The organism is Niallia sp. RD1 (assembly GCF_024219955.1).
GTDB lineage: Bacteria > Bacillota > Bacilli > Bacillales > Cytobacillaceae > Niallia > Niallia alba.
Genome location: NZ_CP100420.1, coordinates 4,135,214 through 4,189,785, shown reverse-complemented (window position 1 = coordinate 4,189,785; position 54,572 = coordinate 4,135,214). Strand labels below are relative to the sequence as shown.

Annotated in this window: 78 protein-coding genes, 2 pseudogenes and 1 riboswitch (2 of these 81 running past the window's edge); of the genes and pseudogenes, 6 read left to right on the top strand and 74 right to left on the bottom strand. The window is 35.2% G+C overall.

Features of this window, described 5'->3' with window-relative positions; genetic code table 11:
• Positions 1-1,056, top strand: the 3' portion of a protein-coding gene (locus NKG37_RS20170) for a DDE-type integrase/transposase/recombinase (RefSeq protein ID WP_169187685.1). The gene continues 384 nt to the left of window position 1, outside the view; 1,056 of the gene's 1,440 nt are visible here — the last part of the coding sequence; its start codon lies beyond the left edge, outside the window; the stop codon is at positions 1,054-1,056.
• A gap of 234 nt (positions 1,057-1,290) precedes the next feature.
• On the opposite strand, the gene NKG37_RS20165 is transcribed toward NKG37_RS20170, so the two are convergent.
• Entirely contained in the window at positions 1,291-1,629 is a 339-nt protein-coding gene (locus NKG37_RS20165; RefSeq protein ID WP_254415246.1) for a PadR family transcriptional regulator, read from the bottom strand.
• Positions 1,630-1,830: 201 nt separating this feature from the next.
• Between NKG37_RS20165 and NKG37_RS20160 the strand changes: the two genes are divergently transcribed.
• A complete protein-coding gene (locus NKG37_RS20160) occupies positions 1,831-2,334 on the top strand; it encodes a hypothetical protein (protein WP_169188610.1) in 504 nt (167 codons plus the stop codon).
• A 181-nt stretch (positions 2,335-2,515) separates the two neighbouring features.
• Here the strand turns inward: NKG37_RS20160 and NKG37_RS20155 are convergent, their stop codons facing one another.
• The 3 genes from NKG37_RS20155 to NKG37_RS20145 all read right to left on the bottom strand — a co-directional run bounded on the left by NKG37_RS20155 (position 2,516) and on the right by NKG37_RS20145 (position 5,588).
• Positions 2,516-3,922 (bottom strand): amino acid permease, encoded by a 1,407-nt coding sequence (locus tag NKG37_RS20155; protein WP_169188609.1) that lies wholly within the window; start codon positions 3,920-3,922, stop codon positions 2,516-2,518.
• Positions 3,923-4,076: 154 nt separating this feature from the next.
• A riboswitch (Lysine riboswitch) is annotated at positions 4,077-4,255 on the bottom strand.
• A gap of 242 nt (positions 4,256-4,497) precedes the next feature.
• A complete protein-coding gene (gene map / locus NKG37_RS20150) occupies positions 4,498-5,241 on the bottom strand; it encodes a type I methionyl aminopeptidase (protein ID WP_224428201.1) in 744 nt (247 codons plus the stop codon).
• Positions 5,242-5,408: 167 nt separating this feature from the next.
• Positions 5,409-5,588, bottom strand: coding sequence for a hypothetical protein (locus NKG37_RS20145; RefSeq protein WP_169188607.1), 180 nt, complete (start codon positions 5,586-5,588; stop codon positions 5,409-5,411).
• A 248-nt stretch (positions 5,589-5,836) separates the two neighbouring features.
• Between NKG37_RS20145 and NKG37_RS20140 the strand changes: the two are divergent.
• Positions 5,837-6,468: pseudogene (locus NKG37_RS20140) on the top strand (LysE family transporter).
• 208 nt (positions 6,469-6,676) lie between these two features.
• Here NKG37_RS20140 and NKG37_RS20135 read toward each other — a convergent pair.
• The 9 genes and pseudogenes from NKG37_RS20135 to NKG37_RS20095 form a co-directional block, all read right to left on the bottom strand.
• Complete coding sequence (locus NKG37_RS20135) at positions 6,677-8,125, bottom strand: alpha-amylase (protein WP_254415245.1); 1,449 nt, start codon at positions 8,123-8,125, stop codon at positions 6,677-6,679.
• Between the two features lie 351 nt (positions 8,126-8,476).
• On the bottom strand, positions 8,477-10,459 hold the full coding sequence (locus tag NKG37_RS20130) for a methyl-accepting chemotaxis protein (protein ID WP_254415244.1): 1,983 nt from the start codon (positions 10,457-10,459) through the stop codon (positions 8,477-8,479).
• 172 nt (positions 10,460-10,631) lie between these two features.
• Positions 10,632-11,522, bottom strand: a pseudogene (locus NKG37_RS20125) (peptidase dimerization domain-containing protein); the annotation flags it as partial.
• Between the two features lie 157 nt (positions 11,523-11,679).
• A complete protein-coding gene (locus NKG37_RS20120) occupies positions 11,680-14,265 on the bottom strand; it encodes an ATP-binding protein (RefSeq protein ID WP_254415243.1) in 2,586 nt (861 codons plus the stop codon).
• Positions 14,266-14,601, bottom strand: coding sequence for a hypothetical protein (locus NKG37_RS20115; RefSeq protein ID WP_254415242.1), 336 nt, complete (start codon positions 14,599-14,601; stop codon positions 14,266-14,268).
• A gap of 11 nt (positions 14,602-14,612) precedes the next feature.
• A complete protein-coding gene (locus tag NKG37_RS20110) occupies positions 14,613-14,957 on the bottom strand; it encodes a glycosyltransferase (protein WP_254415241.1) in 345 nt (114 codons plus the stop codon).
• A gap of 130 nt (positions 14,958-15,087) precedes the next feature.
• Positions 15,088-15,306, bottom strand: a complete 219-nt coding sequence (locus NKG37_RS20105; protein ID WP_254415240.1) for a hypothetical protein — start codon at positions 15,304-15,306, stop codon at positions 15,088-15,090.
• 78 nt (positions 15,307-15,384) lie between these two features.
• Entirely contained in the window at positions 15,385-15,591 is a 207-nt protein-coding gene (locus NKG37_RS20100) for a hypothetical protein (RefSeq protein WP_254415239.1), read from the bottom strand.
• Positions 15,584-16,414 (bottom strand): ParM/StbA family protein, encoded by an 831-nt coding sequence (locus NKG37_RS20095; RefSeq protein ID WP_254415238.1) that lies wholly within the window; start codon positions 16,412-16,414, stop codon positions 15,584-15,586. Before NKG37_RS20095 ends, NKG37_RS20100 begins: the two co-directional genes overlap by 8 nt.
• Before the next feature lie 210 nt (positions 16,415-16,624).
• Here NKG37_RS20095 and NKG37_RS20090 point away from each other — a divergent pair, with 210 nt between their 5' ends.
• Positions 16,625-16,828: a helix-turn-helix transcriptional regulator gene (locus NKG37_RS20090; protein WP_254415237.1), complete on the top strand. Its 204-nt coding sequence runs from the start codon at positions 16,625-16,627 to the stop codon at positions 16,826-16,828.
• Positions 16,829-16,887: 59 nt separating this feature from the next.
• Here NKG37_RS20090 and NKG37_RS20085 read toward each other — a convergent pair whose 3' ends face one another.
• The 55 genes from NKG37_RS20085 to NKG37_RS19820 all read right to left on the bottom strand — a co-directional run bounded on the left by NKG37_RS20085 (position 16,888) and on the right by NKG37_RS19820 (position 51,300).
• Positions 16,888-17,073 (bottom strand): hypothetical protein, encoded by a 186-nt coding sequence (locus tag NKG37_RS20085; RefSeq protein ID WP_254415236.1) that lies wholly within the window; start codon positions 17,071-17,073, stop codon positions 16,888-16,890.
• 190 nt (positions 17,074-17,263) lie between these two features.
• Positions 17,264-17,641 (bottom strand): hypothetical protein, encoded by a 378-nt coding sequence (locus NKG37_RS20080; RefSeq protein ID WP_254415235.1) that lies wholly within the window; start codon positions 17,639-17,641, stop codon positions 17,264-17,266.
• An 18-nt stretch (positions 17,642-17,659) separates the two neighbouring features.
• Positions 17,660-17,863: a helix-turn-helix domain-containing protein gene (locus tag NKG37_RS20075; protein WP_254415234.1), complete on the bottom strand. Its 204-nt coding sequence runs from the start codon at positions 17,861-17,863 to the stop codon at positions 17,660-17,662.
• Between the two features lie 253 nt (positions 17,864-18,116).
• Positions 18,117-18,950 (bottom strand): glycoside hydrolase family protein, encoded by an 834-nt coding sequence (locus NKG37_RS20070; RefSeq protein ID WP_254415233.1) that lies wholly within the window; start codon positions 18,948-18,950, stop codon positions 18,117-18,119.
• 37 nt (positions 18,951-18,987) lie between these two features.
• A complete protein-coding gene (locus tag NKG37_RS20065) occupies positions 18,988-19,221 on the bottom strand; it encodes a transposase (RefSeq protein ID WP_254415232.1) in 234 nt (77 codons plus the stop codon).
• A 12-nt stretch (positions 19,222-19,233) separates the two neighbouring features.
• Positions 19,234-19,620 carry a hypothetical protein gene (locus tag NKG37_RS20060; RefSeq protein ID WP_254415231.1) on the bottom strand — a complete coding sequence of 129 codons (387 nt, stop codon included), beginning with the start codon at positions 19,618-19,620 and terminating at the stop codon, positions 19,234-19,236.
• A 33-nt stretch (positions 19,621-19,653) separates the two neighbouring features.
• Positions 19,654-19,836, bottom strand: a complete 183-nt coding sequence (locus NKG37_RS20055) for a hypothetical protein (RefSeq protein ID WP_254415230.1) — start codon at positions 19,834-19,836, stop codon at positions 19,654-19,656.
• Entirely contained in the window at positions 19,823-20,002 is a 180-nt protein-coding gene (locus NKG37_RS20050; protein WP_254415229.1) for a hypothetical protein, read from the bottom strand. Before NKG37_RS20050 ends, NKG37_RS20055 begins: the two co-directional genes overlap by 14 nt.
• Entirely contained in the window at positions 20,002-21,987 is a 1,986-nt protein-coding gene (locus NKG37_RS20045) for a phage tail protein (RefSeq protein ID WP_254415228.1), read from the bottom strand. The genes NKG37_RS20050 and NKG37_RS20045 overlap by 1 nt, the downstream gene beginning before the upstream one ends.
• 71 nt (positions 21,988-22,058) lie before the next feature.
• Positions 22,059-22,319: a hypothetical protein gene (locus tag NKG37_RS20040; protein ID WP_254415227.1), complete on the bottom strand. Its 261-nt coding sequence runs from the start codon at positions 22,317-22,319 to the stop codon at positions 22,059-22,061.
• 17 nt (positions 22,320-22,336) lie between these two features.
• Positions 22,337-23,941 carry a glycerophosphodiester phosphodiesterase gene (locus tag NKG37_RS20035; RefSeq protein WP_254415226.1) on the bottom strand — a complete coding sequence of 535 codons (1,605 nt, stop codon included), beginning with the start codon at positions 23,939-23,941 and terminating at the stop codon, positions 22,337-22,339.
• Positions 23,942-23,953: 12 nt separating this feature from the next.
• The gene (locus NKG37_RS20030) at positions 23,954-24,754 is read right to left on the bottom strand and encodes a distal tail protein Dit (protein WP_254415225.1); all 801 of its coding nucleotides are present in this window, start codon (positions 24,752-24,754) and stop codon (positions 23,954-23,956) included.
• Positions 24,744-27,887, bottom strand: a complete 3,144-nt coding sequence (locus tag NKG37_RS20025; protein WP_254415224.1) for a carbamoyl-phosphate synthase — start codon at positions 27,885-27,887, stop codon at positions 24,744-24,746. Before NKG37_RS20025 ends, NKG37_RS20030 begins: the two co-directional genes overlap by 11 nt.
• A gap of 3 nt (positions 27,888-27,890) precedes the next feature.
• The gene (locus tag NKG37_RS20020) at positions 27,891-28,511 is read right to left on the bottom strand and encodes a Gp15 family bacteriophage protein (RefSeq protein WP_254415223.1); all 621 of its coding nucleotides are present in this window, start codon (positions 28,509-28,511) and stop codon (positions 27,891-27,893) included.
• Entirely contained in the window at positions 28,511-28,894 is a 384-nt protein-coding gene (locus NKG37_RS20015; protein WP_254415222.1) for a hypothetical protein, read from the bottom strand. The genes NKG37_RS20020 and NKG37_RS20015 overlap by 1 nt, the downstream gene beginning before the upstream one ends.
• A gap of 75 nt (positions 28,895-28,969) precedes the next feature.
• Complete coding sequence (locus tag NKG37_RS20010; protein ID WP_254415221.1) at positions 28,970-29,419, bottom strand: phage tail tube protein; 450 nt, start codon at positions 29,417-29,419, stop codon at positions 28,970-28,972.
• Positions 29,412-29,813 carry a minor capsid protein gene (locus NKG37_RS20005; protein ID WP_254415220.1) on the bottom strand — a complete coding sequence of 134 codons (402 nt, stop codon included), beginning with the start codon at positions 29,811-29,813 and terminating at the stop codon, positions 29,412-29,414. Before NKG37_RS20005 ends, NKG37_RS20010 begins: the two co-directional genes overlap by 8 nt.
• An 11-nt stretch (positions 29,814-29,824) precedes the next feature.
• On the bottom strand, positions 29,825-30,169 hold the full coding sequence (locus NKG37_RS20000) for a minor capsid protein (protein ID WP_254415219.1): 345 nt from the start codon (positions 30,167-30,169) through the stop codon (positions 29,825-29,827).
• Positions 30,170-30,508, bottom strand: a complete 339-nt coding sequence (locus NKG37_RS19995; protein WP_254415218.1) for a putative minor capsid protein — start codon at positions 30,506-30,508, stop codon at positions 30,170-30,172. It abuts the gene before it with no gap.
• Positions 30,501-30,896 (bottom strand): head-tail connector protein, encoded by a 396-nt coding sequence (locus NKG37_RS19990; RefSeq protein ID WP_254415217.1) that lies wholly within the window; start codon positions 30,894-30,896, stop codon positions 30,501-30,503. Before NKG37_RS19990 ends, NKG37_RS19995 begins: the two co-directional genes overlap by 8 nt.
• A gap of 2 nt (positions 30,897-30,898) precedes the next feature.
• On the bottom strand, positions 30,899-31,156 hold the full coding sequence (locus NKG37_RS19985) for a hypothetical protein (RefSeq protein WP_254415216.1): 258 nt from the start codon (positions 31,154-31,156) through the stop codon (positions 30,899-30,901).
• A gap of 37 nt (positions 31,157-31,193) precedes the next feature.
• Entirely contained in the window at positions 31,194-32,096 is a 903-nt protein-coding gene (locus tag NKG37_RS19980; RefSeq protein ID WP_254415215.1) for a capsid protein, read from the bottom strand.
• Between the two features lie 20 nt (positions 32,097-32,116).
• On the bottom strand, positions 32,117-32,746 hold the full coding sequence (locus NKG37_RS19975) for a hypothetical protein (RefSeq protein WP_254415214.1): 630 nt from the start codon (positions 32,744-32,746) through the stop codon (positions 32,117-32,119).
• Positions 32,747-32,853: 107 nt separating this feature from the next.
• On the bottom strand, positions 32,854-33,105 hold the full coding sequence (locus NKG37_RS19970; RefSeq protein ID WP_254415213.1) for a hypothetical protein: 252 nt from the start codon (positions 33,103-33,105) through the stop codon (positions 32,854-32,856).
• Between the two features lie 2 nt (positions 33,106-33,107).
• Positions 33,108-33,365 carry a DUF2829 domain-containing protein gene (locus NKG37_RS19965; protein WP_254415212.1) on the bottom strand — a complete coding sequence of 86 codons (258 nt, stop codon included), beginning with the start codon at positions 33,363-33,365 and terminating at the stop codon, positions 33,108-33,110.
• Between the two features lie 10 nt (positions 33,366-33,375).
• Positions 33,376-34,449, bottom strand: a complete 1,074-nt coding sequence (locus NKG37_RS19960) for a phage minor capsid protein (RefSeq protein WP_254415211.1) — start codon at positions 34,447-34,449, stop codon at positions 33,376-33,378.
• Positions 34,446-35,942, bottom strand: a complete 1,497-nt coding sequence (locus NKG37_RS19955) for a phage portal protein (RefSeq protein WP_254415210.1) — start codon at positions 35,940-35,942, stop codon at positions 34,446-34,448. The genes NKG37_RS19960 and NKG37_RS19955 overlap by 4 nt, the downstream gene beginning before the upstream one ends.
• A 15-nt stretch (positions 35,943-35,957) precedes the next feature.
• Entirely contained in the window at positions 35,958-36,338 is a 381-nt protein-coding gene (locus tag NKG37_RS26180; RefSeq protein WP_302183235.1) for a hypothetical protein, read from the bottom strand.
• Positions 36,331-36,600, bottom strand: a complete 270-nt coding sequence (locus NKG37_RS19945; RefSeq protein ID WP_254415209.1) for a hypothetical protein — start codon at positions 36,598-36,600, stop codon at positions 36,331-36,333. Before NKG37_RS19945 ends, NKG37_RS26180 begins: the two co-directional genes overlap by 8 nt.
• A gap of 1 nt (position 36,601) precedes the next feature.
• Complete coding sequence (locus NKG37_RS19940; protein ID WP_254415208.1) at positions 36,602-36,772, bottom strand: hypothetical protein; 171 nt, start codon at positions 36,770-36,772, stop codon at positions 36,602-36,604.
• Positions 36,773-36,782: 10 nt separating this feature from the next.
• Complete coding sequence (locus tag NKG37_RS19935; RefSeq protein ID WP_254415207.1) at positions 36,783-38,072, bottom strand: PBSX family phage terminase large subunit; 1,290 nt, start codon at positions 38,070-38,072, stop codon at positions 36,783-36,785.
• 4 nt (positions 38,073-38,076) lie between these two features.
• Positions 38,077-38,991, bottom strand: coding sequence for a terminase small subunit (locus NKG37_RS19930; protein WP_254415206.1), 915 nt, complete (start codon positions 38,989-38,991; stop codon positions 38,077-38,079).
• A gap of 831 nt (positions 38,992-39,822) precedes the next feature.
• Positions 39,823-40,272 carry a hypothetical protein gene (locus tag NKG37_RS19925; protein WP_254415205.1) on the bottom strand — a complete coding sequence of 150 codons (450 nt, stop codon included), beginning with the start codon at positions 40,270-40,272 and terminating at the stop codon, positions 39,823-39,825.
• 324 nt (positions 40,273-40,596) lie between these two features.
• The gene (locus NKG37_RS19920) at positions 40,597-41,085 is read right to left on the bottom strand and encodes a hypothetical protein (RefSeq protein WP_254415204.1); all 489 of its coding nucleotides are present in this window, start codon (positions 41,083-41,085) and stop codon (positions 40,597-40,599) included.
• Complete coding sequence (locus NKG37_RS19915) at positions 41,085-41,291, bottom strand: hypothetical protein (protein ID WP_254415203.1); 207 nt, start codon at positions 41,289-41,291, stop codon at positions 41,085-41,087. The genes NKG37_RS19920 and NKG37_RS19915 overlap by 1 nt, the downstream gene beginning before the upstream one ends.
• A gap of 4 nt (positions 41,292-41,295) precedes the next feature.
• The gene (locus NKG37_RS19910) at positions 41,296-41,796 is read right to left on the bottom strand and encodes a RuvC family protein (protein ID WP_254415202.1); all 501 of its coding nucleotides are present in this window, start codon (positions 41,794-41,796) and stop codon (positions 41,296-41,298) included.
• Positions 41,797-41,986: 190 nt separating this feature from the next.
• On the bottom strand, positions 41,987-42,589 hold the full coding sequence (locus tag NKG37_RS19905; RefSeq protein ID WP_254415201.1) for a dUTP diphosphatase: 603 nt from the start codon (positions 42,587-42,589) through the stop codon (positions 41,987-41,989).
• Between the two features lie 251 nt (positions 42,590-42,840).
• Entirely contained in the window at positions 42,841-43,002 is a 162-nt protein-coding gene (locus NKG37_RS19900; protein ID WP_254415200.1) for a hypothetical protein, read from the bottom strand.
• A gap of 15 nt (positions 43,003-43,017) precedes the next feature.
• On the bottom strand, positions 43,018-43,464 hold the full coding sequence (gene ssb / locus NKG37_RS19895; RefSeq protein WP_254415199.1) for a single-stranded DNA-binding protein: 447 nt from the start codon (positions 43,462-43,464) through the stop codon (positions 43,018-43,020).
• 20 nt (positions 43,465-43,484) lie between these two features.
• A complete protein-coding gene (locus tag NKG37_RS19890) occupies positions 43,485-44,213 on the bottom strand; it encodes an NUMOD4 domain-containing protein (protein ID WP_254415198.1) in 729 nt (242 codons plus the stop codon).
• A 41-nt stretch (positions 44,214-44,254) separates the two neighbouring features.
• The gene (locus tag NKG37_RS19885; protein ID WP_254415197.1) at positions 44,255-44,503 is read right to left on the bottom strand and encodes a hypothetical protein; all 249 of its coding nucleotides are present in this window, start codon (positions 44,501-44,503) and stop codon (positions 44,255-44,257) included.
• A gap of 32 nt (positions 44,504-44,535) precedes the next feature.
• Entirely contained in the window at positions 44,536-44,718 is a 183-nt protein-coding gene (locus NKG37_RS19880) for an HNH endonuclease family protein (protein ID WP_254415196.1), read from the bottom strand.
• A 331-nt stretch (positions 44,719-45,049) separates the two neighbouring features.
• Positions 45,050-45,283: a hypothetical protein gene (locus NKG37_RS19875; protein WP_254416428.1), complete on the bottom strand. Its 234-nt coding sequence runs from the start codon at positions 45,281-45,283 to the stop codon at positions 45,050-45,052.
• A 393-nt stretch (positions 45,284-45,676) separates the two neighbouring features.
• A complete protein-coding gene (locus NKG37_RS19870; protein ID WP_254415195.1) occupies positions 45,677-46,189 on the bottom strand; it encodes an HNH endonuclease in 513 nt (170 codons plus the stop codon).
• A gap of 48 nt (positions 46,190-46,237) precedes the next feature.
• The gene (locus NKG37_RS19865; protein WP_254415194.1) at positions 46,238-46,465 is read right to left on the bottom strand and encodes a hypothetical protein; all 228 of its coding nucleotides are present in this window, start codon (positions 46,463-46,465) and stop codon (positions 46,238-46,240) included.
• 12 nt (positions 46,466-46,477) lie between these two features.
• The gene (locus tag NKG37_RS19860) at positions 46,478-47,086 is read right to left on the bottom strand and encodes a hypothetical protein (RefSeq protein ID WP_254415193.1); all 609 of its coding nucleotides are present in this window, start codon (positions 47,084-47,086) and stop codon (positions 46,478-46,480) included.
• 10 nt (positions 47,087-47,096) lie between these two features.
• Positions 47,097-47,366, bottom strand: coding sequence for a hypothetical protein (locus NKG37_RS19855; protein WP_254415192.1), 270 nt, complete (start codon positions 47,364-47,366; stop codon positions 47,097-47,099).
• A gap of 6 nt (positions 47,367-47,372) precedes the next feature.
• Complete coding sequence (locus NKG37_RS26175; protein WP_302183193.1) at positions 47,373-47,504, bottom strand: hypothetical protein; 132 nt, start codon at positions 47,502-47,504, stop codon at positions 47,373-47,375.
• Positions 47,482-47,739 carry a hypothetical protein gene (locus NKG37_RS19850; protein ID WP_254415191.1) on the bottom strand — a complete coding sequence of 86 codons (258 nt, stop codon included), beginning with the start codon at positions 47,737-47,739 and terminating at the stop codon, positions 47,482-47,484. Before NKG37_RS19850 ends, NKG37_RS26175 begins: the two co-directional genes overlap by 23 nt.
• Complete coding sequence (locus NKG37_RS19845) at positions 47,740-47,901, bottom strand: hypothetical protein (protein WP_254415190.1); 162 nt, start codon at positions 47,899-47,901, stop codon at positions 47,740-47,742. It lies immediately after the preceding gene.
• An 11-nt stretch (positions 47,902-47,912) separates the two neighbouring features.
• The gene (locus NKG37_RS19840; RefSeq protein ID WP_254416427.1) at positions 47,913-48,815 is read right to left on the bottom strand and encodes an ATP-binding protein; all 903 of its coding nucleotides are present in this window, start codon (positions 48,813-48,815) and stop codon (positions 47,913-47,915) included.
• A complete protein-coding gene (locus NKG37_RS19835; RefSeq protein ID WP_254415189.1) occupies positions 48,700-49,476 on the bottom strand; it encodes a helix-turn-helix domain-containing protein in 777 nt (258 codons plus the stop codon). The genes NKG37_RS19840 and NKG37_RS19835 overlap by 116 nt, the downstream gene beginning before the upstream one ends.
• Before the next feature lie 110 nt (positions 49,477-49,586).
• A complete protein-coding gene (locus NKG37_RS19830; RefSeq protein ID WP_254415188.1) occupies positions 49,587-50,342 on the bottom strand; it encodes a phage antirepressor KilAC domain-containing protein in 756 nt (251 codons plus the stop codon).
• The gene (locus NKG37_RS19825) at positions 50,339-51,004 is read right to left on the bottom strand and encodes an ORF6N domain-containing protein (protein ID WP_254415187.1); all 666 of its coding nucleotides are present in this window, start codon (positions 51,002-51,004) and stop codon (positions 50,339-50,341) included. Before NKG37_RS19825 ends, NKG37_RS19830 begins: the two co-directional genes overlap by 4 nt.
• A 140-nt stretch (positions 51,005-51,144) precedes the next feature.
• On the bottom strand, positions 51,145-51,300 hold the full coding sequence (locus NKG37_RS19820; protein ID WP_254415186.1) for a hypothetical protein: 156 nt from the start codon (positions 51,298-51,300) through the stop codon (positions 51,145-51,147).
• 147 nt (positions 51,301-51,447) lie between these two features.
• On the opposite strand from NKG37_RS19820, the gene NKG37_RS19815 reads away from it, so the two are divergent.
• Positions 51,448-51,606, top strand: coding sequence for an Arc family DNA-binding protein (locus NKG37_RS19815; protein WP_254415185.1), 159 nt, complete (start codon positions 51,448-51,450; stop codon positions 51,604-51,606).
• A 94-nt stretch (positions 51,607-51,700) separates the two neighbouring features.
• Positions 51,701-51,895, top strand: a complete 195-nt coding sequence (locus NKG37_RS19810; protein ID WP_061795987.1) for a ribbon-helix-helix domain-containing protein — start codon at positions 51,701-51,703, stop codon at positions 51,893-51,895.
• Between the two features lie 131 nt (positions 51,896-52,026).
• Here the strand turns inward: NKG37_RS19810 and NKG37_RS19805 are convergent, their stop codons facing one another.
• The 6 genes from NKG37_RS19805 to NKG37_RS19780 form a co-directional block, all read right to left on the bottom strand.
• Complete coding sequence (locus NKG37_RS19805; RefSeq protein WP_254415184.1) at positions 52,027-52,470, bottom strand: DUF3310 domain-containing protein; 444 nt, start codon at positions 52,468-52,470, stop codon at positions 52,027-52,029.
• A gap of 103 nt (positions 52,471-52,573) precedes the next feature.
• Positions 52,574-53,155 carry a hypothetical protein gene (locus NKG37_RS19800; RefSeq protein WP_254415183.1) on the bottom strand — a complete coding sequence of 194 codons (582 nt, stop codon included), beginning with the start codon at positions 53,153-53,155 and terminating at the stop codon, positions 52,574-52,576.
• 41 nt (positions 53,156-53,196) lie between these two features.
• Positions 53,197-53,355, bottom strand: coding sequence for a hypothetical protein (locus tag NKG37_RS19795; protein ID WP_254415182.1), 159 nt, complete (start codon positions 53,353-53,355; stop codon positions 53,197-53,199).
• 38 nt (positions 53,356-53,393) lie between these two features.
• On the bottom strand, positions 53,394-53,579 hold the full coding sequence (locus NKG37_RS19790) for a hypothetical protein (protein WP_254415181.1): 186 nt from the start codon (positions 53,577-53,579) through the stop codon (positions 53,394-53,396).
• A gap of 29 nt (positions 53,580-53,608) precedes the next feature.
• Complete coding sequence (locus NKG37_RS19785; RefSeq protein ID WP_254415180.1) at positions 53,609-53,761, bottom strand: hypothetical protein; 153 nt, start codon at positions 53,759-53,761, stop codon at positions 53,609-53,611.
• 255 nt (positions 53,762-54,016) lie between these two features.
• A protein-coding gene (locus tag NKG37_RS19780; RefSeq protein WP_254415179.1) for a dUTP diphosphatase crosses the window boundary here: on the bottom strand, positions 54,017-54,572 show its 3' portion. 23 nt of this gene lie beyond the right edge of the window; 556 of the gene's 579 nt are visible here — the last part of the coding sequence; the start codon falls outside the window, past its right edge; its stop codon occupies positions 54,017-54,019.

Genomic DNA, 54,572 nt, shown 5'->3' with positions numbered 1-54,572 from the left:
GAAAAGAACCGTTATTCTAAGGAAGCCATCCTGAAGTGTCCTCATTGTTCCAAAACTCTCGAGAAAATAAAAGAAAGAAAAGATTTTCACGTGTTTAAGTGCAAGAACAATGACTGTTCTTATTATCAAAAGAAGCTCAATGGGATGACTTCAAAAGAAAAGAAAAGGTTCAAAAAGGACCCTCAAGCATTTAAATTAAGATACATTTTCCGTCAGTTTCATATCGATTTCCAGCCGTTATCCAAGGAATCACCAGAACTGCCGGCCGTTGACTTATCAAAGATTTATGCATCACCACATACATTAGGATTAATCCTAACCTATCATGTAAACTATGGCCTTTCGGCCCGTAAAACAGCTGCGATTATGCAGGACGTACACGGAGTGATGATTTCACATCAGACTGTATTGAACTACGAAAATAGCGTAGCTTTATTACTTAAACCTTATGTGGATCACTATCCCTATGAACTTTCAGACCAATTCTGCGGTGATGAAACGTATATCAGAGTAAACGGTCGATGGCATTATTTATTTTTCTTTTTTGACGCCGTGAAAAAGATTATTCTTTCGTATCCGGTGTCGCCTAATCGAGACACAGCAACAGCCATTCGAGCAATTGATGAGGTCTTAATCAAGATGAAAGAGATTCCAGAAAATCTGACCTTTGTGGTAGACGGGAATCCAATCTATCTTTTAGCCCAACATTTCTTCGCTCAACATGGGATTTCATTCGATGTGAAGCAGGTCATTGGATTAACCAATGAGGACCCTGTTTCGACCGAATATAGACCACTGAAACAAATAATTGAGAGACTTAACCGCACCTTTAAGGGCAATTATCGCTCCACTCATGGATTCGGCTCTGAACATGGTTCCATTTCATACGTCACCTTATTTACGGCCTACTTTAACTTTTTGCGTCCGCATGCCGCCTTAGAAGGAAAAGTGCCCGTAGTGAATCCAGAACTCAAGGGGCTTCCAACAATGCCAGCACGTTGGACAAAGCTCATTGGATTAGCACAACAATGGATAGTAGAACAAAGACAAGCCTAACTTTTTGTTTAGCTGAGCCCTTAAGCTAATTCAGCAATCGGCGGAGCGAACTCTTGACAAACCGAACTTGCCAATGGTTTAAAATGGAAACAACCAAGGGCTTATTTGGTATGCCTTCTTTTGTTCCCTTCGCCCTTGTTAAACAATCCTCAAACCATTGGCGTGTTTGTCAAGAGCGATTGCGGCGCATCTCCATCCAGTAAATAGGAGAGAAACTAACCCTTTAGGTAGTTTTCATAAATCTTTTGACACTACCATCTCTTTTAATAAACAATGCACACTTGTTGCAAGCTCTGTCCAAGTGTCAGCAAATTCAGCTAAAACTTCTTCCCCTTTATCGGTAAGAGAATAATACTTACGCTTTGGACCAGATGGAGATGCTTTTGTTTCAACTGTCACAAGCTCTTCTTTTTTCATCCGTAATAGGACTGGATAGATACTTCCTTCACTGATCATCGTAAATCCATAAGCCTCTAATTTTTCAATCATTTCATAGCCATAAATCTCCCCTTTGGAAATAATCGCGAGCAAGCATCCTTCCAAAACTCCCTTTAACATTTGACTTTTTGACATCGGAAAGTATCCTTTCTTTCTAACTATATGGTTATACAACATAGTTAGTATTTTGCAATACAAGATAGTTTGATTTCTTTAATATTAGCATATAGTATTTTGCGATGCAAGATAGATTTTTAAAATTAGGCTTATCCTTTTCATTTAGGTTTCATAGTGGACTTCCACTCCTTCATACAGTAAGGAGAAGGAGGTGAAGTAGTGAAAAAAGTTATTAATATTTTCTTAATTCCCTTTCTGCTTCTGTTTACAGCTTGTTCAGCAGATCCAGTGAAAGAAGATTTAGTTCAATATATCAATGAAGATATGAAAACGGCCTTTGAATTAGAGGTTAAAGCGGTATCCGCGTATGATTCCGTTTCTGGAATTCATTATTCGGATGACTGGACGATGTATGATACAATCCAAACTACTGTAATCCCGAATTATAATGAATTTATTAAAGAATTGAATCGGGTAAAAGTGGAAACAGAGGAATTAAGAGAAATACATGAAATATATATAGAGGGCGCTGATATACAGTATAATGCCTTTGTAAAAATACTTACAGCGCTAGAAACACAGGATATCGCTCTTGTAGAAGAAGCGAATTCCATGCTTGAGGAAGCACGCAAATTGATTCGTCAGTACATTAATGAATTAGAAAAACTTGCAAAAGAGCATGAGGTGGAATGGGATGATAGTACGGTGAATGAATCACTATAGCATAATCCATTTCAAAAAAATCCCGGTAAAGTAAACTATAACCGTTTACTTTATCGGGATATATTTGTCCACTTTTTAATTTGTATTATTTAACCCACTTATACTATCTTGTAAAGGTTCGAAAAGTACAACTAACCATCAGTCGGAGATGAAGTAATCCCTGATTAATGGAAGGTTTCTTTTAAAAGGACTTTTTTTCTTTACCTCTATTTACTTTGTTATAGAAAAGAATTCCGCTTAATAGTAATAATACCCCGAAACTAAACGTCTTAATATCAGCAGTTCCTGCAATAATCACCCAAATAGAATAAATGGATGCAATCAATCCAATAACAAAGTCTACTCTTCTCGCTTTTAGAGAGTCATATGTTTCACCAGAGATAACCAATTTTAATTGGAAGAAAGACGAGATTAAATAAGGAACAAGATAACTTAGTGTTGCAATATAAATAACAAAATCAAATGCCTGCGAAATACTTCTTGAAATAGTGGAGAAAATAAATAATTGTCCTAAAAGATTGGTAACAATTAAAGAGAATGTTGGTATTCCCTTTTTATTTTCTTTTAAGAAGGCAGGAATGAATATACCTTGTTTTGCGGCTGCATAAGGTACTTCTGCGCTTAACATAATCCAACCAATTGTCGACCCAAATAAACTAATTAAGCCGATCGCTGCAAGTACTTTACCAGCAATTGGTCCTAATACAGCTTCAATCGCATCAATTAAAGGTTTTTGAGAAGCAATTAACTGATCTTGTGACAGAATTCCCATTACAAGTGTGCTGATTCCAATGTAAATCGCTAAAGCAATTAACAAACCAAAAATCGTTGCTTTTTTCACATCTGATTGTTTTTTTGCTCTCGAAGCAAATACAACGGCAGACTCCACACCGATAAATGCCCATAAAGTTGTAATTGCTGCACTGTTAATTTGTCCAAATAGTCCAACAGAGTTTCCAGCTGCATTTATTTTCGGTTCCACAAACGGAAGGATGTTACTTTTCTCAAAAGCGAATAAAGCAATGATAATAAATAACATAAATCCAATTACTTTGGCAGAAGTAGCCAATATGTTCAATCTGCCGGCATTTTCTAATCCGTTTAAGATGATGAAATGAGTTCCCCACAATAAGATTGTACACACAAGGAAGGTTAACGCATTTCCTACATATAATGTGAAAGAACCAACATCTAGTAAAACTGCTTCACTTGTTAAAACGGGGAAAAAGGTTGATAAATAGCCGGCAAAAGTAGTAATAATAGCGATATTACCAGCAAGGTTTCCGATCCAGTAGCCCCATGTAGACATAAAACCAGCTAAAGTCGATTTCTTTGATCCTGGTTTAAATAGCTCTTTTGCATAAATTTGTGGACCGCCGGTTAAATTTGGCTTGCGAATCGCCAAATTACCAAATACTAATGCGGTAACTAACACACCGAAACCTGTTAATAGCCAAGCAAGGATTACCCCAGCTGGACTTGCTACTTCTGCTAATGAACGAGGAAGCATAAAGATTCCTGATCCAACCATATTTCCAACGACTAAGGATATTAATACCCCTAATCCTAATTTCCCTTTCGTACTCATTGTTGTCTCCTTTATGATGTATTTGCTCATGTTTGACATAGGAGATTTACTTTGAAGCCTTATATCTAAATACAATAAAATGTATTTTTATTATTTCCAAGGCATAAAAAAACACACCTCTAAAATGGTGTGAAGTTAGAAAACACCATCAGATAAAAAGGATAGTTCATCATAGTAAGATCCTATGACAGTCCTGCACCTATTCGTATGCAGTCCCAGCTACTATTATCAGAGAATAATAGTGCTTCGGCGATTTTTCCTTTCAAAAACAATCAATAAGCTCTCTGGCTCTCCCTTTTATTACTTATAAAAATCGCGACCTCTACCTCATCTTGAGCTGATAAGGATTTTTGTTATGAAATTATATGTACTAGGTTACGAGATATACTTATGATTGTCAATGGATATATAAATAGAGAGAACTATTGTTAAATTCAAAATTATTGAATCTAAACTTATACATTTTAGAACAAGCTTTCTATAAATAGTTATTTACCTATTATTTTTTCCCAAATTATAGTTCTTCGAAACAAAACCAGCTCTGTTTTTTTGAACAGAGCTGGTTTTGTGTAAACTTATAAAGTTGTAATAATCGGTTTATCTTTGGTAATAATGACAGTATGCTCATATTGGGCAACAAAGCTTTTTTCTTTAGTAGAGAATGTCCATCCATCATTTTTCTCATACACTTCTTCAGAACCTGTTGATATAAATGGTTCAAAAGCGATAACCATTCCCTCACGAAGTAATTCCGTATCCCATGAATCGAAATAATTAAGAATATGATCTGGCTTTTCGTGAAGGGATGTTCCAATTCCATGACCAGTCAGATTTTTGATTACTGTAAACCCGTTCTTCTTAGCTGTGTTGTACACAAATTTTCCGATACGATTCTTCTTTGCTCCTGGTTTAAAACACTTAAGTCCTTCTTCGAAAGCTTCTTGTGCAACTTCGCAAAGCTTTATGAGTTTAGGATCACCATTTCCAACAACAAATGATTTTCCTGTGTCTGCAAAATAACCATTTTTACTTGCAGATACATCAATATTGACTAAATCCCCTTCTTGAATGATGCGATCTCCTGGTATACCATGAGCAACCTCATCATTTACAGATATGCAAGTATAACCTGGGAAATCGTACATATCTTGAGGAGCAGAAACTGCACCGTGTTCAGCAAATAGCTTGCCTGCTAAATCGTCTAATTCTTTCGTCGTTACTCCTGGTATTGTTTTTTTTATTAATTCCTCTCTGATAATGCTTACGACTTTTCCAATTTCTTTTAAACCGTTAATGTCTTGTTCGCTCTTTACTATCATTTAAATTCTCCTTGTATAGATCAGTTCTCGATTCTTATTCGCGTATACTATTATATGCTAAATTGAGTACTAAGTAAAAGGAATAAACCGAGATAACAACTATTCAGACATCAAGTTGAGAAGGGCAGAAAAAAATACGAGTAGCTAACCTACTCGTATTTTTTTGATCATTCCCCTTTGTATTCACCGGTATTTTTCAAAGCTTTTTCTTTTTTGACTTTGTCTTTATGAATTTTATTTGTTGCTGCGCTACCCATTTCATGAGCAAATTCTTCATTTAGCACAGCAGAATCAAATCCTTTTTTATTCTTTTGTTGTGGGTCTGATTTTTTATTTTTCTTGGCCATTTTGAACCCTCCTTTTATCCTCTTTATTATGGAGAAGGAAGAGTTAAAATATGCATTTATTTCCCTACTATTACTTGGTACGTTTGTTTTGATAATATCTTGATCTATCTGTCTCCTTTTTCTTTAGTAAAGCATCTTCTTCCAATAGAGGTAAGAAAGTCTTATAACTATTTGAATTAATCCACATATCATTTATCCCTTCTACATAGCATGTACAAGAAAGGATGTGGGGGAGGTGGATGTTCAGTATAACAATACTGCTTATTTATATAATATTAGCGTTTACATTATCTGCGCCGATTGGTCCAGTAAATTCTGCGAGAATTGATAAAGGAATTAAAAATGGTTTTTGGCATGCTTGGATTGTTGGCTTTGGGTCTATGCTTGCTGATGGGCTATTTATGGGAATGGTTTATATGAGAATGGTTCATTTCCTTGAAATAGATATCGTTCAAATATTCCTATGGCTTTTTGGTGGATTTATTTTAATTTATACTGGAATGGAGAGTGTAATTGGTGCTCAAAACCTCAAGCTTGATTCGCTTAGGGGAAAAGATTCTTTATTTAAATGCTTTTTAACCGGGTTCGTAATGTTTATAACTAGCCCGCTATCTATTTTATTTTGGCTAGGAATATATGGATCTGTTCTAGCTAAAACTGCTTAAGAAAATGGGACTAGTTCCTTGTTGATTTATAGTAGCATGATTTTTCTTGGGCTTACTTTATGGGATTTAATTGTAGCAGCCTTAACAAATGGTTTCAGGGGCTTATTACACTCGCAACATTGAGAGGAATTTCGATTATTTCTGGTGTTTCGTTAGTTTTATTTGGCTTGTATTTTGGCTATCAGGGAATTATGAAATTATTCTTTTCTTCTTAATAAAGGGTTGTTTTCGTAAAGTTTGTTGCTATACTTGCAGCCGAAATACGCTTCGCTTTCTGTGGGACTCGCGCTAATTCCCGTGGAGTCTATGTGTATTCCGGCTGCTCTATTTTTCCACCTTATTCATTTTTTTGATTAAAAAACAACCTAGTAAAAAAGGGGTCTTAGTTATATTACCTATTGCAGACTAAGTCCCCCCTTGATTCTAATCAGCTAATCCCCAAACAGACACACTCTTAGCATTTACAGGAAAGTCACCATAACCATCTTCACCAATTTTTACGCGCTCTTTTCGTGTATTCGTAAAATCAATCCACTCTTCCCCACTTCGAGCTTCACCAACAAACATTTTTTTACTACTTTCATCTTTATTGGAAATGACGACTGCACAACCGGATCTTTCTATTTTTGTTTCACCATGGCGAACCCATCCAATTACATGAGCATTATCAAAATAATCGTCTTGTGGGCCGTAGGCTTTTTTCTTGCGTACATATAATAAGGGATCTATTGCAGCTTTTTTTCCTTCAATTGAATGCTCTCCGCTAATTCCAAAATAATCTCCATAGAAAATTGTCGGATAGCCATCTTTTCGAAGTAAAATAAGACTATAGGCTATTTGCTTAAACCAATCACCTACCCAAGATTCTAACGCTTCGCCTGGCTGTGTATCATGATTATCAACAAATGTAACACAGTTAAGCGGATTTTCCTTTACTAATGTACCATCAAAAATGGTAGAAAGATCGTAGTCGCTTCCTACAATAGAAGCAGTATGCAATTTATAATGTAGTGGAACATCAAACAAATCAATTTTATAATCCATTTGTTCCAAAAATTCCTGGCATTCATTGATTTCTGCTTTCCAAAATTCTCCTACAAAATAAAAATCTTCTTTTTCTTTTAGTAAGGAAGTGGCGAATTTTTTAATGAATTCGTGGTTAATATGTTTGATTGCATCTAATCGATAACCATCACATTTCACTGTTTCATAAAGCCATTTTCCCCATGTAATCATCTCATTTTGTACAAGTTCATTATTATAATCAATATTGGCAAACATTAAATAATCGTAATTTCCAAATTCATCATCTACATTTGTATTCCACATCTTATTGTCACCGATAATTCTAAAGACCCCTGCTTTTTTTTCTTTGTTATCATAATCTGTACCGTTAAAATATTGAAAATTCCACTTGAATGGTGAATACGTTTCTCCTCTTCCAGGGAAAGTAAATTTCGTCCATGCTTCTATATCATGCGGCTCAGAAATTTCTTCTTCTCTGTTTTCAGGATTTACTTCAATCGCTTTAAATGTTTCTTTTTCATCTGCAGCAGCCTTATGATTCATAACTACGTCGACATATACTTGTATTCCAACATTATGACATGCTTTTATTGCTTCTAATAATTCCTTTTTTGTTCCATACTTTGTCCGAACGGCTCCCTTTTGATCGAACTCTCCTAAATCATAAACATCATAAACACCATAACCATTGTCGTCTTTGGAAGCCCCTTTCGTAACAGGTGGAATCCAAACGGAATCAATTCCCGCTTCTTTCAATTCTCCTGCTTGCTCTTTCAAACGATTCCAATGTTGTCCATCTGCATCTAAATGCCATTCAAAATATTGCATCAATGTTTTGTTCTCCATTTATCTTGTCTCCTACTCCAAATAATTTGTAGCTTTTCTCACATAATGATGGATAAGCTTTGTATGAAGTAATACTACCCACTATTCTCTCTTTTCAAGCGTACTTAAGAAATTGTATGGGGCGATTAGTCGATAATAATAATCGATTGTTGTTTTCATATAATTTTTAGTAAGTAAGCAGTCTAAATGAAAAAACATAAAGAAAACTAACCATCATTGTGATTCTCATCCTCAATGATGGTTAGTTTTACTTCTCGGATCTTTACATGCAGTAAGACCTCCACCTAGATTCCTTGACTTTTCGCAGCTCGCAGTTGGACCATACTATCCGTTAATAGTGTCATTAATATTTTAATAATGAAATTGTGCGATTAATTTTTTTAAATGGTCAGCTGTCTCAGCAAGGCTGCTTGCTGAAGCGTGCACTTCTTCGAATGATGCTAGCTGTTCCTCGGTAGATGCAGATATTTCTTCTGATAATTCAGCATTTTGCTTACTAAATAAAATTAATGCTTCAAAGGTTTGGGCAAGTATTTTAATATGTTTATAAACCTCCTCAGAGGAAATAGTGACATCCTCGATAAAAGGTGCTGTTTCATTCATGCTAGTAGATATAGCGTTGAATTTCTTTTTGACAGAAGACATAATTGATAGTCCTCCATCGACTTGCTTATGTACGATATTCATCCTGTTGATCGTAGAGTGTGTATCAGATTGAATTCCTTTAACTAAATGTTCAATTTCCGTTGCGGAATGATGGGTAGTCTCTGCTAATTTTCTAATTTCCTCTGCTACGACAGAAAAACCTTTTCCACTTTCTCCTGCTCTTGCTGCTTCAATCGCAGCATTTAATGCTAATAAATTTGTCTGGTTAGCTATAGAGCTTATTAATTGAATAATTGCTTCCACTTCTTTGGAACGCTTATTTAGTTCATCTATTTGTTTATCTGATTTAACGACAGAATCAACAATTAATTGCATTTGTTCCTCTGCCTGATTAATAGCTAGTTCGCCTTCCTTTGCTTTCTCCACCGTCATGGAACCTAACTTAGATAAGTACAGGGAATTTTCTCTTATTAATCCCGTTCTTTCTGTAATATCTTTTAATTTTGTTGTATTTGTTTCAATTTGTTGTTTTTGATGATCTGCTTTTGATGCAATTTCCTGTGTAACAGACACTAAATCTTCTACCACTTTTGTTGAGGAAGAAGAACTTGCGGTAAGATTATCGCTTGATGCAGCAACTTGAGTGATGCTTTTTTCCATATGTATGATTAGTTGCTTTAAATTTTCTTGCATTTGTTGAAAAGATTTTGTTAGATGACCAATTTCGTCTGTCCTTCTAACTTCCATTTGCTGTGTTAAATCGCCCTTCCCAACAAGACCCGCTTTTTCTCTTAGTAGATTCAACGGTTTAAGAATGGATTGGATGTTAAAATAAATAAGAATAGAACCGATGCAAAGAAATACAAAAATAGCCAAGAAGGATGCTTTTAAAATTGGTGAGGAAGCATTAGAAACCTCATTTGAATACATGGATCCGGCAATCTTCCATCCAGTAAGATTATTGGTGAGATAAGTAAGTTTTTTCTCTTTGTTATCCAGGGTATATGTAAAAGTACCATTCTCTTTAAGTTTCATCTGTTGAATATAGTTTTCTGTGCCGATTTCACCGATTTTTTCTGTTGGATGTGCCATATAAGCATTATTTTTGTCTATAAGAAATACATATCCTTCTTTTCCTATTGTGATATTGTTCACAATTGTTTGTATAGAACTAAGTTTGATTTTTAAACCGACTACCTTGTCTCCATCCTCTGTACTTCCAGCAATTGTAACGACCATTTCATTTGTACTCGCAGATATATATGGATCAGAAATATAAATTTCATCTGGCCTTTCCTCTGCTCTGATAAACCATTCACTTGCTGTTGGATCATAATTGTCTGCTACTTTTCCTTCTGGCTTCTGAACATATTTTCCTTTTTTCGTGGCATAAAATATGCTGTCAATATCATCATAAAAATATTGATAGTTTTCAAGGGTAGCATTAATAAAATCATCTGATACAGCGTTATTTATATCTCCCCAATCTTTTCGAAGCTTGTCCACTTGCTTCATCTTCGTTGAGAGCTCTGTCGTAATATTCTCATCTAATTGTTTTATCTGTTGGTAAGCATTGTCCATTATTTCTTGCTCTAGTTGATTTTTTGAATTGAAATAAGAAAAGATACCAATGAAAATAGTGGGAATAAACAGTAGAAGAAAAAAGCTAGTGTATAATCTCTTTTTAATCGTTATTCTGTTCTGAAATAGGTCGAATTTTTTTCTCATTTTCGATTAATAGCTCCTTTATGTATGAAAGTAGGACTTATTTATTATAATGGAATTTTTTCCACCTATAACGAAAAGAGGAAATTTGTCATAAATACGCCTTAATTAATAGGAAAAAAGACCTTACTTTCTCTAATGTTCAAAGTGAAAGTAAGGTCTTTTCCTAGTTAAATTATTTGTTTTTTTGAAATTCCTCTTTGATTTCTGCCAATAATTCTTTATTTGTAAGGATTTCTAGGCCTGTAAGTGCCATAGATTTTGCTCCTAGAATCATCGCATCTCTTCCTTGATCTGTCATCGCAGCTTCTCTGAATTCATGTGTATGGCAAGCATATGCTTCATTACAGATTTTCACGTATGGATGAATGGAAGGAACTACTTGACTTACATTTCCCATATCAAGAGAACCTGACCCATCTCGTTGTTCGTGAATATCAGTTTCTTCTACTCCTAAAGAGATAAGCTGCTTGGTAAATACAGCAGATAAAGTCTGATTAGTAATCATATCATCATAGGAGAATTCATAAAAACTAGATTTAACCGTAGCTCCTGTTTGCAGTGCAGCACCTTCTGCACATTGTTTGACTTTTTTTACTAATATATTTACATCTTCTCTTTTCCCAGCTCGCACATAAAACTGTGCTACGGCATAATCAGGCACAATATTTGCAGCTTTTCCGCCTTCTGTGATGACACCATGAATACGGGCATCAGGCTTTATATGCTGTCTTAAAGCATTGATACTATTAAATGTGTGTAATACAGCATCTAGGGCATTAATACCTAAGTGAGGGCTTGCAGCAGCATGTGCTGACTTTCCAAAAAATTCAAACTGGATAGCATCCATTGCAAGGGAATCACCACTCTTCAAATAATTGTCTAGTGGGTGAACCATCATCGCTACATCTAATTCTTCGAAAATTCCTGCTTCCGCCATTGTTACTTTCCCGCCTTTTGTTTCTTCAGCAGGTGTTCCGTACACAATAACTTTTCCTCCTGTTTCTGAAAGAACTTTGCTAAGACCAATTCCAGCAGCTATCCCCATTGTTCCGATTATGTTGTAGTTTGATTTTAAGTATTTTCTTCTTGTTTACTCTTAGTGTAATAAATAGCATACTTTTTTCGTTCTATTTCAAATTAGTTTAAATGGTGTTTCAAAGTTTTTCGATGTATTTCTGACTATTTTCTTATATTGCGTGGTCATTGCGTGGTCAACGTGGTCAAACTCCGCTTTGATCACATTTTTTTATTATTGTTTTCTGTTGCAACTCATTCCAACTCCTGCCATACATCATAGCATGTTGTTTAGTTAGCGATGAATTTTTATACATTTGTTTAACTGGTAGTTTCATATGACATATAAAAGCCGGTTGCAACTCTTTCCCTGCTCTTACAGATATGATGGCATGGTGAGCCGGCAACTTAACTGCTTGCTCAAGTGGAATAGTCTCTTCGAATCTATGTTTAGAAAGTTCAAATGTCTTCATATGGTCATTCATGAATAGAAATTGTTGCACTCCTCCACCTTGTAAATTTTCTTGCAACGATTGCGGCAGTTTATTCCAATGGTGAAATGCGTACAGGGAACCGAAGCGCTCCTTTCTTCCTTCTGTGCCTATTCTACCCATTAATTTTGTAAGGCCATCTGTTGCGTATTGTTCTGGCTCATTAAATACCATAAAACAACCATTCTTTTGATCTTCCTTTCTCATTAACATCCTAGTCATAAATGCCTTTAAGGTCACCCAGTGAACTAATGTTTTAGTTGCAAGTTCTCCTAATTTACGATTAGGAATACGGATAATAATTACTTTCCCCTCTTTCATCCATTTTTCAAAATCAACCTCTTTCTTTGGTGGTTGAGCAAAGATATCGAATAGAGTATCATTACCAAAAAACATATCAAGTCGATTTAAGATAGGGTCTGCTTTTCCTCCTAGTTCTTCATTAGTTCCCCAATTTATTAAGTCATTTGCTAACCGTACATTTCCATCTTTCAGGAGTTTTTCAATGGTATCTAAACGGAAGTCTTCGCTTTCGATTAGCATTTTAATATTATATAAAGAACCGCCACTTGCTTTCGCTGCTTCTCGTAAATATCTTTGTGTTCTTGACAATCCTTCGATATTCATGAAATCAATCATCTCATCTGCAAATCTTGAAGCTCCTTTCTTCCCTAACTTGGCTATTACCTCTGTCAAATCCATCGGAATGATCCAATCTTCATTACTTAAGTCTAAATCAATTATTTTATCTGGCGGCAAGGCATCTCTAATACCATCGGCCATCCCTCGTTCGCCTTCTTCTACAATAGTTTCTGGAATAATAGCAGATATACCACGATATAAACATCCATCTACTACCCAATTTTTTATAGCGGTATCTTTTCCGGCACCTTGGCCACCAATAAATACATAACCTCGGTAAAAAGCATCGGGATTAGACATACTCATAGTTACTGGTATCTTTTCGCCTTTCACTTCCGCTATTCCCAATGGAATACCTTCTGGATCACGTAACACCTTTGGTATTTCAACTTCTACTCTTTTCTTAGTGCTTAACTCATCAGCATACTTTCTTTGCAGTTCGTTTCCTGGCATTTGTAAAGCTAATTTGCTCATTTCATCTGTTGATATCAAGTTAACATCCGCATCCAACTTTGTACGACGTGATAACGAAAGAGTATTTAACTCTTCTATTACCTGTAGTCTTTTTCCGTTTATTTTTACTTTTATCCCTTGCAATTCGTTATTTTCTGCTATATCACTTAATGACAGTGATAAAGTCTCGCTAAGAGTTTCTCTAATTAATTTATCATTGCTGTGGGCTGCGACTCTTATCCTCGATTTAAACACCGGTAAGTTTATTTTTTCATTACTTGCTCCGCTTAATCTCCGAGTATTAATTTCGTCTTCTAAGCTATATCCCTTCTTTATTACTTTTTGCTTTTCGAAGTTTTTCTCACTTTTAAAAAAGATATTGCTGAACGCTTGAAAAAAATCCGTAATAATATCATTAATTTCATTAATTAATCCTGTTACACCCGTTTTGATTGTTGGTATTGCTTTTTTAACACTTATATTCGCTCTTTGGGGTACCTTGCCTTTCTGCAGTTTTTCGTGTGCCCATTGTGCATTTTTAACCCATTTCTGCCTATTTTCTACTTCGTTACATATGCTTAACCTAGCTATATCGCCATCATAATGCAGTTCATCTATAGTCGCTAATATAGAATTAATAGGTGTCTGGCTTTCGTTTGTATTAGTATTTAAAGAAAAGATATCGTGTTTTAAATATTTCAGTTCCTGGACTATAGTATTATCTTCAGGTATTTGCAAATCAGATAAATATGCTTCTTGAAACGTAACAGCCATCTTATTTTCTAATTTCCTTTTTAACTTCTCTGCTTGATATTCTGATGTAGAAACATAAAATTCAATTTTCTTTTGCCCTTTCTCTTGCTTAACCACTACATCAAACCAAAAATAGTCTTTTTCCCTATAAGTAAATTTTAGTCCGTTCCTTTCTAATCGAGATCCTGACTTCTCATACATTTCATACATTTTGTGTATAGCTCTCCAAAGCCGCTTGTTATTATTGGTTACATTAGCATGCGGTATAATTTTATATATTGATAGGGAATTCTTATGAATTTGAAAAAAATCTTGCCAATTAATCCTTTTAATTTTCTTTCTTGTAATAGGTTTCTTATCTTGAACGATTAACCACCCCCTATTTCGTATGGAAGGTAGCTTAGGATCATATACCACAGGTAAATTACTGGATATCCTTTTGATTTCTCCCATCTATACACCTCCTAGTATACAAATAGCAATTATAGTAGCAACCGCCCATAATCCAATTGGTTTGATAATTGATTGAGAACTTGTAAATGAACAAATTACAATACATATTGCACATAAGATCGTTGAATATCCCATAATTTCAGGAAGGTTAGCTACTATCCAGTGACCTAACGAAATCATGCTATCTTGTATAAAATCCCAAAAGGGGTTAAATACATATTCGGTTTCTTTTCCAATTACATAATCAGCAAATCCCTGAAACTTTTCATGAGCTTTTTCCAAAAGCGATGGATTAGTTACTTCTTTCATCCCACTTGCTGTTAATAAAAATTTCACTCTAAAACCCCCTAAATCCCTCTTAAAAAATCGCGAATATCAATCGCATGTCGAGCTAATATATAACCACAAGAGACACCTAATAAGATTTCAATTGCTTTGGTTCGGTGCCCCATTCCCCATGCTGCTCCAGCAAAAATAATTACTAAGACTACACCAGCATCGAACATATTCATAATAGCTCCATGGACATTTCCGAAAGTAGCATCAGCAGTAGAAGCTAAAGCTAATTTGGGTGTCAGTAAGAAAACAACAGGTAAAGTGGTTGAAAAAGATTTGCGTAAAGTTGAATAGTCCCTATCCCTTTTCTCCTTATATGAACCATCCATAAAATCTTTAAAGTTAATGGTTTCCATCGTGATTACTCCCTTCAAATTAGGACATAATAAAGATAAATAAAGACATGAGGTGATTAAATGTTTGTGGCAGCCGCTTTAATTGGATATGCAATTGGGTTGATGGTAAATTCATTGTTAGGATAGAAATCTAATTAGGTCTCTTTTTTAATTGCTGCAGTCGTTCCGATGCGGAAAGTGGTTTGTTTGTTAATGGAGTATTAGTTGGGTTATTTTCTATATCTGAAAGTATTAATTGTTTAACATAACCACTAAAATTTTTCTTTGTTCTAATATGATTAAGAATCAAAATATCCTTTTCAACAGTATTATTAAAAGCAACAGGTTTAGAAAAACGATTTTTTTCCATATATCCTCCTGTACAGGCATTTTTCTCATATGATAAGCATATAGCTATATAGCGAGCACCGCTAATTAGCTTTTCACCTCAGATGAAGCTATTTGCAACTCCTTTTTTCTTCTGCTTTTCCTCTCCTTGAACTTGAACCATGACAAGATTTCCTTCTTTATCTTTCTGAATTAACCGTTTCACATACTTTGAAAATACTCCTTTTGTATTAGCAAAATCGTTCAATTCCTTCTCAAATGGATCCAATAGATTAAATGAAACTGGCCTTACTTTGCGCTCATCCATAAATCTCACACGCTAGTTCATAACACCCTACAGCGTTCGCATAAACAGGTTGTAATATTTTCATACTGTTACCTACTCTTATTTTAGGTTGTATTAAGTCAATTTCTCTAAAATATTGCGCTAAGTTTTCTTTTAAATTAGATGATATTCCTCCACACAGTTTGACTTTATCAGTCTTTTTCCAACGCTTAACAGAACATTGCGCTTTTATAGCTTCAGCAAGATCGTTAACATCGTATTTTTCCTCGCTGTTTGCTCCAAATAATAAGGTGAAACTTTCTAAGTCAATAAATTCTCCATCTATGATTGTGGCAGCATTAACGGTTCCGCTACCTACATCAATTATTCTTTCGTGGTGACTTGTTTGATTTATAGCCCAATAAGAAACTGCTCCTTCTGGTGCAACTGAAACATTATTTATATTGAAAGTTTTAGTATGCCCATTCACTAATATAGAGTGTTTCCCTTTTATCATTTCAATAATTTTTTCCTTATCTTGTTTGTGTTTTACAATTGGTTGATTAACTACCAAATCTAATTGAGTATCATCTGTAAAACGATGCAAAGCTATTAAAACGCGTATTAATGCATCTTTGTGCGCTTTGGTATCACCAGCCATTCTCCGCTTAAATAATGACTCTTTTAAAGCTAATCTGCATGCAAATCCTTTCTCTTTATTAAACTCATACATGATATCCTCTTGATCTAACTTCTTTTCAATACTTAGTTCTCTGTACTCTCCTAAACAAGACAACATTTTAAACGCTCCGTCTTTTGTGATTAGCTTCGTTTCATACGCACCTGGATCTATTCCTACTATCATATAAACTCTCCCTTCTGTATTACATCCGTAATACCAACTCTCTCTAATTTGCTTTCTTGTGTTACGGTTGTAATACATATATATGGGCGAATTATCTATTAATGCGCGTCCATTCAAAAATTACTTTAATTTTTTTTAGTATTTTTATAAAAGGATTAAACAATAGTTTATCGAATTAATACTATAAATATAATTGTGGAGGGGTAAATCATGGAGAGTCGAATAAAAGGATTAATAGAACTATCTAAATATAACCGACAACAAATAATGGATATAATGAAAGTGTCGGAAACAACATTATCTAATTGGAGTACAGGTAAAAGTGTACCTTCCTTAAAAAAAGCTTTTAAATTAGCTAGGTTATTAGGAGTAACAGTGGAGGAATTATATAATTATACTGACGAAGACGAGTAAAAAGCGTGGTTAGATGTTAACCACGCTTTAATGAACACTACTTTCGAACTGTTCAATGGTTACTTAATATCATCAACATCAATATCATCAATATCAGAGTTGTCTAAAAACTCTCTCCAATCCATTGCATCATTAATTTCATCATTCTGTTCACGTTCTGAAAGTGCGTCAAATTCTTCTTCCGTCATATCTAATGCCACTTCATAACTTCCGCGCAAAGTTAAAGAACCTTTTACTTTAATCATTTTTAATTCCTCCAATTTGTTATTTATTTACTGCACAATTGTTATCTACTTCTTATTTTTCAACTTCTTCTCATATCTAACAACTACCTCACAAGATTTACAGTAATACGTAACTGCTTTTCTATTTGGGTATTCATTGCTGCACCTTTTACAAATCTTCTTTTCCATATAAATCGCCTGCTTCTTGTTACTAATTAATTTCCCATTCTACAACAATTTCATCACCTTCATAAAACGGACCGTAATTTCGCAATCCCCACTCTATTTCGGTTGATACTCTGTTTTTAAATTCCTCTTTATCCGAGATACTTTCCCACTCTTGCTCATTAACATGTACTGTTATATTGCCGGATACGTCATAATCAATCTTTTCAATAGTTGTTTCCGTTTGTTCTATAATACTATCAAGAAATCTTTCTACTTGATTATTTAGAAAATCAACTCTTTCTTGAGTTACTGCATTTGTTTCAACTGATTCTTGTTTCTTATCTTGAAAATAAAAAAACAACATAACCGCCACCGTCAGCGATAAAATTAAAACAATCATCCATTTAATTTTCCTTTTCATCTCTATTACCTTCCTTTTCTAATCGTCATCCCAAAAGTATTTTGGACTTACTCCTAATCCATCTTTACATATTTTCTCATACATTTCTACCGTTAATTTCCTTTTTCCGTTTAATAATAGGTGAAAAGTCTGATAATTCATGTTTAGTTTGTTTTCTGCGATGTGTTTTGCGATTAATCCATTGTTTTCGATATATGATTTTATTTTTTCTTGTATACTCATCTAATCACCTTTGCTTCTTGATATCTATATTATACCATAAATTATATAAAAACAACAATAAAAATTATATAAAATATAATACCAAGTGTGATAAAAAACACTTTCTATCATATTATCCAATATGTTACAATATATTCGCATCCCCCAAAGATGCATAGCAACTCGTTGCGCTCACTCACTCACCGTGACGAGTTGCTATTATGGGGATGTCTCCAATAAAAAAAGCCTACCTCGAAATGAGATAGGCTGTTAGTTATTTTACTCTTATTTTTTGGTTAGGATAAATAAGGTTAATGTTTTTGATTTGCTGATTCAACTTTTTGATGTTCGCGACTGTTGTCTTTTCTTTAGCTGCGATTCCTGATACAGTATCCCCGCTTTTTACATAATAAAACTCTTCATTAACATTTTCCGATGGATTAATCCAGTTGCCAGGAACTCCTTTTTTGGATGTTACGTTAACCATACCTTGTGATTCATTGAATACATAGTATGTCCCAGCTTTAACAGTAGCTTTTTTGTTTTTCTTTGATTTTGCATCAGCTGCGTTTACGTATCCAGGAACAGATGAAACTACAATATAAGTTTCAACCGTTTCTTTTTGTTCATTAGATTTAACTTCTTTTTTAGGCTCTTCTTTTTCTTCTGCTACATCACTCAAGAAAAGCTCCATCTCTTTTGCTCTGCGTTTAACTAATCCAGCTAACACTTTATCACCGGACTTATTCCAACGCGGAAGTTCTGCAGCAGCTTTTTTGTAATCACCTTCATTAAGGTATTTCAACAAGTCGCTGCGTTGTAATGCTCCAGCTCCGCAATTATACGTAAATGATACAAGCGCATCAAATTGATTTTGTGTAAGTTTTACCTTAACCATTTGATTAACAGCCTTTACAAAACTTCCACAATCTTGTTTTAGTAACTGTTCGGCACGTTCTTTCGTAATAACCGCATTCTCTTTTACATCAGATCCATAATGGCCATATCCGATTGTGTAGTATTTTTCTGTAGATACAGCTTTGTAAGCTTTTAACCGCAATCCTTCAAATGATTTGATTAAGTCTAAACCTTTTTGTGATAATTCCATTCTCACTCACTCCTTAAAAAATAAGAAGCAGCCGAAGCTACTTCTTTAATGTTGTTTTAACTCCGCTATATAATCCAGCTGCAGATAATCCGATAATCAATCCATAAACAATTCCTGTTTGTACATCAACGTTTAAATAAAACACACCGACTGGAATACCTAAAATAACAGCTAATAATGGGCTTAATTTAGAAGATAACCCTAAACCCTTAGCTAGCTCTACAACGCCGATAATAACCGCAATAAACACCGCTACTGTTAATTCTTCCATCTTCAACACTCCTTATTTTGTAAATGCTTCAAACAACAAAAAAAGCAATCCGCCAGCTCCAAATATCGCACTCACTACGATAGATATCACTGACCATAATTGCTTTTGTGTGTACCTTTTTTGTTGTCTTTCAAATTTCGAGTCCTCCGAGTCTTTCTTTAACACATGATTAAGAAGTTGCTGACTCATTTCTTGTTGTTTACTACTTTCTTTTAAAACAGTAGTTTCAATGTTACTAAGTTGATACTTTACATCGCTATTAAACTTCTCTTGCTCTTTTCGATACAACTCTTGTTCTTTCCGATATAGCTCTTGTTCCTTCCGATACATCTCCAAAGACTCTACGCGTTCATCTAGATTATCAACCTTCTCATGCAACGGAACAGCCTCCCCAGTCATTGTCACACCCCCCATAGATAGTTAATATATAATTTAATTTTCATCAGATATAAGTATTATATCTTTGATGTTTATGCGAGCATGAATGTTTTTTCCGACTAATACAGTAGATACACTTTGGTCGTTAAGCAATTTATTCATCTCAACAGGATCATAATTTTCTATTTCTGTCTCATACTCATTCCCGTTATGGAGAAAAACTTTAACTTTGTCCATTTTGATTACCTCCTAACGCTTTATCTGTATAGTGAATATTTGATTTATCTACAAATATATCGGATTCAGCAGCTTTAATTAGCTCGTCTGCTACTATTGTAACATTGAGGATTACTGGCATGTTACCAGCTAGTAACTTTATTAAGCGTTTTCTTATGTTTCTCATTAATAATCTCCCCCTCCATGGCCACTTATAAAGAATTGCGTATAAATTTGTGCGTTAATTCTTCCTCTTGCGTTAGGTAGTATTTCGATTGTGTGCCAACCTCTTGTTACACGTCCGTCACTTTCTTTGGAAAGATAAGGTATTAGGTCCACATCATCGGCATTAACGCTGTGAATGGTATGTGTATTACCATCTATTTTAATTGTTACTGACGTTGGTAGTGTGCTAAGTTTATAGATGCCAAAGTTAATCGCATGTGTATGGTTAGGAAGCGTGATATCATGTGTGTGCGCTGGTACAGATACATCATGTGTGTGTGCAGGTGTAGAAACACTGTGCGTATGTGCTGGCACGTTGAAATCGTGTGTGTGTGCAGGTACAGATACACTATGCGAGTGGTTTCCGCTCGAACCCCTGGTGTACAGAGATGTCGCAATTGTTCCTCCAAACACCACCCTTGCTGTAGCGCCTCCGCTCGAACTAGCGTTTGCAAAAAACTCTCTATCGTTACTTTCATCATGTGTTACAGAACTACCACCCTTAAACATCAGATGATAATGATCTCCACCTGCTGCAGACGTTTGCGTAGTCCCACCTCCGCTCGAAGTAGATGTGCTTACACCGCCACCGCTTGAACTCGTTTGTGTTGATGCTCCACCACTTGAAGTGGATTGTACAGTAGCGCCACCGCTTGATGTTGATGAAACGATAGCGCCTCCACCTTCTATTGCTCGTTCGTATGCACGGAAATTGTCTGTTTTATAGCTAAGCACCGCTTTATTTAATCTTACCGTTTCTTCCGGTATAAATATTTGTATTTCAGCAGGATTTTCATTATCAGCGTTATCGTTATAACTGTATGTTAATAGATTCGTATATCCATCTGTATTTAATTCGTTAATCTGCTGCCTACGCTCGAGATCAGTTGAAGTAGTAGCAATATCATCGGTTAAATTACCTAACTCTAATGATACGTTCCATTCTTCTTTTTTGATGTCGCTTCTACTTTCTTTGACGATACGTACATCCGTTACCGGGAAATCATCTAAATGCAACCTAACCACTGCACCCTCTCGGAATTTATCTTTTGATAATCCTGTTATTTTGGATAGTTCTGCAGCGGTTGTTTTCCATTTGATGATTGGTTCTTTCCACTTAACAAGTAACGATTCAGCAGCGGCTTTTAAAGCTGTGTCATTTGTATATCTTTTATCTACCCATACATACTCTCTAACGCCATACAACGCTATTGATTCAGTATCTTCTACGTATGGAATGTTATTGTTCACTTTCTTGATTGTAAGTTGATTTACACCCTCTCCGTATCCTAAAGGATATATGCGATTATAGATACCCATTGGATTTTCTTCTACGGATAAATCAATAAGGTTGTAACCTTCTCTAATTTCGCATGTTGGTGTAGTTTCTAAGTTTACTAGGTTTAATGTCCACGGATAAGACTGTGTGTCCCATGTCCATTTCATTTCTACATCGAACGGATTAGGTATGCTAAAGATAGCAGATAAAAGATTAGTATTCTCAAAATTGTAAGAGAAATATCGAGTAGTTTCTACATCTCCCAATTTCCAATGCTTCACTATCTGCATATCCAATAACAATTCTATATTTTGGCGTGTAGTTAAGTTTGTCGTTTGCTCGAAACCAAATATTTGTTTGTCTAGTAACGTTGCTAATACATGCTCTAATTCATATGTTACCTCGTTAGTAGACGCGTTTTTGACGGTTGTTTTCGGCACGATACGGAACAATCCTACATATTCGTTAACTTCTTCACCTTCACTGTTTATATAATCGTCAACTATCTCCACGAACGATAAAGGTGTGCAATATTTGTTCTTCGGATCGTTTAAAGGCAGAGAAAAAGATGCACTCCATAATTGGTTGTGCACCTTTTCGTATGATATATTATAAGCGTTTTGTAAAACCGCCGTTTGCTGCAATTGGAGATTTTTTGTTTTTATCATGTTTAACCTCCTTGTGATAAAAGAAAAAGGACTCTCCGCTATGGAATAATCCTTCGATTAATTATTTTTTGTTACCGCACAATAGCATCCAACCCTGCGATATAATCGACACGATATTCCGTTTCTTTCGGAATTTCTTCTGTAGTAGCATTAAACTCCACTCCGCTTTGGCTGACCGCTTTGAACACGGAATTAAAATCCGGAAACTCCACTAAGCGAACCTTGCCGTATTTAACCGTTTTGGTTTCGTTCAACTCAACGAACGGGTCTTCCGCTGTTCCTGCGCGTTTAATTAAATAAACCGGATCAATATTCTGGTGAAATATTCCCATACATTCGCCCTACCTTCTTAAGAAATTAGAACATTTTGAAAGGAAACAGTTCCCCATTTTCTTCCGAAATGCAAAAAGCCATTACGAAATTCTGAATCGTTAACAGTGATGGTTGCGTCGTTTGTACTAAACGTTATTGATGTTGCGCTAACTGTAACGGTGAAGTTTTTCGTTGCTCCGTCGGTCAGATTGCCTATTTCCGCCGAAATCGCTAGCGACGTACCTACTCCGCTTTTCACTTTATAAATCGAAATACCTTTCGGACTAAACAGCAAATGATACCCGTTTGACAATGTCGTTTTGTTATCGTCGAAGTAGTCAATCGGCGTGCAAATCGCAATACTTCCCCATCCGTTAGCCCTTTCGATAAAGCTTGCGTTTAGAGTCATCGTAAAGGTATCCGGCAATTCACCCGCCCAACCTTGTAGCACGAAATCCCTGTCTTCACTTTTCGTTAAGAAGCCCCAGCGATAATCACTCGTAAATCCTCCGCGGTATTCTGCGTAGTGTGGAATAAATCCGCTGCTAAATACTCTTTCGGAAAACGGCGCATCTTTTCTCGTCGGATAATTATTTGATACGTAAAAAGGATCGTCGCTAAATACTCCGAATGCTCCAAGCGCAATATACTTTTTCGCTAAATATTGATGATTTACGGTATATACCAAAACCTTAATTCCAGCATTATTCAGCATACTTACGTATGAATCACTTACGCTCGTACTGCAGCCGACGTATTTAATGTTATTGTCGAGTAATGCTTCGGTATCTGTTACGTTGTCGCTTAGTAGCAATAAATCGAATCCGCGGTCATTAATCGCATTCAATTCCGTTTGGCTGAACGACTGAATCAATACGTGTCCCTGCAGGCGATAAGCTTCCGCCATGTTCGCTATTGCCTCGGCGCTTCTTCTGTCCTTCGATTCGATTGCGTAATTAACTTTATTACCGAACGTCTGAAACACTTCTTCCAAATAAGCGATTGGCTGCGCTGGGTAATTCGGCAATAACCCGTCAACTTTCATTGACCGCACATACGGAGGATTGAGGTATTGAATTCGATCGGTTCCTCGGTTGTTAATGCCGGTTACTCGAATGACTTCTTCGTCATGAATAACGCATAACGAACCCGTTCTATCCTGCCGAATATCTAATTCGATAAACAGCGCTCCGTTTAACTTGCTCATCTTAAATGCTTCGAGCGTATTCTCCGGATATAAAAAAGAACTCCCCCTGTGCGCTAAATACTGCGGAGAAGTTAGTTCGCTTATTTTCGTTGTTCCTTCGATCTTACCCAAAATATTCGCCAACTGTGCGGTAAAGGAATCTTCTTTTGTATCCAAACGTTCCTTTAATGTAGCGAATACATTGTTATGAGAGTCTACTCTTGCTTGTGCCGCTTCTACGCTTGAATCACCTTCGATAACAACTTGATTAAATTGTTCTTGTACAGAATCTGCTTTCGTTTTTGCTGCATTTGCTGTTGCTACCGCTTCATCTGCTTTCGCGTCTGAAATTTGAGAAGTAGTTAATGCTTCATTTGCATTATCAATCGCATCGTTTATTTTTGGATATCCTACTCTAAGCGTGTCTGTAGGTAATAATTTTTGTGCATCAGCCATGCTCGCACCACCTTAATTATATTGATATGTTAGCGATTCGGTTAAAGTTATATTTAATCCAGTACCGCTAATTTGTATATTGTTTACGCCTGTGTTAAGTGTGATGAAATCACCAGTTAAAGCGCTAAGTGTTTCTTCTCCGTCTACGAATACAGAATAAGTTTCGCCATCTATTACTATTGTTTTATTGCTGAATGTACCTAGAGAGAAACTTTGACTTCCTTTAGAGAACGTTACGTTTGTACCGCTTCCTTGTATGGTTATCGAAAGAGGTTTAGCGATAGTACCTTGATTGTTGATACTGATTGTTTGTGCTGTTGTTATCGTACCTAACGAACCGCCTGTATCTAGTAAAATATCAGACATAAATGGTATATCCGCTCCCCATACTATTTCATTGCTAGGTAACATGAAGTTTTTATACGGATTATCCGCCTTAAATTGCAATGTAAACGTATTTGTAAACATTAATCTCTCTGGATCAATTGGTGACGCTAATTTGACGGTATAATACTTGTCAGGCTCATAATCGAAATAAAGCTTTCTTGCTTTTGGTTTACCGTATTGGTCAAACAAAAAAGCAACGAGATCATTTAAGATTCGTTGCCTTTCGTATTTATCATTTGTTTCATATTTTAACGGTACGTTGAAGGAGCGAGTGCCTATTTCGTGACCAAAATCCCATACGCCAGCACGCCCTGGAATCGATACGCTTTTTTGCGTAAATTCAGGAGTGGCAGGGTTACGATGTCCTACCACTTCTCGAACAGGACCGAAATCAGAAAAGTATTTATCATCTATTTTAGTTGCCAAGAACAACACCCCTTTGTCTCGCGGTCCGCATTGTTAATTTATTTAATTCAATTGCTATTTGTTTTATATCATCATTGCTTCTTACGATAAAATTAGCGCCTTCTAGCAATCTATCATTGTTAATTGTAACGCTGTTATTAGTGTTATTGGTGCGGCTGTTATTAGAACTAGCTGGGTTAATTCCTGGTAATTTAGTGTTTAAATCTGCGTAACTAGGCTTCATCCATGATGTTAATTCATCCACCTTATCCATAGTAGGTTTTTTCTCATCATCTATACCTAGTCTCCATCCGATCATCATGTTTTTACCAATCATGTCACGCATCCATCGAGATGGGGAGTGTATATCTAAAGCGCCAGTGATTTTATCTTTAATACCTCCTGCCACTTCGGTAATTTTACTCCATACAGACGATGCCATAGAACCAATACCTTTTATTAAGCCGTTTATAATATCTTTACCGACTTGATAAAGGTCTACTTCACTTATCGTTTCAATTATTGTTTCACCAAGATTCCAAATCGCTTTTCCTAATGCGCCTAACAAACTTAATATACCTTTGATTAAAGCTTCGATTAACTCAACACCAGCGCTAATTAATTTCGGTAAGTTTTCAATTAAGGTGCTAACAATCGTTACTACCAATTTAAAAGCAGCAGAAACTAATTGCGGTAGTATTTGAATAATGCCACCAATTAGAGCAATAAGAATGTCCATTCCAGCTGTTATTATTTGAGGTAATTGTTCTGATAGCGTTTGGACAATTGTCATTATTAATCCGATTGCTGTCTCGATTAATGTTGGCAGTATTTCGATGATACCGTTAATAAGCGCATTTAAAATCTGAATACCAGCTTCAATAATCAATGGTAAATTAACAACGATAACATCGATAATCGCCATTAATAAATCTAATGCAGTTTGCAGTAATGTAGGTAAAATTTGAATGATACCATTAATAAGGGACATTAAAATTTGTATACCAGCATTAATTACAATTGGTAAATTTTCTGCGATTACTTGAACAATCATTTGAATAAGCGTTATAGCGGTATTTAACAAGACAGGAAGATATTGAATGATACCATTAATGATAGCTGTTAATATTTGTATACCAACTTCCAATAGTTGCGGTATGATGGTCACAATCGTATTAATGATAGTGGTAATGATTTCTAATGCAACTGGCAATAACAGAGAAATGGACTGCAATATACCGTTGACTAAAGCAACAATCAGTTGAACGCCAGCTTCGATAATCGCAGGCAATAAAACAGATATACCTTTTATTAATACTCCTATAATTTTCAATGCGGCATCTAATATTACTGGCAAATACGTAACGATAGTTTGGATTATCGTATCTAACACACTAATAATAGCGTTAATTATATTAGGCGTTGCATTTGTTAATCCTTGAACTAGGTTAAGTAAAATTTCTGCGCCAGCTTCAATTAATTTAGGTAGATTATTAGTGATAAAATCTGTTATGCTAGTTAATAAGTTATCGATCGTTTGCAAAATAACAGGCATGTTAGAAGTTATATATTCCGCTATTTCCGGGAAGAACCTAGACAATGAAATCAATATACCAGGTAGTCCTCCTACTAAAATACCTATGATGCTAGGAGCCAAAGACTTAAATATATCTAAAATACCGCTGAAATCACCATTAAAGGCATTATTAACAGAGTTCCATACACCTTTTAATGATTCTTCTACCTTTTGTAGTAATCCAGGAATATAACCAAATACCTCAATAGCCTTCGATTTAATAAATTCCCAGCTATTAATAATTGCATTTCTAAACGCTTCATTTTTATTCCAGAGAGTTACCAACGCAGTGGTTAATACAACAATTGCACCAGCTACTAACCATACCGTCCCACTCATAGCAGCTAGTCCAGTAATAAACGGACCGATTAGCATCCAAACACTAGCCCAAGCCGCTTGCATACCATATATAAGACCTATACCTATCGCAAGTGGAGATAATATTAATGTTAACAGCGGAATAAGCATTAATATTCCTTGTATTACTTTCGCTAAAGTTGGATGTGCTTCATTAAAAGCTATAGCCATTTCGGCAATAGCGTTGATAAAATTAAAAACAGGAATCATTACCATCGCAAATACTTCTACCATTGGCTCAAAAGCTTTAATTAGATTTTTCCTCATTGTGTTAAAAGCTTCACTGTATGCCTTATTCGTTTCCATTGCTTGTCTGTGCAATGCTCCGTATAAAAGAGCGCTTGTAGCCGCCGCTGCTAACGCAACCATTTGAAAACGCATTAACCCTTGATTTATCATCATTTGCATATTTAATAAATCTTTCATGCTTGCGTTTGGACCTAATAATCTAAGCGATAGCACAGCAGCGTTTCCGTTATTAGCGATTCTATTCATTGTGTCCGCTACTCTTAACCCAGCTCGGTTTACAGTGTACATAGGATTAGCCATTCTAGTATAGTTATCACTAATGCGTTGTGCTTGCGTTGTCATATTCATCATTGTGCCAGCTGTACGAATTAACGAAGCACCTAACATTCTATTAGCGTTTATCATTGCATCTGTTGCTCTTTTGTGATCATTACCCATTTGTCTTACTTGGTTCATGAAATCTTGCGTTGTGCCTGAATAATTTCCCATTTGTTGCGCTAGGCCGAACATTTGATGCTCCACTCTTGTCATTTGTACTCTAAACGGCATCATGCCTCTTTCATTCGTTAACCTCATTTGCATCTGCATAAGCCGCAATTGATTGTTAACTTGTCTGTATTCTCTATATTCAGGAGTTTCGCGTAATTGACGCATCATTTCGCGATGAGCTCTTCTAACTTCTCTATATGAATCTACGGAAGAATCAGCAAATGAGCCTATACTAGAACTACTACTAGATGCGGCACTATTTATCGTACTGCTTGAATTCCCTATTTCGCTAGATAGACTTCTCGTATCACGTTCAAGCGTTCCTATTGCGTCACTAGCAGTCTGTGATGATTGAGTAATCGTACTAGCTGTTTCGTTTAAATTGTTTCCAGCTCTTTGTAAGTTACGCTCTAACCTGGATAAATCCGTATCAACGTTATCTGTATTGATTTGGGTGTCAATAACAATACGCCCATCCGACATTGTTTATCCCCCCTTTTTACGCAAGGCCTGTTTTTTTATAGCTTCTGAAATACTAGCCATTCTCTTATCCGCTTCAATAACTACCTCTTCCTCACTTTCAAGTCGATAAATGCGTTTTAACTCCATAATTCTCTGTCTTTCTTTCGCATTATGTTTGGTAGGTGGCGGCACTTCTTGTTCTCTTATATTGATAACCTCTACTAACTTTGTATCTTTGCTTAGGCTGTTTAATAACGTTAAAAACTTATGCCAATGTAACTTACCTTGCATTTCAAATAAATCAATGTTGTAATCCTGCAAAAATGAAGCGTAAATATATGGAGCATCTATAGTTAAGTCGTAAGATTTTTTATTCCCTGAACTCTGCTCGTCTTTTTTATATCCTAATAATTCTTCGAAAATTGTTTTAACGATTATATTTTTATCTTGAAAAGAAAACGAATAAGATTTGTGATCAACAATAAACATATCAAAAAAAATAAGCGCTTTTTCCATCCTGTTAAAACGCTTATCAGCCATTAATTCATACGCTCTAAGCACAACGTCGAATGCTAAATTAACATGCAACTTTTGTCCTTTATATTCGATAACATCATCGTTAAATCGATCAGTGAGCTTAAACATTATTCACCTGTGTAATAGGATTTGCTGCTTTCGTTAATTTGAGCGATTCGATTTTTCATCACGTCAGTTAATTGGACGATAACATTACTCATAACAACAATAGAACGGCCAACATCGTTATAGACACTTTCAAACGTTCCTTCTCCTAATAGAGATTCAAGCATTTCTTTTACAGTTTCTTTTCGATCATCCATGATTTCTTTTCTTGTTTCTGCATCAACAGTTGCGATATCCACGCCTTCGTATTTATCGACTTTGTTTTTAAACTTGTCATAAAAAGATAACTTTTCCTCGATTTTTTCATCGCTTAAATCCAACGTATAAACGGAAGAACCGATTTCTACTTCTTCTGTTACTTTTTCAACTTGAATTTTAATAGTCATTTATTTTCATCCTCCGATTAATTAAAATAAGCCACCTATAAAAGGCGGCTTCAAATTTGTGAGTTTAAATTGTTATTAAGGAGTTACGGGTGCTGCTGTAAACGTCGGTTTTCCATTGAAATGAATTTCGAAAGAAAATGTATTCTTTGCGTTTGCATCTCCACCGCCGCCGACAATATTAGCAACAGTTACATTACCTGAAAATTCGTCACCGTTTGCGTCAGTCCATTTAAAGTTAGTTTTACGATCCTCTCCTAATGCAGGTTGTAGACTAGCAATAAAATCTTGTGCGGCATCACCGAACTTTCTATGTCCTTCAAAACTAATGACCAACTGCGCTCCGGTTACATCAGAAGAAGCGAATCCGTCTCCATCCATATATTGAGTTTGGTCTAATTCTTCATTCCACTGTGGATCGAATGTTGATAATCCAGCAGCTAAAATTTCATATGTTTCTGTAGAACCTGGTGTAACGTCAATTTCAAATTTATTTTCAGAGTTTAAAGCAAAACCTGTTTTAGCCATTGTTTATACCTCCATTTATTTGTAATTCCGCTTGAAAAATAGCGGTATATTCATATTCGCCTCTTTCGCTAACGCCTACCCAATTCGGCATAGTGGAGACATCTATATTAATGAGCTTAAAGCTATCGTCGTGCGATTCTATGTCAGTTCGGTTACAAAGATATCCATGGATTGATTGAATCGTATTTTCGGCTGTTAAAACGTCTTTGTGACGCACTAAGAATTGAAAACCATAATTATCAATTCTATCTTTGTTTAAATAAGTCGTATTAGGTGGCGTAGGAGTTTGTCTAACCGCTATAGAGTTTCCTTCTGCAAGCAATCCTTTGCGAACGAAAGTAAATAACGTTACATCGGATTCTAATTTATCTAGCATTCTGTCTAAAAAGTCCATTTTTTCACCACCTAAAATCTATCATTAAAATCATTTTGTACAATTCGTACCCAATCAGATAAAAACGTGCTTTTCCCTTGCTCGAACCAAAGAGGACCAGCGTTTGCGTTTTTATCTTTGGAGAAATTAAAGGTTATACCATAGTACAATCGTCTTGCGTAAGGTGTTTCCCAAATAACTTTACCGCTGCCAGGTATCGTTAAACGGTCTCCACTCCTTTGTAATTCACCTGTATCTTGTGGAGCATAATAGTTAGAATCTTTTAATACCTGAACATCTAATATTTTTTGCGTTTCCTCTAGAGTGTTTCTTATTCTTGAAGAAATGTTTGCTGTATTAAATTCGATTCCGGCCATTTACACCAACCCCAATTCCCAATGATGCACAAGTGAATTATCTGTATAAAAAGTTGCTATAGATTGAACATAATAGTCTTTTTCATTGAAATGAACGACTGATTTTTCTTTTAAATCAATAAGAGGACTTGAATTAATAGCATCAATAAATAGCTTGGATTTCAATTGTATTTGTTCTCCATTGTTATCTATTGACTTTTCGCTTGTCGGCTCTACACGAACGTTTGTGACCGTTATAGCCATATCATAAGTAGGACCGTTCCGTCCATCTCCTGCAAAACGTTCATATTCAATGGTGTGCGGCAATAACTTCTTAGGAATTGCTTTTACTTTAACCACGAACATCAACCCCTGCATACATCAATCCTGTAGGCGCTAAATAAGTTGTTGTTTTAGGATTAACCATTTCTTGTTTTCTCGTTAACGTTTTGTTACCTTTGTTGTATTTGAAACTACCGATTGAAGCGCTAGAAGCATCGTCATCGTACACGCCAACATTTACAGTTTCATGCAAAGCGTAATATTCTGCTTGTGCAGCGGTAGCTTTCATTACTTGCGTTTGTACGAATGTAGGCAGTTTATCTAACCCTACCATCGCAATTCGATATTTCGTTAACGTATCAATTAGATCAGAAGCACGATTTATATACTTTTGTAGTGTTAAATCATCCGTTACCTCTTCCCCGATGTAATCACTTCGGTAGTATTCAACGGTAATATAAGACATGGCTATTCACCTTGCTTTTTCGCTTCGGCTTTTAGCTTCTTATTTTCTGCTTTTAATTCTGCAATTTTTTCATTAAGCTTTTCTTTTTCGTCTTGCAAAGCATTAAATTCTTTTAAAGTAACGACTCTTCCACCTGTAGCTTTTCTGATAACTTTTCCATCTTTATCAATCTGATCAAAACCTTGTTCTAATAAACTTTCTAATCGTGTATCGTCAACGTGTAACACTTTATTACCTTTTTTAACAGCTACTTGCGCCATTTTACGCCCTCCTTTTTATAAAAAAAGAAGCAGGGTATTAAACCCCTGCATCTGTGATATGAATTTTTACACCGTCTACTTTTTTACCTAAGATAAATACATCCCAATATTTTCTTTCGTAGTAGTAGTATTTACCATGAGTTTCCGGACTTGGATTTGATAATCCAACATAGTCATATTTTTGTGGAGTAACTACTGCGGTAGGGTGAATTAAAATCATGTTAATTTGATCTGCACCAACTGCAGGAACAGCTCCACTAGTAAAGTTATATGCAGTTTTCATACGAGAAGAAGGAACAGAAACAATTGTTACAGAATCCAAAGAACGAAGATTTCTATTAATATCGCCTTTAGCAGTTCCTCTCACTTCTAAAGTACGTTGAATTTGTTCTGCGTTCTTCAATTTTTCTTCAAAATCAGGAGTTGCATATAAAATACGTCCTTCTTTCGGAACTTCCGCTTCATCCATTTGTTTCATCATTGTGTCAAAAACTTTCAAAATGTTAGAAGTATCAGCAACTGTAGTATCTGCTGTTTTTCCTAAAGCAACGAACTCGCTGTATAATTTTGAAGCAAAGTATTTATCCATTTCAGGAATTTTTTGTTCGCTATTAAATACTCTAGTGATATTAGCGATAGACAATACTTGATTTGTTTCATCGACATCCATTGGGTCAACATATAGAGGCAACTCACGATCATGTTCTAACGTTTTAGTTTCCCAAGCGTTATCAGCACGACGAGAGAATGTTCCTGCTACGTCTCGGTCAACGTCAATGAACCCTCCAACTGTTAAACTAGGAATCTGAATAGTTTTAGCATTAATCCATTTTAAAACATTGTTATTAGGTGTTTCGTACATCGCTTGGAAGTATAATCCTCCATAATAAGCTTGTTGTACCGCTTGTTGATATGATGTTGCATAGTTTACTGCTGCCATGATTTAATCACTCCAATTTATTATTTTTTAATTCCGAATGCTTGCTCCCAAATTTCTTGTTGAGTTGGTTCTTGCTTTTGGTATTGTGTTTGCCCAAAAGAAGGCTTAGGTGGTGTATCTTGTTTTTGCTCACCTGTAAAATGCGGGTATTTCTCCACTACCATTTGTACAGCTTGGTTAATATCGATTTCATCTGTCATGTAGTTTTTAGCTAATGCCGCAACGTCTTGCGCATAGTCTTTTACTACACCAGCCGATAAAACAGCGACTTGCATTTCAAGATTAGATTTCGCTTCTTGCGCGCTTTGGAAGTTAGTCTCTAACTCTTGTAATCGCTCCATTTGTTTCTGCGCTTCTGTTTTTTGTGACTCTTGCCATTCTTGGAACTTCTTCATTCCTTCTTTGGCGTTTTCAAAGTCTGTAATTCCTAATTGTTTAAGAAGCTTTTCTTGTGCTTTCTTAGCTTCTTTTGCCGCAACGCTGTTTACGTCATCTTGCGTAAACGTCTTTGTTGGTTGCGTATCAACAGGTGGTGTATCAGCAGGCGGATTATCTCCTGGTGGTACTTCATCAGCGAAAGTTTGTAAGTTTAATCGTAATAATTTACCTTCAAGATTTGCCGCTTGATCGGCTTTATTTAAAAGTTTCATATTATTGACCTCCCATAAGGGTAATTATCTTTCGTTTCTTTAACGTCTTACCGAATAAAAGACAAAGAAAATAAGCCTGTTTAATGTCTGTTGCTTAAAGACATGTATTAAATAATATTAGGAATTTGATCCGCATCTCCATAACTTAATCCTGTAATCATCACATTATTATTCATAACATGAGTTAAATCCTCACTGTAGGCATTCATATAAAATTGTTCTTTGGCATCGAAAGACTTTTTAGGAATTACAATAACCTCTGATACTCCTTCTGCTTTGATACCGACGAAAACATAAGGTGAATTTGTTTCTCTTGCTTTCGCAAAATTATTTTGTAAATGTTGTTTAGTTAAAATCATTATTAGATTACCTCCCAATCTTCTGCGAATAAGTCTCCCATTGAAGGAACCCATCCAACCACTAATAAATTTTGAGCGTTTTTCAAAACTAATGTATTTGCAAATCTCGGCTCTCCTTCATATTCACCGTAACCATATTTCATTTTTGTAGATAACTCTTGTCCGGTAATACGATAAACAAATTGTCCTTTTCCGTTCCAACCAACACGGCGAATCGAGTAACCCTCTTTTAGTTTTTCTAGAGCTTTTCCGAAGTTCATACTATTCCTCCTAATTTGTTATAACTCTTTCGCGATCATATCTTCTTGTTCTGTCCGTGCTGTCAATAAATTCTCTCATTCTAGCTTGTGCATTCGATACTTTACGTTGTGCATCTTCATAAGGTAGATTCGCATTCTTTAAGAAGTCGCGTTCCCTTTTTGCATGACGAATAGCACGCTCTAAGGCGCGCTGTTTCTGACTTTCTTTATAGATGCGGTCATTTTCTTTTTTCGGAAGAGGCTTATTTGTTTGTCTACTCTTTCCTTCCCAATAAGGATAAAAGCGATGGCCACAATTAATTCCCGCCAATCCGTCTACCTCTCCATAACTTGTCTTAGATAAAGGTGGATATTTTTTGCTTGTCCCTGACTTGGAATATATCCTTCCTTGGTATGGAGCGCATTTCGGTCTCGCTCCACCATGACTTGATATTTCAATTAAATCGACGCCATACGATTCCGCTCTTGTCATTTGCATTTCGGCTGTGACTTGATTCGTAACTGTTCTGACTACCATTTGCGTATAAGCTTCAATGGAATATTGTCGATTATTTTTATAAGATACGTAAGCGGGTACGCCTTCTTCTGCAAATTGTCCTGCGAATCTCGTTAACGCTTGTTGAGATGTACTTACACCAGATAATACTTCTGCAGTTACCTGGCTAATTACTTGTTTAACTTTCTCTTCCGCATTCCCTACAATGCTTGTATTTACTAAATTAAGTTTATCACGAGCATTTGCTTGGAAGGTACTAAGAGTGGCATACAATGAAGCATCTTCCGCAATTGGCACCGCTGTTTTTAATCTACCGTTAACCGCAGCCTTTGCCATCTCCGCTTCTTGCTCGCTTAATGACTGTATTCCTTGTTCTTCTAATAGCGTATTTAACTCTGGTATGGTTATATTCATATACCTTGCTATTAGTTTCTTGTTAGAATCCGTTAACGCCCCTAAATCGCTTAGTTTTTTCATGTTCCACTGTAGAGGGTTGTCATCTAATAAAGATTGATTAGAAGCGAAAAACAAGGCTATTCTCCGCATCAATTCCGATTCTAATTGTAAGTAGATGTCTTGTAAACTCATACACCATCACCAAACAACTCTGTTTGTTGCGGCGTTTCCTCCATGCTAGAAGATACTAATTGTTTCGCTTCTTCTTCCGTTGTTTTTAATATCTTCATAAGCGCGTACCATTTCGGCACAAGACCACTATTAGATAACGACATCCAGTAAGCAGCATCTGACGTTCTATCCTCTGCAATCGAATCATCGAAGTTAATTGTTACCTCATATTCTTCCGGCTTGCTGTATAACTCATATAAATCCGCAACATCTCCAATAACGTCAATTAAATCGATTAATCCCTCTTCAATCAATGTAACATGGCCATTGCGTGTACGGTATGTTTTGCTATTCTCGCTTACGATTTCAGTAGCGGTTTTCAATCCTTTTGAATCAAAGGTAAACGCTCCTGCACTAAATCCTATTTGAGTAGCTAATATATTTAGATTGTGATTAATACCGTCGATATGTTGCTGCACACGTAACTCAAAACTAATTTCTTTGATGGAATCATCGTCCGTTTCCAAGTTAAGCGCTTCATATGCTTCTTGGTCTGCGTCAAAGTATCTGCGCATATTCCCGTTTTCGTCCGGTATTGCTTTCACAGCAGTAGCAGGAACGATAATTTTCTTCTTACCTAACTTAAACTCTCTTTGATAACTATCATAGATAGTATCTAATGTTTTAAGCGTGTCCATGCACCCTGAAAAGATAGATGTACCCAACGGACTATACAAGTCAATATTGTTAGCGGTATTCGGCTTAAAGTACACAAAAAGAGGCTGTTTTAATCCTGGAATCTCGATTAGTTCGGCTAACTCTCCATACATTTCAGAAAGTGCAACCTCTTTCCCTAAATCTGTTTTCGATTCTGATTTAAACAACCTGTTTTTTATCGTATATACTCCGTTTTCCCATGTATGAATTTCCATGAGTGTGTAATAATACTTGCCTTTTACTGTTTCGTTAACGAATATCCCTTCCATGATTCTTTTTCCATCGTATGTAAGAGGGATAAAAGAATCTGCGTGTACAAAGGATAAGTTGATTTTCTGCTCTGTTTGTTGGTTTATCTTTGGTTGTGGCGAGTTAACTTTAATCACCATACCACCAGTAGCAAACATATATTCAAGATAGTTTTGAAATTTATCATAGAATCCGTTATCATCTAATGTTTTCTCGATAAACTCATTAAAGTTTTCATCACTTATATTAATGCTACATTGCTCATTAAACACAAGATTCGCCATTTCAGATGAAATTACTTTGGGCATTCCTAAACTAAGCATTCTACGTGATTTCTGACCGTTTAAAGTCGTGTATGTGATATCATGAAATGGTTCATCTTTATACTTAGGTAAATACCCCTTATACAAAGCTAACCACCATTGAATATGATTATGCATGTTATCGGATATTAAAAAATTCGTGCGATCCGATACTTCTTTCACACTTTGCAAGAGTCCCATCTTCTCAAACAACCCCCTTATTTTGGAGAGGAAACTTTTGAACATTTGTTCACCCCCTAACTATTCTTCATAGGTCAATAAGTGCTGGATATCTTCTTTCATAATTGGAAGAGGTTTCCTAGCATCTAATAAGTGCATCTCTAATTCTTTTATATAATCAAGTAACTGTTCTATAACTATATTATTTAGACCAACACCATCTTCTGATTGATATGTTTCTTCGAATATATCAGGTTTGCAAGGATATCGTTCCCCTTTAACCCCGGTGATAATATAATCACCTTCGTTAATAAACATTTCTCCTTCTAATGTTTGAATATAAGGTTTCCTAATTACCCCTCTAACATTAGGACCAATAGGCGCTAACGAAAACCCATCTTCCATACCTTCTTTGTATATTTCCGCTTCAACAACAACTGGCTTCTTACGGTATTTAGGCACCCATACCACCCTTTCTATTCTTCATCACCACTAATTGATTCAACTCTTTTGCAATAGAGGATATATCACCTTCGGAAGATATGTTTATTGTTAGTACTTCGATGTTAACGTATCCACAACAAGCACGTTCATCACCAGCGTTTTCTGCTTTTGCAAACGCATCTTCAACTAATTTCTTGGCTTCGAATTCATCCACATTAAAATAAAATGATAATAATTCTACCGCTTTTTCGAATTCTGTTTTTTCTAATTCTCTAGCCATGTTATCCCTCCTGTTTATTAGCCTTAATCTCTTCAATTTTTTCTAAAGTTTTTATTGTCATTTCAATTGTCATTTCAATAAGTTTTCGTTCTCTTGGTTGTATAATATGTCCTACTTCCTTCAACCCTTCTTCCATCGCATCAGCAATCGCTCTTTTATGTTCACTATTCATATTACCCCTCCTATAGTACGTATCTCTTATAAAAATAATTGTTGCTATACCGGCATTCGTCTAAAGCGTGCTGGTCTTTGTCTATGGGCTTACCGTTTTTATCTCGCGCATACATTCCTAACTCTTTCATAAAGTTGTAATGATCGTATTGGTCATTTGATTGCTCCACTAACACAAATTGTTCGTTTGTAATAGCGCTCTGTAATCGTTCTATACCAACCTCAATCCCTTTGGATGAACCTTTTATGTCATGAGCATTATTATTAGCTGGGCGGGTTTGTATTCCTACCATGTGTAATTCTTCTCTTAATGATTTACACGCTGGATCGATGAATACTTCTGTACGTCTCATGCCATATGTTTGTTCACACCATAATATGAACTGTTTTAATTCCTTCGCATACACGCTCATTGCTTTTGTTTCGCCTGTATCTGCTCCTGAATGGTAGTAATGCGCCACTCTATTCAATTTAAAGTCATACGCCCTCTTCTTGCCTTTGTGACTAGTTACAATATTACAACTCATGCTTGTTGCATCAGATTGACCACCATCGCCGCTAAAGTACATTTCAATTTTCTTTCCTGTTAATTCCGGTATTTGATTCTTCTCTAAATTAAACATGCTATAGATTACACCAGCAGGAATAACCCTCTTGCCGAACCAGTCACGCTGTAGCAAATAAGGGTTTTTACTTAGAGTTTCGTATATTTCTTGTTTACGTTCTTCTGTAATGATTGGGTTATCTTGTATTGTCCAATGGTTCCATCTTGTATTTTGCACATCGAAAACTTCTGCTATAACAGGATGATTAGGAGCGGGTGGGTTCAAATCAGCCATGTGATATCTATCCTTCGCTGCGAATGTACGTCTAAAACATTCTTGTATCATCCCCATATGCAATAAGTTAATCTCACAAAATACAACGCTACCAAGTGACATACCAGTAATAGCTTTTGCACTATCTGCTTTTCCCGCACCTTTATAAAACACTTTCTTTTCTCCATTAGGTGTTGAAATAACCAAATGGTCTCCGTTATCATCATGTGACATTCGAGCATATTCGCCGAAGATATGTTTCAATCCAGTTCCGTCACCATCAATAAAAAGCCTAAATGCTTGTTCCTGGTTATAAGCAACAATCAAATGATTTTCGTCTCTGCTATTAATCAAGTATCTCGCATATCTAAAATGACAAGCGGTTGTTTTACCGGATCTTGGTGTTCCTTCCTGCACATCTAATGTAACATCGAATGGAAGTTTAATTATTTTTTTCTGTTTTTCGGAAAAAGTAATAGTCATATTATCATTCCTTCATTACATCCAATAAAGCATCCATCATAGATGTATCTTTCGTTTGCCCTTTAAGAAGGTTTACTTTTTCTTGCGTCAATTCTGTTTCTGCTTTTAGTTTCTCTTCTTGTAACAACCTTAAAGCATTTTCAGGTAAAGCAGCTGCAAATTTCGTTAGCATTTCTAAAGCTTTCATTTTGTCCGCTAATTTAACTGATACGCCATCTTTACCCTTTTTTACTTCCGAAATGATAGTTCCATCTACTTCATTAGCATTCTTTAATCCTACAAAGCTATAAGAGTTTTTAACAACATCTCCATTATCGTCTAGGATAGGCTCACCATCTTTGTCCATTTCGTCATATTCCTTTTGACCAAACTCCACAAAGTCCGTTATGTCAGCAAAAGCTATATCCATGTACTTTTGAATGATTGCTTCAACATCTAAGTGTACCGCTCTTGCCCTTTCTGCTTTGATACGGTCTATTTCTGCTTTGATACGTGGCTTTACAAGATGTTTGGAACCTTCAGTATTAGCAGTAGTATAAGAACATCCATAAGCCTTCTGATACGCCTTAGTTGCATTGAAATACTTTAAATAGTAAATACAAAAAAGTTTTTGCTTGTCCGTTAAATTATCAGATTCGATAATCGGTTCTTTATATTCCTCTTTTGTTGTAATTTGTTGTACAACATTCTTTGTTTTACTCTGCTTTTGTTGTACAACATTGTTTTTTTTAACCTTATTTCGTTGTACAACGTTATCACTTGTTGTAGTGCTATCCCACTTATCACGCGATTTCCATACCGCTACTTTTTTTTCGTTTATATCAAGCTTATTTGCTATCTCTCTATTCGTTATTTCCCCATTATGCTTTTTCCATAATTGATATGCTTTGTCTCTGTTAGGATCTCTTTCTCTAGCCATTACATTACACCTCACACTCCCATCACTTATGGATGATTTTATTTTCTCTAAACTAGGCACTAAACATATAAGGAAGGTTGCGACCCTTCATGCGACGACTTATATATTTGTATTTAGCACCCAGTTTACAGATAACAAAAAAGACACCCTATCTCTAGAGTGTCAACAACCATATACATCTTACACAATCTTACACACAATATATTGAAACTGATATAAGCAACCATAACTTATACCTGATTCGCCCCACTGGCCAAATAGCTAAACTCCATATATTCGCGAATCTTCCCATGTTGACACGTCCTATCATCCGCCCCTAGTAGGAACTAGTGGATTACATCCGTACAGCGTATGCGCGTCTTTTTTATGCCCTCAGTCGAGCGTGGCGTATAGCCAACTATATATTGCTTTATATAGTTTATTAAATGGATATAGCTCCATTAGGCTTGTTGCTTATTTAGTTGTCAATATGCGGGTAAGGATTTGCACCTTACATGGTTAACATCTCATTCAGTTGCGCCTCTCTTATTTCACGAGATATTTGACTGGGCGATAGCAAAGTTAACCTTACTGAATTGTCGATACCTCATACTAGATATCTAATCGTCTACCTATTCCGACACCGCATAAAAATGAAGACGCTAGACTTTTACATCATAGCGCCTTTTGAAAGAAGGTAAGAACATATTGGATAGGAATTAGAAAAATAGGTCATAAAATTAAAGGAGAAAGACCAAATAGTAATAAAGTAGGCTATAAATTATTATTATTTGATACTATTACTATAACACATATTATTCAAGGTGTCAGTGTACAAAATGTGACCTATTGTTAAAGTTTTTCTCCATCTAATTCCCTGCCAATTTGTGATTTAAGCTTCTTGATGTAATCGTAACTATATCCGGTTTCTGTCGCTATCTCTTTTAGTGTCATTCCCTGGACATAGTAGCAATAAATGATTTTGTGCTTTATTCCGTCAAATGTTGCTAATATCTGTTCTGCTTTCTCTTTCATTTTCTTGCTGAACTCTAACGTTTGCTTCATTTGTTCGTAATTGTCACTTATCTTATCCATTCTCCCAGCTACAATATCCATCGGGACGGGTACGAATCCACCATTTCGATTAGGTGTAGGATTGCCACTTAATAGCCCATATTGTATTTTCCATTCATTTTCTATACTTTCTACCATTTCCTCATAAAATTCCACTTGATTACATACATCTTGATAAAATTTTAGCGTGTTTAATGGTCCTATTTGTTCTACAGCCACTATAGTCATCCTAACTCACCCTTCTTTTTATACTTAGAACAACTTTCCGTTCTCATTTTGTACTTACCTTTCAGATGACATGTACCTCTCGCAGTATAATATCCATTTTTTACATATTGTCTGTAGTTTTCGCAACTTCCGCATTTATTTTCTATATCTAAATCCATTTTCCAATTAGGAGTATAAATCTTTACCACCTCACGAAAATTGAATGATGGTTCAAGTTTTCAACCGTAATTATATAACTCAATTATACCATATTTTCCTTATAAACACTCACTTCATCATTCTAATAATTTGATTTTTACTTTATGAATAGTCTATTAGACATAATCAAGCGCCACCTTCTAACCCAATAGCCTTCAACATATCTTTCAATGTATTCTGCATGCCTTGGTAACTTAAAGCGATTCCTCTCCAGGTAACAAAATATCCTTCGTAAATACCTGACTTTTCTAAATTGACTCCTTCTAAAATACGACTTGCATAGTTAGAATCATTGATGGCTCTTTTATTTGTTTCACGCTCATATACATAACTCTGTCCACGTTCAGTTGCGGCTCTACCGAAATAAAATTGATATTGACTCTTATAGTATCCAGCGATCTTCCACGCTTCTCTTTCCGCTCGATTGTAATAATGTTCTAGCTTTGCTATTTGAAATGGTGAAAGTGAATCAAGATGTTCTTCCATTGCGTTAATGGATTTCAAAATATCATTATGAGTAGCAATTGCTAGACTTGCTCCCCTAGGAAGGTCATCTTTTATAACTGCTTTCAATTCTTCAGGCGTTAGCGGTGTTTCCTGTATAGGATGCTGCATTAGTGATTCTCCCCGTAAAAACCCTTGTTAATTTCATGTATTTTAAAATCTTTAATAACGACATGTGTTTCATCATCATTTTCAAGTGTTTTTTCAATATATTTTGCTGTCTCTTTCATACAAATAACATCTTCATGATATCCCCAATATGTTTCCGACTCTTCTACAGCCATTTCTTTTAATTTTGTATAAAATTCTATCTTCATTTACTTATGCCCCTTTAACCGTTTTAACGACTTCGTATTGAAATTTTGTTAGTTCCCCTAACTCTTCTATCCCTCTTGCTATTTGGCTTAAAATATACGCATCTCTGATGTTGTCAGACGTACTCTCGAATCCCCATCTTTTATAGATTGGCAAAACTAGCTCGTCTTTCTTTGTATTTCCTTTCCCCGATGCAAATTTCTTTAATGCGCCCGGCGCAACTTCGTAATAATCGAATCCGTTTGTAACTAGCATACTACGTATCTGCCATCCTATTCCGTATTGAGTAGATACTCCCTTTCCTTTCGATCCATAAGAGAATCCTTCAATGCATATAACATCACCAAACGCTAACCGATGTTTAATCTTATTAGCGATATCAATAAAACGTTGCGGATCTTTTGTTTTCTTTGTTGTAATTTCTTCTGTATGTAATACTTCTCCATCCTCATTTAATATCACTAACCCTGTTTTAGTCGATGGATCAATTCCTACGTATCTAGTCATTCGGTTTACCACCTTTCTTCTCATACAAGCTAAGCAACTCTGTATCTGATAAACTCTTTAAATATTCATAGCTATAGTTTGTAGTCGCTTCTAAGTCTGATAGTATGTCTTGTTTATTTAGCATGTTAATCGTCCATTTCTATATTTAGTTAGTAGCCTGATAAAGAATTTTCTTCACCAGGCTATATTTTTAATATCCCGTATCTTGTCTTACGTGGTTTATTTTGTTTTTTGCGTAATAAGCTGCTTCAACCTCTTCCCATGTGAAGCCGAGCATTTCACCTAATAACAAATAGTTGTTAAATAATGTTTGATACTTTCTTGAATCAATTAACAACATAGATAAATCAAGTTCAGAAGCAATCTTAAAAATAGATTTGAACTGTTGAGTAATATTATTTGTAAGGGAAATCAAACGAATTGGTCTAAACTCTATGTCATTGATTTCCAATCCAATTTCCAAAACAAAATGCAATCCGTCCACATATTCTTCAAGGAGCGGGTTTTTATTTTTATCTTTACCAGTCCCATCACATACTACACAAACTTGTTTGTTTCCTGTATATTCATTTCCGCTGAAGAAGCCCACACCTTCACCTGAACAATTATTGCATTTAGTAGTTACTCTCGGCTCTTGATCCTTACTCCAAAACTTAAAGCCACGAAACTCATTTGCACATTCACCAATCTCAACCAGCAATGCTAATATTAATTTTTCAAATCGATCTGGTTCGTTATATCCGATTCTGTCTCGTAATACCCTTTGCGTTTCAAATAATTTAGCTAGATTCATTTTTCCATCTCCTTAAAGTAAATACACTGCTTATTTGTCCTTTTGGCATCGTCCCTCTTAAACTCTGACTCTAGCCATTGTTTTAAATCCATACACCTATCCGCAAAGGGACAATTACAGATAGGTGGTCTTTGTTCTTTCACTTAATAAGATGTCTCCTTTTTAACTCGATTAAAGCTAATGTACGATAATTGGTATAGCGTGCTAAGTAGTTTAATTGTTGTAGTGTTGCTTTTCTTAGATTCATCACTTTATTTTCTACCTTTCCCAAAACATTTGTTACAGGTTACTTTCACCATGCCGTCTGTATATCTTGGTAATTTAATATCAAATATCACATCATATTTTCCAGTGAATACTGTTCCTTTTTCAAAACTCCATCCTTTACCTTTACAAGACTTACAAATTTTCATTTTTTGTTCACTCCTTTAAAAAGGCAAATCATCATCCGATATATCAATCTGCTGTCCTGGAGCAAACGGATCATTCACATATCTTCCTTGATTGCTATATTGATTATTTCCGTTTGTTTGCTGATTACCGTTCGATTGGTTATTCTTAGGTTCTAGAAATTGCACAGATTCCGCTACAACTTCCGTCACATATATTCTTTTTCCGTCTTGTCCCTCATAACTGCGAGTTTGGATTCTTCCGTCTACGCCAGCTAATGAACCTTTCTTTAAGTAATTAGCGACGCTTTCTGCTGCTTTACGCCACACCACCACGTTAATAAAATCTGCTTCTCGCTCTCCTTGTTGATTCGTGAATGTTCTATTTACAGCAATAACAAACGAAGCTACAGCAACACCATTAGGCATATATCTTAATTCAGGATCTTTCGTTAATCTTCCAACTAAAATAACTCTGTTAAGCATTTATCATTCCTTCTTTCTGTTTAAATTTCTTCATACATACGCTCATAATCTTCTGCAAATAAGAATAGGAAATTATCGTTTTTAAATTCGTATACTTTATTACATCTATCTAAAACCGCTTGATAACTAAAATGTGTTTTTCTACCAGCTTCCCGCGCTGATCTAAACTCGTTTAATATTTCTCCTGTTTGTTTATCTATTTGAATGACTTCTTTACTCTTTGCTTTGTATCCGTATTTTTTACCCAATTCCACTTTCGATAAGAAGTGAAGGTTTCCCATGTGATCATCCGTGATTATTCCATTTTTCCTTGCAATGTATTCCCCTTCTTTTGGTTCGCGAATAAAATGCACCGCTACTAACAACCCAACTTTAAAATCAGAATATTTATTTTTATACATTGCCTTAACATGAAGGTTTCCTCTTCCTTTACGTAAATACGGCAGCATAAAGCTTTCATGGTTTTTATATATTCTTTTGACTCTTCCGTAGTTGGAAATTTTAAACTTTCCATCAGACCCTATAATTTCTTTCCACGCTTCATCTTGATATTCTTCCGACTCATACCATTTCTTTCTTTGTTTTGGACTAACTTCTTCCGTTGATACATAGCATCCGATATTTTTGAGTTTTTTCTTTTCTGCAATTTTTCGTTTTATATAATATTTATCATGCCCACTCATTTCTGCTAAATCTTCAACAGAAATGAGTGTTGTTAAATTAGTTTTAGGATCATAGAGATATATCAATTTAATCCATCCTTTATTGCGTATTAGTTTCGTACTGTGTATTAAATCAAGATTGCTTTGATAATCGGTTTATCAAGGTCAACTTCATATAAATTTTCATCTTCTACCTCCAAAGAACCATCATTCAAGAAGCCATATGTTTTATGGGTGTAAATTTTATTTACTTTTGGTAGCATTGTTTCCTTTCCGATTCTACCATCATCTTCAAAGTAAATAGGTAAATCTCCATGTTCCTCAAATTGCTTTTTTAAGTGTTCAATTAGTTCTTTTAGATATATTTGATTTTGCATTGCTGCTATCTCCTTTTTCTACCGCATTTTAGTTATCTACTTCTTTTCAATTCACCTAATTTGCTATAAATATCTACAACGGTAATAGCCGCTTTTGTTAACTCCGTATCTTCCTGAATAAGATTATTTTGATTCAGCCTAACCAATTGTTTTCTAGAAACAAGGAGCAAATTATTAATATCAAAGTTTCGTCTGTTTTTGTCCCCAAAAATCACTACATGTCCTTTGGGTATCGGTCCATTTTCTTTCTCCCAAATAAGATGGTGTTTAGCTTTCCACTTATTTGTTGAAACTTTGACTTCTACATAATCATCAACGGTTATTCGTTCGGTTCCTATCTCCTTATAATTTGGAGGGATTTAAACCTCTTATCAATCCCACTTCGCATTTTATATCGATTAGTAACTCCTTTTATTTGTTGCTCCGTAAGATTTACATTAAAACGTTCACTAAACAGTTCAGCTAATTCTTTTCTAGTTCTCCCTTTTACGTTCTGCTCTAGAAACTTAATTTCTTCTTCGGTATAGTAATGCCTTTCCACCTTACTTACTTACCTTCCAACATTCTCGGCACTTTAATATCTGCATCGAGACTGTTTTCAGCTATTTTTTTAGCTTCTAATACAAGCGATCCATTCGCAATAATCTGTGTAGCTACACTAGTGATTGACTTAGCTCTGTTAATTTCCTCCGATAACTTTTCACCCACTAAATCTTCATCATTTAATCTTTCTAATTGTGCAAATAAGTGATTGTTTAAATCTCCTAATGTATTTTTCATCATAATTACCTCCAATTTTTATGTTTTTTTCTAAAATACTATCTGCTTCATTTTTTTACTCACTTAAAATCGTATTTATCTCTTCTTTTAACCAAAACTTGATGCCGCTTACTCCAAGGAATTTCTTTCTTCGCCTTAACCTTATTGCATCCAGTTTCAAATATCGTAACCACCGTTAACATGTCATTATCAACGTTTTTTGATTTGTGTGTTACTACTCGTCTTGTCACTAGCAGCACCCGCTTTTACATATTCTTCTCGAATGATTTGTTTTTGCCATTTAAGCCACTCAGTATTTTTCATCGCTTTTTCCCTATTTCGCTAAGAAATCCAAATATTAAAATAATCCACAACGTGGTCCACCACGGATGTGCATATATAATCTCCATAGCATTACCTTCCTTCCTGTGACTTCATAAATTTCTCATAGCATTCTTTCGTTGGTGTTGGTATTAAGTTTTCTTTAAAAAGATCCCAAGCATCTTTATAAAAATGCTCCCCATATAATCTTTCGTGTTCGTCCTGCAGCTTCTGCATCAATTCTCTATTTTGGTGTACTCCTGTTTTTCCTCTATGATGTTCTGTACATAAAAACCTCAAATTATATACAACGCCACGACCGTTTCTCGCTTTAGAATATCCTTTAGGCACTACGTGGTGGCACTCTAATCCTTGTGATATCCCGCACACCCAACATTCATAACCGTGTAATTCTATTGCTAATTCATAATCACTTTTTGATATTTTTCCTCTTGTCTTTTTATCTGGAACACTGCGACCTTTATACACTTCTAATTTCTTTTTAGGTTTTTTCGGTTTCTGTACTTTGAATTTTGGTCTATTCTTCTCCTTTTGATGTCCTGCCAACTGTTTGCTTTTCGGATATGGATTAAATTCACTATACATTTGGCTAACATCCCCTTATTCAAGTTTTTATTGAACAATGATTCAAGTTTAGGACCAAAAACGAACCAGCGCTCGTAAATGTGCATTTTCTTCTACATACGTTTCAATTTGTTTATCTTTACGATTTATTAACTCTTCTTTCTGTTTAACTTCTTCTTCTAGATCATGTATTTTATTTTTTAAAGAGTTAACTAGGCTATTAGAATTTGTTAATGCTGTTTCTAGTTGTTTCTTTACTTCATCGTATTCTTTTATTTTTTTATATTTATCAAACATCGCCATATCCCCCTAATTCGCTTTTTTATTTCTTTTGTACGCTGCTTTTGTTGCAGCTTCAATATGAGGCGTACCGTTTTTAATACGATATATATATGTGTTGTATGGTATTTTATTTTGTTTTGCTAGATGCGCTAATTCTTTCCACGCTGTATCTTTCGCTTCTTTTTCTGTTGTTTGAGTAATCGCTTTTTGACGATCATAAAACTTATTTGTAATCCGATTCATTGCAACGCTCTCACTTATTCTGTTTTTCGTTGCTATCACCAATTCCGCTTTCGTTAACGGGCCAAACTGCACTTTATATTCTTTATCAACTTCTGTGCGGTGTTTTTTTATCCAATTATTTAGTTTCGAGATTGTCATGTCGAAATATTCTGCTATTTCTATTCCACTCTTTAAATTTCTGTAGCGCATTTCGATATATTCAGAAACAGAAATTTTTTTCACATTGATTTTTTTCTCTTTTTCCTCTATTTTCTTGCCTATATTACGGATCTGCTCATACGTATCGCACGTCTTGCACGCTTTCAAATCCGTTCTTCCTCCTGCAGCCGGGCAACCTTTACATACTTCAAATAATTTATCTAATTCGTACAATAGTTCCAATCTATTACCCATTTTTATACGCCTACCATATATTCCAGTTTTCTCTTGGCTTAATTTCCTCTAGGTATAACAATTCAAAAACCATAGGCAAGCAATCAAATTCATCTTTGTCTAATTCGAACGCTATTTCTCTTAGCGGCTTATCTTCTTTCCACAACTTCTTAAATTCTTTTACCTCTTTATTCGACCATATCCAATCGACTGGCATTCTCTCCATCGCAATCCTGATTCCGTTTCTTGTTTTAATTAAATGAGTATTCTCTATTTGTCCAATCACCTGCAATTCTGACATACTCGATCACTTCGCTTGTGGTGTTAGCCATTGCTCAAATGAACACTTTACCAATCCGGAAGCTAAATAATGTTTCCATGTTGTATGAAATATCTCGTATCTTTCTAGTTGACCTTTAGTTAATACTTGTTGTTCCATGATTTCTCACCTTTTCCTTTCTTAATCTCGCTCTCCATAATTGACTTTGAATATTTTCTCTAAATACATGACGACCATATTCATCTTGAGTAAATGTTTTCGCTTGTCGTAAATTACATTCCGGTCCATATATTAATTCAAAACCTCTGCTCACCAAATCAGCTATAGCTTTTTTTATCTCTTCTTCAGCATGCGCTCCGTCTCTTTGCAGATTTGTATAGAAGTACCGGTCCATTTAAGCGTCACACTCCACGAACGCGATGAATAATAATTTTCCGTTATAAATACCAGTTGAATACGTTACTTTAGGATTATCCGCAATAACTAACATTTCGTTTACTTGATCTTCGAAAGGTTGTACATATTCACTCATGATTACTTCTACTTTTCTATTCATAATCGCTCCTCCTAATTTTTGAATAAGATACCTTCCAATTCCTCATTCTCTTTTTCTGCTTCTCCATCGCGTACGCTTTCTTCTGGTAAGTATATTTCTATTGCCATCTTTCTTATACGGCTCTCTATTCGCCCTTCTTTATATATCTGACCAATATCACCCATCGTTCGATTAGACGTGAAAATAGTGGCTTTAAACCGTTCTAAACGGTAATCTAATATCTTAAATAAAATCCTTTCCGAGAAGTCGCTGTTTTTCTCTACCGCTACATCATCTATAACCAGCACATCGACTTCGCGAAAAGTTTTAATAATATCTTTTTCAGTAATGGCGGAATCTGCGTTAAACGTATTCTTAATAGAGTCCATAAGATCATCTGATTTCAAAAACGCTATGTTCACTCCATACATTTTTACTAAAGCGTTAGCAACACTTGAAGCTAGTCTTGTTTTACCGCTCCCTTTTACTTTGCTATATAAATAGATTCCTTTTCCTTTCTCTTGCATCATTCTAAAGTTCGTAACGTAATTAGCGGCCGCTTTCTTTGCAACGCCAGCAATCTCTATACTTTCTTTCTTTTTGTATACGTTAGGATTAAACGATCCAACCGTCGCATTTTTAAAGATAGGAGGAACATTAGATAATTCTAACCTTTTCTCTATGTGTTTTTGCTTCATCATTTGTTCATAACACTCGCATTGTTCTTTCCATTCATCCGCAGCACCAGGAATACTTCTTTTAGACCAGTCTCTTTTCCATATCCATCCGCTGCCATCACATTTGTTATATGGGCAGTCATTAGAAGGAGATGTCAATATCTGTATTGGATTTGATGTTAGCGAGTTTTTTTCTTCGTTCATTCGTTTCGCTAATTTTGGATGCTTCTGCATGAGCGTTTTCATTACGTCGGATATTGGTTCCATTATTTGCTCCTTTCTTCTCTTTCCTTGCCCAGTTCAATATAGTGAGGTAATCATTCTTATATTTCTTTCCTGTAGATCCTTTATAAAGGTTCAACGTTTCGATACGTTCATTAGCATTTACTTCTCCAAACTGTTCAATAAGCTTTTCATATTCTTCTTGTGTCATAGAAACATATTCTGATAGGTTTATTTTTTTAGGTTTAGAATTAGCATTTTTCTTTTCAGAATGCATATATATATTATTTGTATTATTAATTGTATTATTAAAAGATGTATTATTATCTTTGGCGTTTTCACCGATAGGGGTATCGGTGTTTTCACCTATACCCTCCCGGTGTTTATTCAGATAGGTATCGGTAATTTCACCTATACATCTATTAACTTTTATAACTCTCTTATCTACTTGTTTCGTGCCTTCTTTATAGTAAATAGTTACTTCTATATATCCTTTATCTTTAAGTTTGTTTATCATCCTAGAAACTCTATCTTTACTAAGGTTGAAAAAATCTGCAAAATAACCATTGTTTGCCCAACAACCTGATTCATTATCCAAGCTATCAATTTCTACTAACAAGAGTTTTTCTGACCAACCAAGATTTTTATCTAACCATATTCTTTTTGGGATCCAAACACCTTTAAAATCTCTGTTCATAAAATTGCACCTTCAATCTTTGTAAATCGAACAAAAGTTCCTGTTTCTTTTTATAAAAAAGTAGTATATAATTGGAAACAGGAAATAAACTATATAAAGATCGTGTTTTTTTAGTCTAGTGTTTGCCGCACTGGACTTTTTTCTTTTTCTACAAATTTATTAATGAAATACAACTGGCCTTTACCTGTTACTTTTGGTGTTTTGCTTATTCGTATTTCTCCACTTGAATGAGTAATAGTAGTTTCTTTAATCTCAAACAACCCTAGATCCATTGATTTTTGAGTAGGCATATTATAATCAGTTCCGTTTCTTCTGATTAAGTATCCATTAGATCGCATCCATTCAAACAATTTGTTAGGACCAACATTCACGCCATTCTGTTTAATTAGTTTTGCTAACTCACCTACTAATATAGATGTTTTAGAAGCTGATACACTGTCAGCGAATATTACTTTAGGCTTGTCCTTCTCAATTGCTCCTTGCAATTCCAAAACCCTCTTATCTGCGTATTCTAAAGCACGCTTCATAACCATTTCTGGACTATTCCACATTTTTTCTAATTGTAAGAAATATTGTCTTGCTTGCTTTCCTTTTTCAGAACGTTGAATCATGGAAATTTCTTTTGCCATATCTAAATTGACTTGATGATCTTCTTTAGGTCTTCCACCTGTACTTTCTTCCAAAAAAGGAATAAAGTCTATTCCTTGTTCGAAACCATAACCACACATACGTTTGAACCATGTTGTGTAATTAGAATCAACTTCCAGGAACTCATGTAATTCTCTGCCGCTAATAATAATGTCTCCATTGTCATTTTGTTTAGTAGAAATTAAATTATTATCATCCATATGATCAACGCTATTCATATTAATGGTCTCCATGTTTTCACCCACAATAACGCTTCTTCAAAATCTTTTCTTTTTACAAAAATATACTTAGGAGCAGCAAACGCTCTTCTTAGATGACTATGTATTTGTGAGTAAATTTCTCTTGTTGTTAACTCATAATCATTTTTAATGGACTCCACACGTTTTTTAATTTCATGATGTAATGTTTGTTGTTGACCATGGTTAAGTGTTAATTCTTCACTTACTTGATGTTTAACTAAATCAAGATCGCTTTTGATATGATTAATCTCTTCCGCTGTTTCTAAAGAAAGTTTCATAGATGCGATAAGTTGCTCTCTTTCAGATAACACTTTAACAGCTGAATAGTATTCATCAACCAACATTTCGTAAGCATCCCAGGCAGCATCTGTATTTAATGATTTAGCATGCAGCCATGCTCCTTTTTCTGTCCACAGATAAAGTGTAGTGGCGTTTTTTGAACCATCGTCAATTTGTACATGGTTTAGAAAACTTCTTTTTTCTTCACCGTTTAGAGCAAAATAATGCTTACCTTTTTTATATCTACTGGCGTTTCTAGTATAGTTTTTACTTATCTGCTGTTTGTCAGCTCCATACGATTCGGCTAATTGCGCTGTAGTTAAAACACGTTGATTGTTATGATTGATTACAGTTAAATTCATTAAATTACCTCCAACAAAGTTATTAGCATCCCCCAATGCTATTACTTCCCTTTTCCTATATATACATTTCCATTTTCCATCTGGAAAACTACCCCACGAGGTAGTTCATTCGTATAAATAATCAATTGAATCTCTCCTTTTTATTTATTTTTTGTTCTAAAACTTTGATGCAATACCATATTGATGTATGCAGCTTTAGAAATACCTAATTGATTGGCTTCGTATTGTATGCGATCACTAAGATCCTTTTTCATTCTGAGAGTAAAAGGAACTTTGACTTTGTCATCTGTAGTCATAATATTGACGTCACCCCCTCTCGTGTTTAATTATACATCGTCATTTTATTGACGTCAATCGTCATTTTAGGTATTTACAAATATTTTTTTATGCACTATAATGGTGCTAAAAGACACCGCAAATAACGAAAGGAGTATTATTAAAAAATGACTGAGCAAAAACGTTTTACTTTAAGAATGGATGGAGAAATTTTCGAAAACATTAAAAAGCAGGCTGAACTTAACAAAAGATCTGTTGCTAAAGAAATAGAACATGTATTAGAACAACATTTAAAAAAGTCAGACAAGGAAGATGGAAAAGAATGACTTCCTTTTTATCATAAACTTGAATCATTATTCAACTTTTTTTTGCAATGTGTTATTACTCTATTAGACTACTTTATCAAAGGAGGTCCTACTTATGAAAAGAGGACATTATAAACAACCAAACTATAAACCCACAACATCTATTACACTGGATGAAGAATTATTCGTAATGATTGATAAGTTTAAACATCGTAACGAGATTGATAGTCGCAGCCAAGCGATAGAAAAGCTTGTCCGTTTAGGTTTTAAACAATTGAAGCAGCAAAGATTGTCGAGGATGCAAGGATAATAGCCGAGCATCCTATTTTTTTACCAAAACTCTAAAGGTCCATTGCAAGGAATCAACAGGGATAATTTTATCCCCTTCTATGATTCTTACATTGTAGCTGCGCAAGTCGATAATAGTTTTGCCGAGATTGTTCATGACGGCAACTTCCCTTTCTCTATATCTATCAACTTACTAAGGTAGTACATAGCCTTCTCTAGATCCTCTAATCCATTTTTATATTTATATCGAGATGTATACTTTAATACATTGCCGATGTAGAAGCCTTCTGATACGGTAAATTCGCCTTCTTTTGGGAAGTGCTGTTCTAAGTATCCATTTACATCAATTCCGTTTTTGTGGTAGTGTGACGGCTTGTTGATGATGTCTAACTCGTCTTGGTTATCTATGATTATAAGGTTCCCGCATTCTATAGATTCTTCTACGAAATCTCTTTCATAAATTGATCCTTTCATTGAAAACAACTTACTTGAAACACCTTTAGGAACTATAACAAATTTGTTTTCATCGATTTTTTTAACAAAAGCTGTCTCATTATATTGTTTGGATTTCACCGTGAAATTATTTGGCAACTTCATTCCCATTCCTCCGCATCCATATATTTACCGCAATCACATTTTAATTTAGGAAGAATGCGATACTCTATTTTCGATTTATCGCATTCTTTGCATGTGTAGATGATCATTTGCTTAATACGTACATGTTGTAATCTCCCGTTTTGGAAGCGTATAACATGGTTTTTTCTTTGTAGTATTTAGATGCTTCTTTTATTAATTTTTCTGTAGAGCTTATATACAAAGTGTTAGCAACAGATAAAGAGCGAGCGATAATGTCATTGGCTTTTTTTATATCTTCATCGATCAATTTATTAAAATAACCTAATGACATACACGAAATTACCGTTTTCTCTTTTATATCCACATTAACATCAGGAAACAAACCGACAACATAATTTATATTTTCTTTGTCTTGATTAAAAAACTTGTGCAGCTGACAGTCTATTCCTATATAACTTGGACTGTCTAAAAATATTTCCGATTGAAATCCGTATTGACATCCAATATCTACAATTTCAGTGCTTATATTGTTTTCAATTATGTGTTTCTTGATAATAAGATATTTATCTTCAAAGAACAGGAATTCTTCCGGGAAAGGTAGTTCATGATCCTTATAAATTCCCAATCTATTTTTTAGCAAAGGAAACATAACAGAATGGTTTCCATCACATGCCCCTAATAATTTATCTAACTCTTCTATATTCATTTCCCTTCACCCTTCCTTTCTGCGGATAAGTTTAGGACTGTTCAATAACGCATTCTGTTGTATTCTTCATCTGTAAATAATCTAACGTATTTTCCACCTTCGCCATAAGAACCATGATGGAAACCACCCCCGCATTTAATTAGGTATTTAACAATTAATCTGTGAATGATTTTTCTATACATCTTTTCAATCTTATTCATTTTCTACCCCTTTCTGCGGATAAGTTTCGTACTATTCATCAGCTAAATTTATAATCAGCATCGTCTAAGCAATTAATAGCATCACATAAAACATATTTATTATCCTGTGTCTTTTGGGGTTGAGTTAATGGTCTCAACGACTTTTCATCAATATTAAGTTTTAATTTATGGTATTTACAGATAAAGTCACCCTTTTTAAACTTATCTGGTATTTGATATTTCACCCTAAACACTCCTTCACTGTAATAGTCTATTAAATAATATCTAAGTCACCATTAGGGTTAGTTTTTCGCTTGAATTCTTGTAAATAGATATTAATTGCTCTTCTTATTTCTTCTTCGCTTTTCCCTTGTTTTTTTAAATTAGAAGTAATTTTCTTTAATTCCTGCACTTGCTTTAAATACATTTCATACACCTCACTTTAGTTATCTATGTTTTCTCTCCTGGTGCCTATATCCCAAATACACAATCAAAAATATAGATACTTGACCGACCCAAAAACCGAAAAGAAAACTCATACTATACCTTCTTAGGTTTCTTTTTAATTATCACTGGAGGTTCACCAGATCCTTTACATTGCTGACAAACCTTATTACCAATCATCCCATGTCCATTGCACATCAAGCAAACTGTCATATCAAACAGGCTTGTTATGCTCATTTTAGTACCCTGTATTTTGTCGTTCGTGGTTCACTTTGTTTTTCTCAAAATAAGCTTCTTCTATTTGCTCCCATGTGAAGCCGAGCATTTCACCTAGACCGATGTATAATTCAAGACCTTGCATATAATTATTCTGATATCCTATGTCCCTTCCCCATTTTATAGAAAACAACTTTGTGAATTGTTTAGTAATTGTCTCCCTTTTAGACGCTTCGGGAAATGTTTCTTGATTTTTTAAATCAATGTCATCACCATGTTCCAATCCAATCTCCAATACAAAATGCAATCCGTCCACATATTCTTCGAGTAGTGGATTTTCCGGACCTAATTCGATTGTTCCGTGACCTTGACAAGTACAACACATATGAGTGTCATATCTATTACAATCTGGACAATCTATTTCTAGAGATGTTCTGGCTTTCTGATTCTTACTCCAAAACTTAAAGCCTCGCCATTCATTTGCACATTCACCAATCTCAACCAGTAATGCTAATATTAATTTTTCAAAACGATCTTCCCTTTGATAATTGATTCGGTCACGCAGTACCTTTTGCGTT

Bases quoted from the DNA above. Each gene is read 5' to 3' on its own strand.
- NKG37_RS20165 (WP_254415246.1), bottom strand. From the start codon at position 1,629: ATGTCAAAAAGTCAAATGTTAAAGGGAGTTTTGGAAGGATGCTTGCTC.
- NKG37_RS20155 (WP_169188609.1), bottom strand. From the start codon at position 3,922: ATGAGTACGAAAGGGAAATTAGGATTAGGGGTATTAATATCCTTAGTC.
- map (WP_224428201.1), bottom strand. From the start codon at position 5,241: ATGATAGTAAAGAGCGAACAAGACATTAACGGTTTAAAAGAAATTGGA.
- NKG37_RS20145 (WP_169188607.1), bottom strand. From the start codon at position 5,588: ATGGCCAAGAAAAATAAAAAATCAGACCCACAACAAAAGAATAAAAAA.
- NKG37_RS20135 (WP_254415245.1), bottom strand. From the start codon at position 8,125: ATGGAGAACAAAACATTGATGCAATATTTTGAATGGCATTTAGATGCA.
- NKG37_RS20130 (WP_254415244.1), bottom strand. From the start codon at position 10,459: ATGAGAAAAAAATTCGACCTATTTCAGAACAGAATAACGATTAAAAAG.
- NKG37_RS20120 (WP_254415243.1), bottom strand. From the start codon at position 14,265: ATGGGAGAAATCAAAAGGATATCCAGTAATTTACCTGTGGTATATGAT.
- NKG37_RS20110 (WP_254415241.1), bottom strand. From the start codon at position 14,957: ATGGAAACCATTAACTTTAAAGATTTTATGGATGGTTCATATAAGGAG.
- NKG37_RS20105 (WP_254415240.1), bottom strand. From the start codon at position 15,306: ATGGAAAAAAATCGTTTTTCTAAACCTGTTGCTTTTAATAATACTGTT.
- NKG37_RS20100 (WP_254415239.1), bottom strand. From the start codon at position 15,591: ATGGATGAGCGCAAAGTAAGGCCAGTTTCATTTAATCTATTGGATCCA.
- NKG37_RS20095 (WP_254415238.1), bottom strand. From the start codon at position 16,414: ATGATAGTAGGAATAGATCCAGGTGCGTATGAAACGAAGCTAATCACA.
- NKG37_RS20090 (WP_254415237.1), top strand. From the start codon at position 16,625: ATGGAGAGTCGAATAAAAGGATTAATAGAACTATCTAAATATAACCGA.
- NKG37_RS20085 (WP_254415236.1), bottom strand. From the start codon at position 17,073: ATGATTAAAGTAAAAGGTTCTTTAACTTTGCGCGGAAGTTATGAAGTG.
- NKG37_RS20080 (WP_254415235.1), bottom strand. From the start codon at position 17,641: ATGAAAAGGAAAATTAAATGGATGATTGTTTTAATTTTATCGCTGACG.
- NKG37_RS20075 (WP_254415234.1), bottom strand. From the start codon at position 17,863: ATGAGTATACAAGAAAAAATAAAATCATATATCGAAAACAATGGATTA.
- NKG37_RS20070 (WP_254415233.1), bottom strand. From the start codon at position 18,950: ATGGAATTATCACAAAAAGGTTTAGACTTAATCAAATCATTTGAAGGA.
- NKG37_RS20065 (WP_254415232.1), bottom strand. From the start codon at position 19,221: ATGGAAGAATTAACAGTAGCGGTGTTTATTGCGGTTATTATCGGCGTT.
- NKG37_RS20060 (WP_254415231.1), bottom strand. From the start codon at position 19,620: ATGACTGGGGAGGCTGTTCCGTTGCATGAGAAGGTTGATAATCTAGAT.
- NKG37_RS20055 (WP_254415230.1), bottom strand. From the start codon at position 19,836: ATGGACAAAGTTAAAGTTTTTCTCCATAACGGGAATGAGTATGAGACA.
- NKG37_RS20050 (WP_254415229.1), bottom strand. From the start codon at position 20,002: ATGAGAAACATAAGAAAACGCTTAATAAAGTTACTAGCTGGTAACATG.
- NKG37_RS20045 (WP_254415228.1), bottom strand. From the start codon at position 21,987: ATGATAAAAACAAAAAATCTCCAATTGCAGCAAACGGCGGTTTTACAA.
- NKG37_RS20040 (WP_254415227.1), bottom strand. From the start codon at position 22,319: ATGGGAATATTTCACCAGAATATTGATCCGGTTTATTTAATTAAACGC.
- NKG37_RS20035 (WP_254415226.1), bottom strand. From the start codon at position 23,941: ATGGCTGATGCACAAAAATTATTACCTACAGACACGCTTAGAGTAGGA.
- NKG37_RS20025 (WP_254415224.1), bottom strand. From the start codon at position 27,887: ATGTCGGATGGGCGTATTGTTATTGACACCCAAATCAATACAGATAAC.
- NKG37_RS20020 (WP_254415223.1), bottom strand. From the start codon at position 28,511: ATGTTTAAGCTCACTGATCGATTTAACGATGATGTTATCGAATATAAA.
- NKG37_RS20015 (WP_254415222.1), bottom strand. From the start codon at position 28,894: ATGACTATTAAAATTCAAGTTGAAAAAGTAACAGAAGAAGTAGAAATC.
- NKG37_RS20010 (WP_254415221.1), bottom strand. From the start codon at position 29,419: ATGGCTAAAACAGGTTTTGCTTTAAACTCTGAAAATAAATTTGAAATT.
- NKG37_RS20005 (WP_254415220.1), bottom strand. From the start codon at position 29,813: ATGGACTTTTTAGACAGAATGCTAGATAAATTAGAATCCGATGTAACG.
- NKG37_RS20000 (WP_254415219.1), bottom strand. From the start codon at position 30,169: ATGGCCGGAATCGAATTTAATACAGCAAACATTTCTTCAAGAATAAGA.
- NKG37_RS19990 (WP_254415217.1), bottom strand. From the start codon at position 30,896: ATGTCTTATATTACCGTTGAATACTACCGAAGTGATTACATCGGGGAA.
- NKG37_RS19985 (WP_254415216.1), bottom strand. From the start codon at position 31,156: ATGGCGCAAGTAGCTGTTAAAAAAGGTAATAAAGTGTTACACGTTGAC.
- NKG37_RS19980 (WP_254415215.1), bottom strand. From the start codon at position 32,096: ATGGCAGCAGTAAACTATGCAACATCATATCAACAAGCGGTACAACAA.
- NKG37_RS19975 (WP_254415214.1), bottom strand. From the start codon at position 32,746: ATGAAACTTTTAAATAAAGCCGATCAAGCGGCAAATCTTGAAGGTAAA.
- NKG37_RS19970 (WP_254415213.1), bottom strand. From the start codon at position 33,105: ATGATTTTAACTAAACAACATTTACAAAATAATTTTGCGAAAGCAAGA.
- NKG37_RS19965 (WP_254415212.1), bottom strand. From the start codon at position 33,365: ATGAACTTCGGAAAAGCTCTAGAAAAACTAAAAGAGGGTTACTCGATT.
- NKG37_RS19960 (WP_254415211.1), bottom strand. From the start codon at position 34,449: ATGAGTTTACAAGACATCTACTTACAATTAGAATCGGAATTGATGCGG.
- NKG37_RS19955 (WP_254415210.1), bottom strand. From the start codon at position 35,942: ATGTTCAAAAGTTTCCTCTCCAAAATAAGGGGGTTGTTTGAGAAGATG.
- NKG37_RS19945 (WP_254415209.1), bottom strand. From the start codon at position 36,600: ATGGCTAGAGAATTAGAAAAAACAGAATTCGAAAAAGCGGTAGAATTA.
- NKG37_RS19940 (WP_254415208.1), bottom strand. From the start codon at position 36,772: ATGAATAGTGAACATAAAAGAGCGATTGCTGATGCGATGGAAGAAGGG.
- NKG37_RS19935 (WP_254415207.1), bottom strand. From the start codon at position 38,072: ATGACTATTACTTTTTCCGAAAAACAGAAAAAAATAATTAAACTTCCA.
- NKG37_RS19930 (WP_254415206.1), bottom strand. From the start codon at position 38,991: ATGGCTAGAGAAAGAGATCCTAACAGAGACAAAGCATATCAATTATGG.
- NKG37_RS19925 (WP_254415205.1), bottom strand. From the start codon at position 40,272: ATGACTATAGTGGCTGTAGAACAAATAGGACCATTAAACACGCTAAAA.
- NKG37_RS19920 (WP_254415204.1), bottom strand. From the start codon at position 41,085: ATGCAGCATCCTATACAGGAAACACCGCTAACGCCTGAAGAATTGAAA.
- NKG37_RS19915 (WP_254415203.1), bottom strand. From the start codon at position 41,291: ATGAAGATAGAATTTTATACAAAATTAAAAGAAATGGCTGTAGAAGAG.
- NKG37_RS19910 (WP_254415202.1), bottom strand. From the start codon at position 41,796: ATGACTAGATACGTAGGAATTGATCCATCGACTAAAACAGGGTTAGTG.
- NKG37_RS19905 (WP_254415201.1), bottom strand. From the start codon at position 42,589: ATGAATCTAGCTAAATTATTTGAAACGCAAAGGGTATTACGAGACAGA.
- NKG37_RS19900 (WP_254415200.1), bottom strand. From the start codon at position 43,002: ATGAAAATTTGTAAGTCTTGTAAAGGTAAAGGATGGAGTTTTGAAAAA.
- ssb (WP_254415199.1), bottom strand. From the start codon at position 43,464: ATGCTTAACAGAGTTATTTTAGTTGGAAGATTAACGAAAGATCCTGAA.
- NKG37_RS19885 (WP_254415197.1), bottom strand. From the start codon at position 44,503: ATGCAAAATCAAATATATCTAAAAGAACTAATTGAACACTTAAAAAAG.
- NKG37_RS19875 (WP_254416428.1), bottom strand. From the start codon at position 45,283: ATGAAAAATACATTAGGAGATTTAAACAATCACTTATTTGCACAATTA.
- NKG37_RS19870 (WP_254415195.1), bottom strand. From the start codon at position 46,189: ATGTATAGTGAATTTAATCCATATCCGAAAAGCAAACAGTTGGCAGGA.
- NKG37_RS19865 (WP_254415194.1), bottom strand. From the start codon at position 46,465: ATGTTTGATAAATATAAAAAAATAAAAGAATACGATGAAGTAAAGAAA.
- NKG37_RS19860 (WP_254415193.1), bottom strand. From the start codon at position 47,086: ATGGGTAATAGATTGGAACTATTGTACGAATTAGATAAATTATTTGAA.
- NKG37_RS19855 (WP_254415192.1), bottom strand. From the start codon at position 47,366: ATGTCAGAATTGCAGGTGATTGGACAAATAGAGAATACTCATTTAATT.
- NKG37_RS26175 (WP_302183193.1), bottom strand. From the start codon at position 47,504: ATGGAACAACAAGTATTAACTAAAGGTCAACTAGAAAGATACGAGATA.
- NKG37_RS19850 (WP_254415191.1), bottom strand. From the start codon at position 47,739: ATGGACCGGTACTTCTATACAAATCTGCAAAGAGACGGAGCGCATGCT.
- NKG37_RS19845 (WP_254415190.1), bottom strand. From the start codon at position 47,901: ATGAATAGAAAAGTAGAAGTAATCATGAGTGAATATGTACAACCTTTC.
- NKG37_RS19835 (WP_254415189.1), bottom strand. From the start codon at position 49,476: ATGAACAGAGATTTTAAAGGTGTTTGGATCCCAAAAAGAATATGGTTA.
- NKG37_RS19830 (WP_254415188.1), bottom strand. From the start codon at position 50,342: ATGAATAGCGTTGATCATATGGATGATAATAATTTAATTTCTACTAAA.
- NKG37_RS19825 (WP_254415187.1), bottom strand. From the start codon at position 51,004: ATGAATTTAACTGTAATCAATCATAACAATCAACGTGTTTTAACTACA.
- NKG37_RS19820 (WP_254415186.1), bottom strand. From the start codon at position 51,300: ATGACTACAGATGACAAAGTCAAAGTTCCTTTTACTCTCAGAATGAAA.
- NKG37_RS19815 (WP_254415185.1), top strand. From the start codon at position 51,448: ATGACTGAGCAAAAACGTTTTACTTTAAGAATGGATGGAGAAATTTTC.
- NKG37_RS19810 (WP_061795987.1), top strand. From the start codon at position 51,701: ATGAAAAGAGGACATTATAAACAACCAAACTATAAACCCACAACATCT.
- NKG37_RS19805 (WP_254415184.1), bottom strand. From the start codon at position 52,470: ATGAAGTTGCCAAATAATTTCACGGTGAAATCCAAACAATATAATGAG.
- NKG37_RS19800 (WP_254415183.1), bottom strand. From the start codon at position 53,155: ATGAATATAGAAGAGTTAGATAAATTATTAGGGGCATGTGATGGAAAC.
- NKG37_RS19795 (WP_254415182.1), bottom strand. From the start codon at position 53,355: ATGAATAAGATTGAAAAGATGTATAGAAAAATCATTCACAGATTAATT.
- NKG37_RS19785 (WP_254415180.1), bottom strand. From the start codon at position 53,761: ATGTATTTAAAGCAAGTGCAGGAATTAAAGAAAATTACTTCTAATTTA.